Source organism: Massilia orientalis, assembly GCF_030411975.2.
GTDB classification, from domain to species: domain Bacteria; phylum Pseudomonadota; class Gammaproteobacteria; order Burkholderiales; family Burkholderiaceae_D; genus Telluria; species Telluria orientalis.
Map to the genome: position 1 here is coordinate 229,906 of NZ_JASNRB020000003.1, position 57,191 is coordinate 287,096.

50 protein-coding genes (2 of these 50 only partly in view) are annotated in these 57,191 nt (G+C 68.4%); 22 read left to right on the forward strand and 28 right to left on the reverse strand.

Annotated elements, in window-relative coordinates:
- Positions 1-1,673: the 3' portion of a BCCT family transporter gene (locus QPK29_RS05320; RefSeq protein WP_371770297.1), read on the forward strand. 295 nt of this gene lie to the left of the window's left edge; only the last 1,673 of its 1,968 coding nucleotides appear in the window; the start codon falls outside the window, past its left edge; it ends in the stop codon at positions 1,671-1,673.
- On the opposite strand, the gene soxR is transcribed toward QPK29_RS05320, so the two are convergent.
- A complete protein-coding gene (gene soxR / locus QPK29_RS05325; RefSeq protein ID WP_371770296.1) occupies positions 1,618-2,121 on the reverse strand; it encodes a redox-sensitive transcriptional activator SoxR in 504 nt (167 codons plus the stop codon). The two genes, QPK29_RS05320 and soxR, sit on opposite strands and share 56 nt — an antisense overlap.
- A gap of 76 nt (positions 2,122-2,197) precedes the next feature.
- Here soxR and QPK29_RS05330 point away from each other — a divergent pair, with 76 nt between their 5' ends.
- Positions 2,198-2,650, forward strand: coding sequence for an ester cyclase (locus QPK29_RS05330; protein WP_371770295.1), 453 nt, complete (start codon positions 2,198-2,200; stop codon positions 2,648-2,650).
- 112 nt (positions 2,651-2,762) lie between these two features.
- Here the strand turns inward: QPK29_RS05330 and QPK29_RS05335 are convergent, their stop codons facing one another.
- From QPK29_RS05335 to QPK29_RS05360, 6 genes are all read right to left on the reverse strand, one after another.
- Entirely contained in the window at positions 2,763-3,881 is a 1,119-nt protein-coding gene (locus QPK29_RS05335) for an ABC transporter ATP-binding protein (RefSeq protein WP_371770294.1), read from the reverse strand.
- Positions 3,882-3,886: 5 nt separating this feature from the next.
- Complete coding sequence (locus QPK29_RS05340) at positions 3,887-4,711, reverse strand: carbohydrate ABC transporter permease (protein WP_056133024.1); 825 nt, start codon at positions 4,709-4,711, stop codon at positions 3,887-3,889.
- Entirely contained in the window at positions 4,708-5,595 is an 888-nt protein-coding gene (locus QPK29_RS05345) for a carbohydrate ABC transporter permease (protein WP_371770293.1), read from the reverse strand. The genes QPK29_RS05340 and QPK29_RS05345 overlap by 4 nt, the downstream gene beginning before the upstream one ends.
- A 9-nt stretch (positions 5,596-5,604) precedes the next feature.
- A complete protein-coding gene (locus tag QPK29_RS05350) occupies positions 5,605-6,912 on the reverse strand; it encodes an extracellular solute-binding protein (protein WP_371770292.1) in 1,308 nt (435 codons plus the stop codon).
- Between the two features lie 51 nt (positions 6,913-6,963).
- Positions 6,964-8,973 carry a glycoside hydrolase family 2 protein gene (locus QPK29_RS05355; RefSeq protein WP_371770291.1) on the reverse strand — a complete coding sequence of 670 codons (2,010 nt, stop codon included), beginning with the start codon at positions 8,971-8,973 and terminating at the stop codon, positions 6,964-6,966.
- A 103-nt stretch (positions 8,974-9,076) separates the two neighbouring features.
- On the reverse strand, positions 9,077-10,873 hold the full coding sequence (locus tag QPK29_RS05360) for a family 43 glycosylhydrolase (protein WP_371770290.1): 1,797 nt from the start codon (positions 10,871-10,873) through the stop codon (positions 9,077-9,079).
- A 208-nt stretch (positions 10,874-11,081) separates the two neighbouring features.
- On the opposite strand from QPK29_RS05360, the gene QPK29_RS05365 reads away from it, so the two are divergent.
- Genes QPK29_RS05365 through merP form a run of 4 tightly spaced genes read left to right on the forward strand, consistent with a single transcriptional unit; the run spans position 11,082 to position 13,424 of the window.
- Positions 11,082-11,621, forward strand: coding sequence for a TlpA family protein disulfide reductase (locus QPK29_RS05365; protein ID WP_400189733.1), 540 nt, complete (start codon positions 11,082-11,084; stop codon positions 11,619-11,621).
- A 9-nt stretch (positions 11,622-11,630) separates the two neighbouring features.
- Complete coding sequence (locus tag QPK29_RS05370) at positions 11,631-12,749, forward strand: transglutaminase-like domain-containing protein (protein ID WP_371770288.1); 1,119 nt, start codon at positions 11,631-11,633, stop codon at positions 12,747-12,749.
- A gap of 5 nt (positions 12,750-12,754) precedes the next feature.
- A complete protein-coding gene (locus QPK29_RS05375; RefSeq protein ID WP_056133045.1) occupies positions 12,755-13,129 on the forward strand; it encodes a mercuric transporter MerT family protein in 375 nt (124 codons plus the stop codon).
- A gap of 10 nt (positions 13,130-13,139) precedes the next feature.
- Positions 13,140-13,424 (forward strand): mercury resistance system periplasmic binding protein MerP, encoded by a 285-nt coding sequence (gene merP / locus QPK29_RS05380; protein ID WP_056133048.1) that lies wholly within the window; start codon positions 13,140-13,142, stop codon positions 13,422-13,424.
- On the opposite strand, the gene QPK29_RS05385 is transcribed toward merP, so the two are convergent.
- From QPK29_RS05385 to QPK29_RS05395, 3 genes are read right to left on the reverse strand one after another with little or no spacing between them, the layout of a single operon-like run.
- A complete protein-coding gene (locus tag QPK29_RS05385; protein ID WP_371770287.1) occupies positions 13,408-14,658 on the reverse strand; it encodes an MFS transporter in 1,251 nt (416 codons plus the stop codon). The two genes, merP and QPK29_RS05385, sit on opposite strands and share 17 nt — an antisense overlap.
- 57 nt (positions 14,659-14,715) lie before the next feature.
- Positions 14,716-15,177 carry a hypothetical protein gene (locus QPK29_RS05390; protein WP_371770286.1) on the reverse strand — a complete coding sequence of 154 codons (462 nt, stop codon included), beginning with the start codon at positions 15,175-15,177 and terminating at the stop codon, positions 14,716-14,718.
- Positions 15,155-16,225 (reverse strand): serine hydrolase domain-containing protein, encoded by a 1,071-nt coding sequence (locus QPK29_RS05395; RefSeq protein WP_400189734.1) that lies wholly within the window; start codon positions 16,223-16,225, stop codon positions 15,155-15,157. The genes QPK29_RS05390 and QPK29_RS05395 overlap by 23 nt, the downstream gene beginning before the upstream one ends.
- On the opposite strand from QPK29_RS05395, the gene QPK29_RS05400 reads away from it, so the two are divergent.
- Positions 16,224-16,364 carry a hypothetical protein gene (locus QPK29_RS05400; protein WP_371766375.1) on the forward strand — a complete coding sequence of 47 codons (141 nt, stop codon included), beginning with the start codon at positions 16,224-16,226 and terminating at the stop codon, positions 16,362-16,364. The two genes, QPK29_RS05395 and QPK29_RS05400, sit on opposite strands and share 2 nt — an antisense overlap.
- Before the next feature lie 27 nt (positions 16,365-16,391).
- On the opposite strand, the gene QPK29_RS05405 is transcribed toward QPK29_RS05400, so the two are convergent.
- Positions 16,392-17,195, reverse strand: a complete 804-nt coding sequence (locus tag QPK29_RS05405) for a glycoside hydrolase family 16 protein (protein WP_371770284.1) — start codon at positions 17,193-17,195, stop codon at positions 16,392-16,394.
- 228 nt (positions 17,196-17,423) lie between these two features.
- Between QPK29_RS05405 and QPK29_RS05410 the strand changes: the two genes are divergently transcribed.
- The 6 genes from QPK29_RS05410 to QPK29_RS05435 all read left to right on the forward strand — a co-directional run bounded on the left by QPK29_RS05410 (position 17,424) and on the right by QPK29_RS05435 (position 26,643).
- A complete protein-coding gene (locus QPK29_RS05410; RefSeq protein ID WP_371770283.1) occupies positions 17,424-20,396 on the forward strand; it encodes a TonB-dependent receptor in 2,973 nt (990 codons plus the stop codon).
- Between the two features lie 230 nt (positions 20,397-20,626).
- Positions 20,627-22,159 carry a tryptophan halogenase family protein gene (locus QPK29_RS05415; RefSeq protein WP_371770282.1) on the forward strand — a complete coding sequence of 511 codons (1,533 nt, stop codon included), beginning with the start codon at positions 20,627-20,629 and terminating at the stop codon, positions 22,157-22,159.
- A gap of 44 nt (positions 22,160-22,203) precedes the next feature.
- Entirely contained in the window at positions 22,204-22,917 is a 714-nt protein-coding gene (locus tag QPK29_RS05420; RefSeq protein ID WP_371770281.1) for a SapC family protein, read from the forward strand.
- Positions 22,901-23,911, forward strand: a complete 1,011-nt coding sequence (locus QPK29_RS05425) for a cupin-like domain-containing protein (RefSeq protein ID WP_371770280.1) — start codon at positions 22,901-22,903, stop codon at positions 23,909-23,911. The genes QPK29_RS05420 and QPK29_RS05425 overlap by 17 nt, the downstream gene beginning before the upstream one ends.
- 57 nt (positions 23,912-23,968) lie before the next feature.
- Complete coding sequence (locus tag QPK29_RS05430) at positions 23,969-25,480, forward strand: tryptophan halogenase family protein (protein ID WP_371770279.1); 1,512 nt, start codon at positions 23,969-23,971, stop codon at positions 25,478-25,480.
- Positions 25,477-26,643 carry an acyltransferase family protein gene (locus tag QPK29_RS05435; protein ID WP_371770278.1) on the forward strand — a complete coding sequence of 389 codons (1,167 nt, stop codon included), beginning with the start codon at positions 25,477-25,479 and terminating at the stop codon, positions 26,641-26,643. Before QPK29_RS05430 ends, QPK29_RS05435 begins: the two co-directional genes overlap by 4 nt.
- Here QPK29_RS05435 and mntP read toward each other — a convergent pair whose 3' ends face one another.
- The 10 genes from mntP to QPK29_RS05485 all read right to left on the reverse strand — a co-directional run bounded on the left by mntP (position 26,644) and on the right by QPK29_RS05485 (position 39,193).
- Entirely contained in the window at positions 26,644-27,213 is a 570-nt protein-coding gene (gene mntP, locus QPK29_RS05440) for a manganese efflux pump MntP (RefSeq protein ID WP_160410427.1), read from the reverse strand.
- A gap of 212 nt (positions 27,214-27,425) precedes the next feature.
- Positions 27,426-28,685 carry a sugar MFS transporter gene (locus tag QPK29_RS05445; protein WP_371770277.1) on the reverse strand — a complete coding sequence of 420 codons (1,260 nt, stop codon included), beginning with the start codon at positions 28,683-28,685 and terminating at the stop codon, positions 27,426-27,428.
- 151 nt (positions 28,686-28,836) lie between these two features.
- Positions 28,837-31,347 (reverse strand): glycoside hydrolase family 3 protein, encoded by a 2,511-nt coding sequence (locus tag QPK29_RS05450; RefSeq protein WP_371770276.1) that lies wholly within the window; start codon positions 31,345-31,347, stop codon positions 28,837-28,839.
- A gap of 111 nt (positions 31,348-31,458) precedes the next feature.
- Positions 31,459-32,838 (reverse strand): GH1 family beta-glucosidase, encoded by a 1,380-nt coding sequence (locus tag QPK29_RS05455; RefSeq protein ID WP_371770275.1) that lies wholly within the window; start codon positions 32,836-32,838, stop codon positions 31,459-31,461.
- 90 nt (positions 32,839-32,928) lie between these two features.
- Positions 32,929-33,957 carry a LacI family DNA-binding transcriptional regulator gene (locus QPK29_RS05460; protein WP_371770274.1) on the reverse strand — a complete coding sequence of 343 codons (1,029 nt, stop codon included), beginning with the start codon at positions 33,955-33,957 and terminating at the stop codon, positions 32,929-32,931.
- A gap of 82 nt (positions 33,958-34,039) precedes the next feature.
- A complete protein-coding gene (locus QPK29_RS05465) occupies positions 34,040-35,092 on the reverse strand; it encodes an ABC transporter ATP-binding protein (protein ID WP_371770273.1) in 1,053 nt (350 codons plus the stop codon).
- Between the two features lie 3 nt (positions 35,093-35,095).
- Positions 35,096-36,022, reverse strand: a complete 927-nt coding sequence (locus QPK29_RS05470) for a carbohydrate ABC transporter permease (RefSeq protein WP_371770391.1) — start codon at positions 36,020-36,022, stop codon at positions 35,096-35,098.
- 2 nt (positions 36,023-36,024) lie between these two features.
- A complete protein-coding gene (locus QPK29_RS05475; RefSeq protein WP_371770272.1) occupies positions 36,025-36,900 on the reverse strand; it encodes a carbohydrate ABC transporter permease in 876 nt (291 codons plus the stop codon).
- A 1-nt stretch (position 36,901) separates the two neighbouring features.
- Positions 36,902-38,143 carry an ABC transporter substrate-binding protein gene (locus QPK29_RS05480; protein WP_056133093.1) on the reverse strand — a complete coding sequence of 414 codons (1,242 nt, stop codon included), beginning with the start codon at positions 38,141-38,143 and terminating at the stop codon, positions 36,902-36,904.
- A gap of 132 nt (positions 38,144-38,275) precedes the next feature.
- Positions 38,276-39,193, reverse strand: a complete 918-nt coding sequence (locus QPK29_RS05485; RefSeq protein ID WP_056133096.1) for a LysR family transcriptional regulator — start codon at positions 39,191-39,193, stop codon at positions 38,276-38,278.
- Positions 39,194-39,274: 81 nt separating this feature from the next.
- Between QPK29_RS05485 and QPK29_RS05490 the strand changes: the two genes are divergently transcribed.
- Positions 39,275-40,141, forward strand: coding sequence for a DMT family transporter (locus tag QPK29_RS05490; protein ID WP_371770271.1), 867 nt, complete (start codon positions 39,275-39,277; stop codon positions 40,139-40,141).
- Here the strand turns inward: QPK29_RS05490 and QPK29_RS05495 are convergent.
- Positions 40,135-41,037, reverse strand: coding sequence for a LysR family transcriptional regulator (locus tag QPK29_RS05495; RefSeq protein WP_371770270.1), 903 nt, complete (start codon positions 41,035-41,037; stop codon positions 40,135-40,137). The two genes, QPK29_RS05490 and QPK29_RS05495, sit on opposite strands and share 7 nt — an antisense overlap.
- Before the next feature lie 107 nt (positions 41,038-41,144).
- Between QPK29_RS05495 and QPK29_RS05500 the strand changes: the two genes are divergently transcribed.
- From QPK29_RS05500 to tcuC, 3 genes are read left to right on the forward strand one after another with little or no spacing between them, the layout of a single operon-like run.
- Positions 41,145-42,194, forward strand: coding sequence for a porin (locus tag QPK29_RS05500; RefSeq protein WP_371770269.1), 1,050 nt, complete (start codon positions 41,145-41,147; stop codon positions 42,192-42,194).
- Positions 42,195-42,207: 13 nt separating this feature from the next.
- A complete protein-coding gene (locus tag QPK29_RS05505; RefSeq protein WP_371770268.1) occupies positions 42,208-42,978 on the forward strand; it encodes a substrate-binding domain-containing protein in 771 nt (256 codons plus the stop codon).
- Between the two features lie 20 nt (positions 42,979-42,998).
- The gene (gene tcuC, locus QPK29_RS05510; protein WP_371770267.1) at positions 42,999-44,321 is read left to right on the forward strand and encodes an MFS transporter; all 1,323 of its coding nucleotides are present in this window, start codon (positions 42,999-43,001) and stop codon (positions 44,319-44,321) included.
- Here the strand turns inward: tcuC and QPK29_RS05515 are convergent.
- Positions 44,314-44,721 carry a DoxX family protein gene (locus tag QPK29_RS05515; RefSeq protein WP_371770266.1) on the reverse strand — a complete coding sequence of 136 codons (408 nt, stop codon included), beginning with the start codon at positions 44,719-44,721 and terminating at the stop codon, positions 44,314-44,316. The genes tcuC and QPK29_RS05515 overlap by 8 nt on opposite strands.
- A 121-nt stretch (positions 44,722-44,842) precedes the next feature.
- Here QPK29_RS05515 and QPK29_RS05520 point away from each other — a divergent pair, with 121 nt between their 5' ends.
- The gene (locus QPK29_RS05520; protein WP_371770390.1) at positions 44,843-45,619 is read left to right on the forward strand and encodes a cupin-like domain-containing protein; all 777 of its coding nucleotides are present in this window, start codon (positions 44,843-44,845) and stop codon (positions 45,617-45,619) included.
- Positions 45,620-45,626: 7 nt separating this feature from the next.
- Here QPK29_RS05520 and QPK29_RS05525 read toward each other — a convergent pair whose 3' ends face one another.
- The 4 genes from QPK29_RS05525 to wrbA form a co-directional block, all read right to left on the reverse strand.
- Positions 45,627-46,319: a choice-of-anchor E domain-containing protein gene (locus QPK29_RS05525; RefSeq protein WP_056133115.1), complete on the reverse strand. Its 693-nt coding sequence runs from the start codon at positions 46,317-46,319 to the stop codon at positions 45,627-45,629.
- A gap of 114 nt (positions 46,320-46,433) precedes the next feature.
- On the reverse strand, positions 46,434-47,132 hold the full coding sequence (gene kdpE / locus QPK29_RS05530; RefSeq protein WP_056133118.1) for a two-component system response regulator KdpE: 699 nt from the start codon (positions 47,130-47,132) through the stop codon (positions 46,434-46,436).
- Positions 47,122-49,095, reverse strand: a complete 1,974-nt coding sequence (locus QPK29_RS05535) for an ATP-binding protein (protein WP_371770265.1) — start codon at positions 49,093-49,095, stop codon at positions 47,122-47,124. The genes kdpE and QPK29_RS05535 overlap by 11 nt, the downstream gene beginning before the upstream one ends.
- An 85-nt stretch (positions 49,096-49,180) precedes the next feature.
- Complete coding sequence (wrbA, locus tag QPK29_RS05540; RefSeq protein WP_056133123.1) at positions 49,181-49,780, reverse strand: NAD(P)H:quinone oxidoreductase; 600 nt, start codon at positions 49,778-49,780, stop codon at positions 49,181-49,183.
- Between the two features lie 135 nt (positions 49,781-49,915).
- On the opposite strand from wrbA, the gene QPK29_RS05545 reads away from it, so the two are divergent.
- Entirely contained in the window at positions 49,916-51,754 is a 1,839-nt protein-coding gene (locus QPK29_RS05545; protein WP_371770264.1) for an ATP-binding protein, read from the forward strand.
- Between the two features lie 7 nt (positions 51,755-51,761).
- Here QPK29_RS05545 and QPK29_RS05550 read toward each other — a convergent pair whose 3' ends face one another.
- Complete coding sequence (locus tag QPK29_RS05550) at positions 51,762-53,864, reverse strand: putative bifunctional diguanylate cyclase/phosphodiesterase (protein ID WP_371770263.1); 2,103 nt, start codon at positions 53,862-53,864, stop codon at positions 51,762-51,764.
- A 162-nt stretch (positions 53,865-54,026) separates the two neighbouring features.
- Between QPK29_RS05550 and QPK29_RS05555 the strand changes: the two genes are divergently transcribed.
- The 3 genes from QPK29_RS05555 to QPK29_RS05565 all read left to right on the forward strand — a co-directional run.
- Positions 54,027-55,010, forward strand: a complete 984-nt coding sequence (locus tag QPK29_RS05555) for a Gfo/Idh/MocA family protein (RefSeq protein ID WP_371770262.1) — start codon at positions 54,027-54,029, stop codon at positions 55,008-55,010.
- Between the two features lie 101 nt (positions 55,011-55,111).
- Positions 55,112-56,500 carry an MFS transporter gene (locus tag QPK29_RS05560; RefSeq protein ID WP_160410436.1) on the forward strand — a complete coding sequence of 463 codons (1,389 nt, stop codon included), beginning with the start codon at positions 55,112-55,114 and terminating at the stop codon, positions 56,498-56,500.
- 31 nt (positions 56,501-56,531) lie between these two features.
- On the forward strand, positions 56,532-57,191 hold the 5' portion of the coding sequence (locus QPK29_RS05565) for a GH36-type glycosyl hydrolase domain-containing protein (protein ID WP_371770261.1). 1,692 nt of this gene lie beyond the right edge of the window; the window shows 660 of its 2,352 coding nt (coding positions 1-660); its start codon is at positions 56,532-56,534; the stop codon falls past the right edge of the window.

Genomic DNA, 57,191 nt, shown 5'->3' on the forward strand with positions numbered 1-57,191 from the left:
CCATGCTGTTCAGCGCCGGCATGGGGATCGGCCTGCTGTTCTTCGGTGTCGCCGAGCCCATCCAGCACTATGCGTTGCCGCCCGTCGGAGCAGGACGCACGATCGACTCGGCGCGCCAGGCGATGGTGCTGACCTTCTTCCACTGGGGACTGCACGCCTGGGCGATCTACATCGTCGTCGGGCTGGCGCTCGCGTATTTCTCCTTCCGACGGGGCCTGCCGCTCACGCTCAGGTCGAGCCTCTTTCCCCTGATCGGCAACCGCATCCACGGCCCCGCCGGCCATGCCATCGACATCTTCGCCGTGCTCGGCACGATGTTCGGCGTGGCGACCTCGCTGGGGTTCGGCGTGCTGCAGGTGAACGCGGGCTTCGCGCACCTGTTCGGGCTGCCGGTCAATCCACAGGTGCAGATCGTGCTCATCGCGGTGATCACCGGCATGGCGGCGCTGTCCGCGGGGACGGGCCTGGACAAAGGTGTGAAACGGCTGTCGGAGCTCAACATCATCCTCGCGATCGCGCTGCTGCTGTTCGTTCTCGCCACGGGTTCGACGGTGTTCCTGCTCGAGGCGTATGTCCAGAACATCGGTACCTACCTGGGCGAAGTCGTGCAGCGCACCTTCCGCATGTATGCCTACGAGCCGAATGCCTGGCTCGGCAAGTGGACGTTGTTCTACTGGGGCTGGTGGATCTCCTGGTCGCCGTTCGTCGGCATGTTCATCGCGCGGATCTCGCGCGGGCGCACGATCCGCGAGTTCGTCGGCGGAGTGCTGCTGGTGCCGGTACTCTTCACGTTCCTGTGGATGACCGTCTTCGGCAATACCGCGATCCGGCTCGACCTGGGCGGCGCGGCGCCGATCGTGCAGACTGTCGCCGACAATCTTCCGGTGGCCCTGTTCGAAGTGCTGGAGCAACTGCCCCTGTCGATGATCGCGTCCGGCCTCGCCACCGTCCTCGTGATTACCTTCTTCGTGACGTCCGCCGATTCGGGCGCGCTGGTCGTCGACATGATCACCTCCGGCGGCGCGCCGAATCCCCCGGTCTGGCAACGCATTTTCTGGGCCGTGTGCGCGGGCCTGATGGCTGCCGTGCTGCTGCTGGCGGGCGGCTTGCAGGCGCTCCAGACGGCTGCCCTCGCCAGTGCATTGCCGTTCGCCGTGGTGATGCTGCTCATGTGCTACGGCCTGCTGCGCGCCCTGCAGTCGGAATCGGAAGGGTCGGCGATCGACCTGTCGATTGCCGCCGAGACGCCGCCGGACGTCGGCCTCAGCTGGCAGCAGCGCCTGGCCAGCATCACCAGCTTCTACGACCTGCCCGAGATCGCGGCGTTTCTCGGCGGGCCCGGACGCGCGGCGCTCGACGCGGTCGGGGCGGAGATGCGGGACAGCGGACTGGCGCCGGCACTGACCGAGACCGACCGCCGGATCGACCTGGACGTGCCCCACGGCGACCGCGGCACGTTCCGCTACACGATCCGCGTGCGCAGCTTCCGCGCGCCGAGTTTCGCGTGGGCCGAGCACGAGGGGACGAACAGCGACACGCGCCACTACCGCGCCATGGCCTACAGTTCCGAGGGCGACCAGCAGCACGACGTCACCGGCTATACGCGCGAACAGTTGATCAACGACCTCCTGAATCGCTATGCACGGTTCCGACATGCACGGAGGATGCACTGATCAGTTGCGGGCCGCCCCCCTGCTCCGACAATTCGTCCAGCGGATTGCGCAGCCGGCACGCCTCGATCGACAGGCAGCCGCAGCCGATGCAATCGTCGAGCTGGTCGCGCAGCCGGGTGAGCTGGTCGATGCGCTCATCGAGCTCGCGCCGCCACAGGCTGGACAGCCGCGTCCAGTCGGCCTTGGTCGGCGTGCGCTCTTCCGGCAGCGACGCCAGCGCCGCGCTGATGGACGCGAGCGGAATGCCGATGCGCTGCGCGACCTTGATGACGGCCACGCGCCGCAGCACGTCGCGCCCGTAGCGCCGCTGGCCCCCGCTGCTGCGCACGCTGCGGATCAGCCCTTTCGATTCATAGAAATGGAGGGCCGACACGGCCACGTCGGCGCGCCGCGCGACCTCTCCCACCGTCAATGGCCGCCCGATGTCGGCCGGGTCTATCTTTGCCATCAAAATCCTCTTGACCTCAAGTTTAGTTGAGGTTTTACACTGCTTTGCATCGACACGCAACCACGAGGAGAACCGCATGAACGATCGCACGAATGCCGCCGCCATGAACAAGGCCCTGGTCCGGGCGCTGTACGAAGAATGCATCAACGGCCGCGACCTGGACCGGCTCGAATCGCTGATCGCCCCCGATTTCGTCGGCGCGCGCGGCGAACGGGGGCCGCGCGAATTCCGCGCGACCATCGAAGCCGTGCTGACGGGCTTTCCGGGCGTGCGTTTCGAGCTGCACGACGTGTTCGGCGAGGACGACAGGGTCGCCGTGCGCTGGACGTTCCGGGGCGTGCATGGCGGGCGCTTCGTCGGCATCAAGCCGAGTCTTGCGGAGGTCACGCAGGAAGGCAATGTGATCTACCACCTCCGCGACGGGCTGATCGTGCGGGCGTGGCTGCAGGCGGACCGGCTGGGGGTGCTGCAGCAGATTGGCGTGGTGCCGAAATCGTTCGTCGAAGCAAGCGGGCAGCGGCCGATCTAGTTGAAAGATGATTCGTCGTCCCCGCGCAGGCGGGGACCCACTTCATGTGCGGCGCGCGACGCGTACAAATTGGGCCCCTGCCGCCGCAGGGGCGACGTGCTCGTGTTACGGACTACGATGCCGCCGCGACCTGCTCCCGCAGCGCCGGCAACGCCGCCCCGCTCTCGTCGAACAGCCACGCCCGCGCCGGATCGAACCGCAGCCTGACCGCAGTGCCCGGCGCCGGCAGCGGCACGTCCGGTGCACACTTGGCCGCCACCATGCCGTCGACGCCGTCGACCTGCACGTATGCGAGCGTCACGTCACCGAGGTATTCGACGAGCGACAGCCGGCCCGGGATGCCGGCCTCGCCGCCGGTCTCCAGCCGCAGGTGCTCCGGACGCACGCCCAGGGTCAGCGCGGCGCCGCCCTGCGCCTGGCTCGCATCCGCCGCCACCTGCGCCATGCCGCCGCCCGGCACGCGCACCGTCGCGAGGCCGCCCGTGTGCCCCGCCAGCGTGGCGGGAAACGCGTTCATGCGGGGCGAGCCGAGGAAGCCCGCGACGAACAGGTTCGCCGGCCGCTCGTACAGTTCCAGCGGCGTGCCCACCTGTTCGATGCGGCCGCCGTTGAACACGACGATCTTCTGGCCGAGGGTCATCGCCTCGACCTGGTCGTGCGTCACATAGATCATCGTCGCCTTCAGGTCCTTGTGCAGGCGCGCGAGTTCCACGCGGGTCTGGGCGCGCAGCGCGGCGTCCAGGTTGGACAGCGGTTCGTCGAACAGGAAGACCTCCGGCTTGCGCACGATGGCGCGGCCGATCGCGACCCGTTGCCGCTGGCCGCCCGACAGCGCCTTCGGCTTGCGGTCCAGCAGGTGGGCGATCTGCAGGATCTCCGCCGCGTGCCGCACGCGCTGGCCGATCTCCGCCTTCGGCACCTTCGCGAGCTTCAACGCAAACCCCATGTTCTCGGCGACCGTCATGTGCGGGTACAGCGCATAGCTCTGGAACACCATCGCGATGCCGCGCCGGGCCGGTTCCACCGTGTTGCTGACGACGCCCCCGAGCTCCAGCGTGCCGTCCGTGATGTCTTCCAGCCCCGCGATCATCCTCAGGAGAGTCGACTTGCCGCAGCCGGACGGCCCCACGAAGACGACGAACTGGCCGTCCTCGATGTCCAGGTCGACGCCCTTGATGACGGGATTGTCGCCATATGTCTTGCGGATGCCGCGCAGCCTTACCGATGCCATGGAATCTATCCTTTCAATCCGCTCGCTGCCAGGAAGCCCTGCGTCACGCGGCGCTGGAACAGTACGTACGCCAATGCCACCGGCAAGGCGCCGAGCAACGCGGCCGCCATCAGCTGGGCGTAGCGCACGCCGAACGCGTCGTACGTCTGCGTGAGGCCCAGCGGGATCGTCATCATGTCGTTCGACGTGACGATGATGAACGGCCACAGGAAGTTGTTCCACGCCGCGATGAACGTCACGATCGCCATCGCCCACACGATATTGCCAGAGATGGGCAGGTACACGCTCCACAGTACGCGCAACGGGCCGGCGCCGTCCATCACGGCGGCCTCGCGGAAATCCGCGGGAATCGCGTCGAAGAACTGCTTGAACACATAGATCACGACCGGCGACACGACCTGCGGCAGCACGATGCCCGCGTACGAATTGATGAGACCCAGTTGGTGCATCGTGCGGAACAGCGGCACGAGGAGCGCCTCGAACGGCAGCAGGAAGCCCAGCATGGCGATGCCGAACACGATGCCGCGGCCCCGGAAACGCAACTGGGAGAACGCGTAGGCGGCCATCAGGCTGATGGCCATCGTCACGACCGTCACCAGCAGCGCGACGAGGAAACTGTTGAACAGCCAGCGCACGACGTTGCCGGCGCCGAGGGTCTTGCGGTAGGCGTCCAGCGTCCAGTCCTGCGGCAGCCAGTGGAAGTTCGCCGACACGGTTTCCAGTTCCGGCCGCAGCGACGTGGACAGGGCCCACAGCAGCGGGAACGCCCACATCGCGGCGAGCACGATGGCGCAGGCGGCGCCGGCGATGGTCCAGAACGAGGCCTTCATGCGTCCCTCCCCGCCAGAAACTTGACGAGCCACGCCTGCAGCAGCGACAGCGCGATCACGATCGCCACGAACGCCATCGCGACCGCGGCCGCGTACCCGGCGTCGCTCTGCGTGAACGCCGTCTCGTACATGTAGTGCAGCGCGACGCGCGTCGTGTTGAACGGCCCGCCGCTCGTCAGGATGTACGTCTGGCCGAACACTTTCAGCGACGCGATCAGCTGCAGGATCAGCGCCGTCGTCGCGACGGGCCGCAGCGCGGGCCACGTGATCGCGCGGAACAGGGCAAAACCGCGGGCGCCGTCCAGCGCGGCCGCCTCGTACAGTTCGGCGGGGATGTTGCGCAGGCCGGCGAGGAACAGCAGCATGTTGAAGCCGACCGTCCACCAGATCGTGCCGATGGCGACGGCAGGCAGCGCCCACGTCGGATCCGCGAGCCACGCGCGCTGGCCGCCGAGGATGTGGTTGACGACGCCGGACGAGGGCTGCAGCATCCAGTCGGCGATCAGGGTCATGACGGAGATCGGCAGCACGAACGGCAGGAAGAACGTCCCCTGCAGCCAGCCCTGCACGCGCGTGAAACGGTCGACGAGCATCGCCATCAGCAGGCCGACGGCGCACAGCGGGATTACCGTCAACAGGGAAAAGTAGAACGTGTTGCCGACCGAATCCCAGAACGACGGGTCGTTCAGCAAGGTGTGGTAGTTGTCGAGGCCCACGAAGGCGCTCGTGCGCGTCAGGCTGCTCTCCGTGAGGCTAAGCCAGAACGTCTGCAGCGCAGGCAGGAAGAAGAACAGGCCGAACGCCACGAGGAAAGGCGCCAGCAGCAGCCAGGCCGGGAGCGTGTCGCGGCGGGCCGTGGTCATGGTGAGGTCGTCGCGTCGCATGCGTGGTCCTCAATAGCGCGGCGGACGCTTGCGCACGAGGCGCGCCGCTTCCGTCTCGAACCGGTGCACGGCCTGCGCCGGCGTCAGGTAGCCGTACAGCGCGGCCGGCAGGAATTTCGACGCGATCGCTTCCAGCGGCCCGGCCGCGCCCATGTACCAGCCGTCCGGATCGTATACGACGTCGTTCGCGACCTGCGCATACAGCGCATTCGGCATCAGGCTTTTCGCAGCGGCCGATTCGGCGACGGGCTTGTACGCGGGAATGTGGCCGCCCTCCGCCCACCCCAGCGAATGCGTGCTGACATAGGCAATGAAGCGCATCACCGCCCTCACCTTTTCCGGCGACGGTTCGTGGCCCGGGTTCGCGGGCAGCGCGAACGCGTGCGAATCGGCCCAGGTGGAGGCGTTCGCGTACATCTTCGGCAGCGGCACGATCCCGTACTCGAAGCCCAGCGTACCGGCCTTCGTCGCCCGCACGAGTTCCGGCACTTCCCACACGCCGTTCAGCATGAACGCGGCGCCGCCGCCCATGAACTGGCTCGTCGACGCCGGGTAGTCGAGGCCCGACTGCGCATAGCCCTTCGTGAACCAGTCGCTGATGCGGGCCAGCGTCGCCGCGCCGGCCGGACCGTACGTGAAGCGGCCGTTGGCGATGATCGTGACGTTCTGCTGCGCGAGCATGGCCAGCCACAGGCGCCAGATCGCGTAGGAGCTCTGGCTGCTTTCCATCGTCAGGCCGCGCTGGCCCGTGCGCTCGGTGGCGGTGCGGAAGGCGTCCGTCAGCGCGTCCACGCCGACGATCGGCTTCAGCCTGCCGTCCGCATCGAGCAGGCCCGCCTTGCCCGCGAGCGTCTTGTTGTAGTAGAGGACGAACGGGTGCACGTCGAGCGGAATCGCGTACGTGGCGCCCTGGTACTGCGCCTTGGCCCACTGGCGCGGCAGGTAGTCCTGGCCGCGCAGGCCGGCCGCCGCCAGCTCGGCGGGCGCTAGCGGCCGCAGCACGCCGCCGCCGGCCAGGTTGACGATGCGCGACAGGTGGATGGTCGCGACGTCCGGCCCGGCGCCCACGACGGAGGCCGTGATCAGCTTCGTATAGAAAGGCTCACCCCATTTGAGGGTCGTGCTGACGACGCGCACGTCGCGCTGGCTGGCGTTGAAGTCGTCGACCAGCGCCCGCATGCGCGCGCCGTCGCCGCCCGAAAGCAGCGTCCACATCCTGACTTCGACCTGTGCCCGCGCGGGAGCGTCTACGCCCGCCAGCCCGAGGAACAGGGTCGCAACCAGCGCGGCGGCGCGCGGGAATCCGCGTCGCGCCACGTTGTCTCCTGATTGTGTTTCCTTCTTGTCCGTTGTGGCGCGCGGCTGAATTTACGCGACTTTACGCCGTGCGCGCGCCCCGGGACCGCCACGCCCGCGGCGTTCGAAGCCCGGAGGACCCGCGGCCGGACCTGGCTCGGTCGGCGGGATGTCCGGCGCGTCGACCTGCGGCGACTGGCGCTCTCCCGGATAGGCTAGCACTTCTGCGGTTTCTCCGACGCGCGTCCACTCGACAGGGAAGTCGGGCCCCCGCCGCGCGCGCCAGCGCTGGCTGTGGCCGAGGGGATCCAGCACCCAGTCCTGCAGGTGCGCCTGCGGTCCGCGCGTGGCCTGTGCGAGCGCCTCGATGGGCGCCTTCGGCACGCGGTCTTCCGTCAGCAGGCCGTTCTTTTCGAGGAACGTGTCCGTCAGCTGCGTGTAGCAGAAGCCGGACAGTGGCCGGCACCGGTGCACGGCCGACATCAGCTGCTGGTAACGGAGCAGCAGTTCCTTGCTGTCCTTCGCCACCGAATAGCCCCAGCCGGACTCCTCGCCGGGTTTCGACATGGCAATGCCACCGAACTCGGACAGGAACAGCGGCCGGCCCAGGCCCGTAAAACCGTCGATGACGAGGCGGCGCCGGTCCGGCTGCACGTGCTCCAGCGTGTAGGCGGCGGCGTCGCGGGTGCCGTAGCGCTCCAGCAGCACCGTCGGGTCCTGCTCGTAGTCGTGCACGCACACGAGGTCGCCGCACGGCATTTCCCAGCCGTCGTTGCCGACGACGGGCCGCGTGCCGTCCAGCGCGCGCGTCATGTGGTACAGGGCGCGCACGAAATCGACCTGGCGCCGGTCGTTCATCAGTTCCGGCACGCCCCACGATTCATTGGTCGGCACCCACGCGACGATGCACGGGTGCGAGATGTCGCGTTCGACGAGTTCCTTCCACTCCTCCATCACGCCGTGGACCGTCGCGCTGGAAAAGCCGTAGGCGGACGGCATCTCGCCCCACACGCACAGGCCCAGCACGTCGCACCAGTACAGCCAGCGCGGGTCTTCCGACTTCTGGTGCTTGCGCACGCCGTTGAAGCCGAGGCGCTTGATGAGCAGGACGTCGTGACGCAGCTGGTCGCTCGACGCGACCATCAAACTGTCCGGCCAGTAGCCCTGGTCGAGCACCATGCGCAGGAAGTAAGGGCGGCTGTTCAGCACGAAGCGGTCGCCTTCCACGCTCACCGTGCGCAGCGCCGTATAGCTTTGCACGCTGTCGATCAGGTTGCCCTCGGCCGAGCGGATCTCGATCTCGGCGTCGATCAGCTGCGGGCTCTCGGGGCTCCACATCCACAGGCCGCGCGCGTCGTCGATGCCGGGATCGGGCAGCTGGAAGATACGGGACAGGCGCGGCCCGGTCAGCAGGCAGCGGTCGGCCACGAGCAGCCGGCCGGCCAGCTTCAGCGTCACGTTGGCCATGCCGCCTTCCGGCACGTGGGCGATGTCGGCGTCCAGGCGGATCTGCCAGCGGGCGACGTCGGCCGTCCAGCGCAGCTGCGCGACGTGGGCGCGCGGCACCTTTTCGATCCAGACCGTGCGCCAGATGCCGCTCGTGCGCGGGTACCAGATCTTGTGCGGTTCCGGCTCCCAGTCCATCTTCCCGCGCGGCTTGTGCATGTCCTGCGGGTCGTCCTCGGCCTGCACGGCGATCTCGAGGATCGAGCCGTCCAGGTGGCGCGTGACGTCGAGGGAGAACGGGCTGTGGCCGCCCCGGTGCTCGACGGCGAAGCGCCCGTTGATCCAGACGCGGGCCCGGTAATTGACGGCCCCGAAGTGCAGGATCAGCCGCTCCTCCGGTCCCGGCAGCAGCGCGGGGTCGAGCGAAATCTGGCGCTTGTACCACACGCGCCGGCGGTAGCCGCGGTCGTGCACGCCGCTGGCGCGCGCTTCGGGCGGATACGGGACGATGATCGTGCGGTCGAACGGCACGTCGGCCGGATCGACGTAGAGGGTCGAGTCGTCGAACATGGCCTGCCAGGGGCCGTCGAGGCTGCGCCAGGCGGCGCGCCGCAATTGTGGGCGGGGATATTCCACGTTTGCGCTCCTTGGTTCTTCTGTACGGCCTACTCTAGGAGCCGTGACTACCGCTGGCAAGCCCTTTCACCAGCGGTTACAAAGCGATACTCACGGCGTCGCATCAACGAGACAGGCGGGACACGGTCACGCGTTCGAACACCGCGCGGTAGCCGGCGCCGCCCATCGCCACCAGGCCCAGCCGCGCCTGCGGTCCGAGGCGATGCGTCCACGTGCCGCCCCCGACCCAGGTCTTGCCATCCCGGCTCGAATACCCCGTATAACGTTCATCCCCCCCGCCCCGGTGGACATCGAGCCGCAGCCATGTCGTCGTCCCCGGCGTGCCGGCGACCGTGTTGCCATAGCGTGGATAAGCGGCCGGCACGGGAGACAGCTCCTTCGCGAACTCGACCTGGTGAAGGCCGCCGTGCGCCATCTCGACGAGCTTGACGTAGTTGTCGTCGTCGCGCATCACCACCAGGCCCGCCTGCACGGCCGTCTTGCAGCAGCCGTCCGGCACGTCCAGCTTTACGACCGCCTCGATGCGGTAGTCGCCGTCCGGCCGCGCCGCCTGCAGTACGCTGGCCGTGTTCGTGTCCACATGCAAGTCGGTCGCGGCCGTCGTCACCGTCAGTCCCTGGGGACCCGTCGACCAGGCGTCGCCCGCCGGCGGGCGCTGCCACGTCCACCGCTCGTCCAGCTTCGCGCCGGTGAAGGTGTCCGTCCACACGGAACTCGCGTTCTCCGCGGGCGCCGGCGCGAGCGTCAAGGCGCGCGGACGCGTACCGGCGACCGTGGCCGGCGCGGGCCGGGGTTCGTCGCTGGGCGCGCCGCGCGCGACGGGCCAGCCGTCGACCCAGTCGATACGGTCGAGCAGCGCGAGGCGCCGCGTCAGCTTGTCGCGCGCGCTGAAGAACGGCTCGTTCACGTCGATGCCGTGGTAGATCGTCCACCACTGCCCGCCCGCGTCGGGAAAGACCGTGTTGTGGCCCACGCCGACCCAGCGGTTACCGTTCTGGAACAGGACGGGCGTGCCGCCGGCGCGGGGTGCGGCCAGGTCCTGGCCCAGCCGGTCGACGAACGGCCCGGCCGGCGTGCGCGCCCGGCCCGCGTAGACGGCATAGCCGGTCAGCGGGCCGTTGCAGCAATCCGTCGTGGAGCCGAACAGATACCACCAGCCCCCGTGCCTGACCACCTCCGCGCCTTCGTAGCGCCACGCGGCGCCCACCTTGCGCGGCGTGCCCTCGGCCTGCAGGCCGTCGAATCGCAGCGGCTGCACGTACACGCCGCCGCCGTAGCTGCCGTAATAGATCCATTTGCGGTTGCCGTCCTCGACGACCTTCGGATCGAACGTCCACTGGAAGTCGCAGCCGGGGCCCGCGCGCCGCGGCGGCACCACCGGTTGCGCCGCCGGCACCCACGGGCCGGCCGGGCTGTCCGCCATCGCGACGCCGATGGCGCTGTCCTTGTCGCAGCCGGCTTCCGGGCTGTGCGCGTCGGCCACGTCCGTCACGGTGAAGTACAGGTAGTAGTGGCCGTTGAGGAAGGCCGGTTCCGGCGCCCACAGGCCGGACGTGGGCGCCGCCAGCCCGGCCGGGCGGTCGGCGAACGCGTCGCCCACGTAGTTCCACGTCACCAGGTCCGTCGAGCGGTAGATGGCGATCATGTGGAAGTGCCAGTCGCCCTTCTCGCCGTCCAGCGGGCGCTCGTTCTTGCTGACGGGGTCGCTCGTGCAATACAGGTACCATGCGGGCGTCTTCGCGCGCGGGTCGCGCAGCACGGCCGGGTCGGCGCAATTCTGGGCGGGTTCGCCGTTCGCCAGGTGGACGGGGAGCGGATTGCGATAGGTGGCGGCGGGCGCCGCCCATGCGGGTGCGGCGAGTACGGCTGCCAGTGCGCCGAGATACGGTAGCGATCCCATCGTCCCCTCCCTGATTTTTGCCGCAGAGCTTACCCCAAGCGGCCCGGGCGGGATGCACGGTTGGCACGCCTATCGTCGTTCATATGCCCAGCCTGTTGCCGGATTATGAACAGTTCCGTCGCATCGCGCCAACTGGAACCGCCCGGGCCAGGCATTGCGCGACACGCTCTGGTATCATGACGATTGTTTCCGCTTCGAGATCCACACGTTGACGCACCACACTTGGATGTCCACCGGCCTGCTGTTTGCGGCTCTGCTGAGCGCCGGCGCGGCGGACGCGAAGGACGCGACCCTGCGCCCCTGGCCCGCGGGCCAGCCGACGCCAGCCCTGCAGTTGACGGGCCTGGACGGCCAGCCGTGGGACGTGACAAGCCTGCGCGGCAAGGTCGTCGTCGTGAATTTCTGGGCCAGCTGGTGCGGCCCGTGCGTGGACGAGCTGCCGGTATTGAAGGGCCTGGCGGGCCGCGACGGCGTCGCGGTCGTGGGCGTGAACTACAAGGAACCGCTCGATACGATCGAACGTTTCACGAAGGACCACCCGCTCGGCTATCCCGTCCTGCGCGACCGTACGGGCGATGCCTTCAAGCGCTGGACGCCGGGCGTGATGCCGACGACGATCCTCGTGGACCGCACGGGTCGCGCGCGCTGGCGCACGGTCGGCGAGATTCCGCCGGACGACACGAAGCTGCGCGCCGCCATCGACGCGCTGCTGGCGGAACCGCAACATCGAACACACAACCAAAAATAGGGAAAAGCCATGCAAGACACCAAACCGTCCACCGCCCGCCGTGCGCTGCTGAAAGCGGCCGGCGGCCTCGCGCTCGCCACCACCCTGCCCCGCGCCGTGCTGGCGGCGGACGCGCAGGAACGCCATTTCGACCCGCGTCCGGGCGACTGGAAGGGCTACGAGGTGGTGACGAAGGTGGCCCTGCAGCGCGCCGCCGGTCCGTCGACCGTGTGGATCCCGCTGCCGGCCATCGACACGGAATGGCAGCGCAGCCTGTCGAACAATTGGTCCGGCAACGCGAAGAAGACGCACGTCGAAACCGACCCGCACTACGGCGCGCGGTTCCTCGTCGCCGAATTCGATGGCAGCGCGCCGCCGATGCTGGAAGTCGTGTCGCGCATCCAGACCCGCGACCGCGCCGAGAACTGGAAGACCCGCACCCCGGGTACGGAAGCCGCCGAAGACCTGCGCGTGTGGCTGCAGCCGACCGACCTGATGCCGCTCGACGGCATCGTCAAGAAAACCTCGCTGACGATCACCAGGGGCGCGCGCACGGATGAGGAAAAGGTCCAGCGCATCTACGACTGGATCGTGCTGAACACGTTCCGCGAGCCGAAAGTGAAAGGCTGCGGCACGGGCGACATCAAGACGATGCTGGAAACGGGCAACTTCGGCGGCAAGTGCGCCGACCTGAACGGCCTGTTCGTGGGCCTGTGCCGAGCCTCGGGCGTGCCGGCGCGCGACGTCTATGGCATCCGCATCGCGCCGAGCGCCTTCGGCTACAAGGAACTGGGCGGCAAGCCCGCGTCCCTGCAAGGCGCCCAGCACTGCCGCGCCGAGGTTTACCTGAAGCAGCACGGCTGGGTCGCGATGGATCCGGCCGACGTGGCCAAGGTCATGCGCCAGGAAACCGCAGACTGGATCAAGGACCCGGACAACCCCGTCGTCGCGCCCGTCAAGCGCGCGCTGTTCGGCGGCTGGGAAGGCAACTGGATGGGCTATAACTTTGCCCACGACGTGCGCCTGCCGGGCTCCGTCGCCGGCAAGGTCGGCTTCCTGATGTACCCGCAGGCGCAGAGCGGCGGCGAAGCGTACGACTCGCTCGCGCCGGACACGTTCAAGTACACCATCACGTCGCGCGCCATCTGACCGACATGTCCACGCTCGCCCGCCAATCCGTCGACGGTACCGAACGCAAGGCCGGCCGCCTCATCGCGCTCGGCATGCTCGCGGCGCTGCTCGCCTCCACGTGCTGCGTGCTGCCGCTCGCGCTCGTGCTGATCGGCGTGACGGGCGCGTGGATGGTCAATCTGCAGGCGCTGAAACCCGTGACGCCGTATGCCATCGCCCTTACCGTGGGTGCGCTGGCGTGGGCCGGCTGGCTCGTGTTCCGCCCGGCGCGCGTGTGCGACCTGGAGAGCGGCGACTGCGCCACCACGCGGCCGCTTATGCGCCGCGTGTTCATCGCCTGCGCGCTGTTCGTCGCGCTGTTGCTGGGCTTTCCGCTGATCGCCCCGCTGTTTTATTGAGGAGAGCACCATGAATTTCACCCGTACCCTCGCCGTCGCCGCCCTCTTCATCGCGGCGCCGGCCTTCGCCAAGCAGCAGACCGTGTCGCTGAACGTCCCGACGATGGACTGCGCCACCTGCCCCATCACCATCAAGACGGCATTGTCGAAGGTGCCGGGCGTGTCGAAAGTGAAGGTCAGCTACGAGAAGCGCGAAGCCGTCATCGTCTACGACGACGCCCAGACCACCGTCGCCGACCTGAAAAAGGCGACGGAAGACGTGGGTTATCCGGCGATGCTCAAGACGTCGAAGTGATCCCGCGGGGATCCGTGAGGAAGACGAGGAACACGGCCCCGATCAATCCCATCCCCACGGCGCACGCGGCCTGCCAGCCGCCGTGCGCATAACTCCACGCCCCCAGCGCCGAACCGGTCGCGCCGCCCAGGAAGAACGTCGCCATGTAAAGGCCGTTCACGCGCCCGCGCACTTCCGCGCCAAGCGCATAGATCGCGCGCTGGCCCAGCACGAGATTGCCCGACACGGCGAAGTCCAGCGCGATGGCGGCCGCCACGAGGATGCCGACGCCGAACCGGCCGCCGTCCGCCAGGCCGAGCGTCGGGACGAACGACAGCAGGCCGAGCAGCATGCAGAACACCGTCGCGGGGCGCGTCCAGCCCCGGTCCGCCACGCGGCCCGAGAGCGGCGCCGCGATCGTGCCGGCGACGCCGGCCAGCGCGAACCACGCGATATCGCGCTGGTTCATGTCGTACGCCGGGCTCGCGAGCAGCAGCGGCGTGACCGTCCAGAACACGCTGAACGCGCCGAACATGCCGGCCTGGTAGATGGCGCGGCGGCGCAGCACGGGCATGTCGCGCACGAGCCCCGCCATCGATGCGAGCAAGGCGCCATAGCCGAGCGTCGCATGCGGACGGCGCGCCGGCAGCAGCACGCGCAGCACGATGCCGAGCAGCACCATCAGTACGGCCGAGAGCACGTACACGCCCTGCCACGACCACGCGTGCGTGATGAAACTGGCGACGGGACGGGCCAGCATGATGCCGAACATCAGGCCGCTGACGATATTGCCGACGACTCTACCGCGCACGTGCTCGGCCGCCATGTGCGACGCGTACGGCACGAGCACCTGCACGGCCACGGCGCTGAAGCCGATCACCAGCGAGCACGCGAGGAACGCCGGCACCGGATGGCCGAGCGCCGGTGCGATTGAAGCGGCGACGAGCGCCACCACCAGCAGCGCCACGAGGGCCAGCACCAGTCTCCGGTTTTCCAGCAGGTCACCGAGCGGCACGACGAGCAGCAGGCCGGCGCAATAGCCGAGCTGCGTCAGCGTGACGAGCAGGCCGGCCGCGCCGGCCGGCAGGCCGATGTCCGCGCGGATCGGGCCGACGAGCGGCTGGACGTAATATAGATTCGCCACGATCAGGCCGCAGGCGGCGGCGATCAGCAGCATCAGCCACGTGGGCATGGCCGCGGCGTCTTGCCGCGGACGTTCGAGCACCTCGGTGGACAAAGGCGATGGGGGCAACATGCGCTCCGGGTAAAGCGTCAAGTGTAACGCCTGCTGGCGATCCTTGCCGGACGCGTCTTAGATCGGCGTGCGCTCCCACAGCACGTCGAGCGGCCCGTCCACGTGGCCCACGGCGATGCGCGGATAGCGTTTCAGGCGCGCGCCCGCGAAGTCGTCGGCGAGCGCCGCGCGCACGAGGCGGCGCACGAGCAGCACGCCGTCGTCCGCATCGGCGACGTCACCCGGCGGCGCAATCCGGGCGCGCGACGGCAGCCAGACCTCGTCCAGCGCCCAGTCGGCGGCAGCCGGGTCGCAATCGGCGGCGCCGATCAATTCCACGGCGTGCTCGCCGGCAGTCGTCGGGTGCACGTTGAAGCACAGCGCGCGCACGCCGGCACGCCAGCTGCCGGCCGGCTCGCCGATCGCGCCCAGCAGCCAGCGCCGGAAGAAGTCCTCGAAGCGCGCATCCTCGAAACGGGCATCGGGCGCCTGCGGCATGCCTGCGCCGCGCGCGGCGTCAAGGTTGATCCAGCCAGTCATATTCCCAGCTCCACGGCATGTCGTCCGGGCCGAGCGCCTGCCGGCCCAGTTCCGGGAACAGGCGTTCCGCCCGCACGTCGTTCGACAGCATCACCACGCAGCGCTGGCCCGTCTCCAGGCACAGCACGAAGTCCGCCGTCGATTCGTCGTGGCCGCCGTCGAACCACGCGGGCCCCGAGCGGTCCTCGAACGTGACGACGCCCAGGCCCGCCGCCAGTTTCTGCGGCCACGCGGCCTCGGCGCCGCCGAACGCGGGGTAGCGACGGCGCGCTGCGATCGGCAGCCAGCCCGTCGAGAACGCGGCGCGCGTGTCGGGGCGCAGCCCGTCGCCGCGCATGATGCCGGCCCACAGCCTGGCCTGGTCGGCGATCGTCGTCTCCATCGAGCCGGCCGCGCGCACGCGGTAGCGGCGCTCGTGCGGCTGCAAGGCGCCGTCGAACGCATAGCCGTCCGCCGCGTTTTCCGCGTACTCCGCGCGCCAGTACATGCTCGTGCGGCGCATGCCGAAGCGGTCGAACACGCGCCGGCGCATCTCCTGCGCCACGTCCAGGCCGAGACCCTGTTCGACGATGAGCTGCAGGATCGCATAGCCTTCGCTCGAATACGCATAGCGCTCGCCCGGATCGGTGTGGATGCGCAGCCGGCCGCCCGGCTCCATCCAGCGGTAGTCGGCCAGGCCGCCGCCGTGCGCGAGCAGCATGCGCGGCGTGATCGCCTGCCAGCGCGCATCGCCGGCGAGGTCGGAAAAATCGTAGGGACGCATGCGGTACGTGGGCAACGGATGCGGCAGCAGCTTCGTGACGGGCGCGTCGAGGTCGATCCGGCCCTCGTCGGCCAGCTGCAGCAGCATGTACGCGAAGGCGGCCTTCGTGAGGGTGCCGCCCGCCATGATGGTGTCCGGCGTCAGCGGCTGGCCGAGGGACGCGTTGCGCATGCCCATCACCTTGACGTTCGCGACCTGCCCGTTCTCGATCGTCGCGAACGCCATGCCCTGCACCTGCTCGCGCCGCATCGCGCGCTGGATTTCCGGATCGGACAGCGATTGCATGGGGCGTAGCGGACGCGCGCAGCCCGCCGCCAACATCGCCGCCACACCCATCGTCAACCACGTCCCGAACCGCATGCGCTCTCCCCAGACCCGCCGGATGCCGCACCGCGCGGCACCCCAGCCCGACATGATGCCATGAGAGCGCTAACTCCGTCATGACGATTCGTCAAGGCGAGCGCTTGTAGACGCGCACGTAGTCGACCAGCATCTGCTGGGGGAACGCGGTCGTCGCGTCCGGGTTGCCGGGCCAGGCACCGCCGACGGCCAGGTTCAGGATCATGAAGAACGGGTGTTCGAACACCCAGTCGCCCGTGACGGTGTCGGGCCGCGCCGTGTGGTACAGGATGCCGTCGCGGTACCAGCGGATCGCGCGCGGCTCCCATTCGACGGCGTAGACGTGGTAGTCGTCGGCATACGTCCCCTTGTCGAGCCGCTGCGGCTTGCCGATGGCCTTGGCGCCGCTGTACCCGGGGCCGTGCAGCGTGCCGTGGACGAGGTCCGGCTCGCGGCCGATGTTTTCCATGATGTCGATCTCGCCGCAGCGGGGCCAGCCGGCCTGGCCGATGTCGGCCCCGAGCATCCAGAACGCGGGCCAGATGCCCTGCCCGCGCGGGATCCTGATGCGCGCCTCGTAGCGGCCATGCGTGCGCTCGACCTTTCCCGCGGTCTTGATGCGCGCGGAGGTGTAGTGGCGTCCGCCGTGGTCTTCCTTGCGTGCTTCGATGACGAGATTGCCGCCATCGACACGCAGGTTGTCGGGCCGGTCCGTATAGAACTGCAGCTCCTGGTTGCCCCAGCCGTTGCCGCCCGTCTCCGGGATCCATGCCGTGCGGTCCAGCGTGCGGCCGTCGAATTCGTCGTGCCAGTCCAGTACCCAGCCGGGCGGCTGCGTGAGCGTGGTTTGCGCTTGGGCCGCAGTTCCCGCAGAAAGGAAAACGGCGAGCACGGCGGCGATTCGTAAAGTGGACATGCGGTCTCCGCTTGGAAACGTTCCCAGACAATTTCGAATATAGCACCGCGGATTTTTCGATGTCAAACATGCCCTGTTTTTCAGTGTGCCGTTCCGGCCACGCACTACTGAATATTCCGTTGACAATTGTTTTTTCTGAACATAAGATTCGACCAGCATATGGAAACGTTTCCAGAGATTGGAAACGATGTTGAAGCGGTGAAGAGAGATAAAAACAGAGGAGACCCAATGCATTACCCGAAGGCAAACCAAAAACTGATGAGCCTGGCTGTCGCGAGCGCCTGCGCCGCCCTGATCCCGGCCTACGCCCAGACGACCGCGCCCGAAGACAGCCGCGGCGGCGACATCCCGACCACGTCGATCCAGCAGGTCACCGTCACGGGCCTGCGCCAGTCGCTGGCCTCGTCGCTGAACCTGAAACGCCAGTCGGACGGTATCGTCGACGGCATCGTGGCCGAGGACATCGGCAAATTCCCCGACACGAACCTGGCCGAATCGCTGCAGCGCATCTCGGGCGTGTCGATCGACCGCGTGAACGGCGAAGGCCAGAAGATCACCGTGCGCGGCGTGGGTCCCGACTTCAACATGGTGCTGTTGAACGGCCGCCAGATGCCGACGTCGAACCTGGGCGACCTGAATGGCCGCTCGTTCGACTTCTCGAACCTGGCGTCGGAAGCGATCTCGCAGCTGCAGGTCTACAAGACCAGCCGCGCCGAGACCCCGACCGGCGGCATCGGCGCCACCGTCAACGTGATCACCGCGCGTCCGCTCGACAAACTTGGCACGTATTCGAGCATCGGCATCAAGGCCGTGCACGACACGTCGAACAACAACCTGCCGGGCGACGTCAAGGCCAGCACCTCCACCACGCCGGAATTCTCGGGCATCTATTCGACGACGTCGAAGGATGGCCACTGGGGCCTGGGCGTGTCGGCGAGCTACCAGGAACGCAACCTGGGCTTCAACCAGGCGTCCGTCGGCAACGGCTGGAAGGGTCCGTTCCGCGGCGACGAGAACAACTGGGGCACGATCCCGCAGCCGGGTACCGCCGGCTCGGAAAACATCACGAACCGTCCCAAGCCCGGCGACATCTACCAGGTGCCGCAGAACCTGAACTACAGCATGACGGGCGTGAAGCGCCAGCGCACCAACGGCCAGTTGACCCTGCAGTGGCAGCCGGTCAAGGAACTGACGACCACCCTCGACTACACGTACTCGGAAAACAAGCTGCAGACGAAGCGCAACGACGTCTCCGCCTGGTTCAACTTCGGCGCGTCGGCGTCGTCGTGGACCAACGGCCCGATCGCCGCGCCGCTCGTCTACACGGAATTCATCCCGGCCGGGAACAGCGACATCGCGATGGGCGGCGCCGACTTCGCCACCAAGACCCAGAACAAATCGCTCGGCTTCAACGCCCAGTGGCGTGCCAGCAAGGATCTCAAACTCGAGTTCGACGCGCACCGTTCGACCGCGGAATCGAAGGCGGACAGCCCGTTCGGCTCGAGCAATACGCTGGGCACCGCGAGCTTCTCGCGCGGCGACACGACGGCCGATTTCTCGCAGGAGTTCCCGGTCCTGTCGATCAAGGGCGCCGACTTCACGGGCGCGCCGCAGCAGGTCACCGGTTCCGTCTTCCAGAACGGCTACATGAAGGGCGAGGTCGACCAGCTCCAGTTCAAGGGCCGCCTGCGCATGCTGGAAGCGTCGAACCTGAACTTCGGCATCGGCACCGTCGAGGTCAAGAACCGCTCCGCGTTCTCCACCCAGCAGCGCGACGCCTGGACGGGCGCGACCAAGCCGTCCGACTACCCGAGCAGCCTGTGGCACGCCGACACGATCCGCCAGTACTTCGACCAGCTGGCCGGCAGCCAGAACCCGAACCTGTTCAACACCTTCTACACCTTCAACTTCGCGCAGGTGCGCGACGTGGTGTCGAAGGCGTCCGGCCTGCCCGCGCTGTATCTGCCGAAGAACACGTACGACACCGACCAGCGCACCGGCGAAAAATCGAAGAGCCTGTACCTGCAGTTCAACACGGACTGGGATACGGCGCTGCCGATGCACACCGCGATCGGCGTGCGCTACGAAAAGACCGACGTCGTCTCGACCGCGCTCGTGCCGGCGGCCACCGCCATCACGATGGTCTCCGCCAACGAATTCCCGGTCACGTTCGGTGCCCCGACGTTTACCACGCTGACCGGCAAGTACCACCACCTGCTGCCGTCGGTCGACTGGGACATGGACCTGCGCGCGGACATGAAGGTGCGCGCGAGCTACGGCGAGACGATCGGCCGTCCGCGCTACGACCAGATCGCCGGCGGCCAGATCCTGAATACGCTGGCGCGCGTCGACGGCGGCACGGGCTCGCAGGGCAATCCGGCGCTGAAGCCCGTGAAGTCGAAGAACTTCGACCTGTCGTGGGAATGGTACTACGGGAAGGACAGCTTCTTCTCCGTGAACGCGTTCTATAAAGACCTGGAGAACTACGCCGGCCAGTCGAAGATCGACGCCACGCCGTTCAACCTGCACACGCCGGTGGGCGGCGCGCTGTGGAACGAAGCGTCGGCCGCCGGCTGCGGCACGGACCCGGCCTGCATCCGCAACTACATCTTCAAGAATCACCCGACCGCCGCGGGCGTGACCGTGACGGGCGTGGACAGCAGCGGCAACCCGACCGGCAACATCGTCGGCCAGCCGGGCGATCCGGTGGCGCACTTCCAGATCACGACGTTCTCGAACCAGAAGAAGGCAAGTCTGAACGGCCTGGAATTCAATCTCCAGCACATGTTCGGCAACACCGGCTTCGGCATCTCGGCGAACTACACGTACGTCCACTCCGGACTGCGGTACGATAACGGCAGCGTGGGCGAACAGTTCGCACTGGTCGGCCTGTCGAACTCCGCGAACCTCGTCGGCATCTACGAGAACGACAAGTGGAACGTGCGCGCGGCCTATAACTGGCGCGGCGAATTCCTGTCGTCGACGTTCGACGGCGCGGGTCCGAACCCGAACTACGTGGAGCCGTACGGCCAGCTCGACCTGTCGGTCGGCTACAACGTCACGCCGAAACTGGTCGTGCAGTTCGAAGCCATCAACCTGACGAACGAGACGAGCCGCGTCCACGGACGGACCACGCAGCAGGCGCTGTACGTGACGCAGACCGGGCCGCGCTATATGCTGGGGGCACGCTACAAGTTCTAAGGGCCCGGGACCCCAAGACCGTCGTCCCGCGAAGGCCGGAACCCAAGTTTGCAGGCTACGGACGCAAAATTGGGTTCCCGCCTGCGCGGGAAGTCGTTTCCGACGGTGCCGGAAACGACGACACGGGCGTACGGTCAGTCTGCCGTAATCGGTTTCAGCGTATAAAAAGTTGTTCCAAAAGCAGCATTTTCAGGTAGACTCATGCGGCCCACCGGAAAAAGGAAGCTGTGATGAGTAAACCCATCGAACACGTCGTGGTGGTCGGCGGCGGCTCCGCGGGCTGGCTGACGGCCGGCGTCCTCGCGGCCGAACACCCGCGCCTGACCGTCACGCTCGTCGAATCGCCGGGCGTGCCGCCCATCGGCGTCGGCGAAGGCACGTGGCCGTCCATGCGCGAGACCCTGCAGCGCATCGGCGTCTCCGAAGCCGCGTTTTTCCGCGAATGCGACGCCGCGTTCAAGCAAGGCTCGCGCTTCGACCGCTGGGTCGACGGCAGCGACGGCGACGTCTATTTCCACCCCTTTTCCCTGCCCCAGGGCTATGGCGAGGCGAATCTCGTCGCGGCCTGGCAGCGCACGCACCGCGGCGTCCCGTTCGCGGACCTCGTCAGCTACCAGCCGCATTTATGCGTGCAGGGCCGCGCGCCGAAGCAGCCGCAGACGCCGGAATTCGCCGGCGTCGCCAACTACGGTTATCACCTGGATGCCGGCAAATTCGGCGTCTTCCTGCAGAAGCACTGCGTGGACAAGCTGCGCGTGCGCCACGTGCTGGCCCACGTCGTCGACATTCTTTCGACCGACGACGGCGACATCGCCGCGCTGCGCACGCGCGAAGCGGGCCTGATCGAGGGCGACCTGTTCATCGACTGCACGGGCATGGCCTCGCTGCTGCTGGGCCGCCACTACGGCGTGCCGCTCGTGTCGCAGCGCGACGTGCTGTTCAACGACCGCGCCCTCGCCGTGCAGGTGCCCTATCCGACGGACGACACGCCCATCGCATCGCAGACGACGTCCACCGCCCAGTCGCACGGCTGGACCTGGGACATCGGCCTGCCCGCGCGGCGCGGCGTCGGCTATGTGTATTCCAGCGCCCACGTCGACGACGACGCGGCGGAGCAGACAATCCGCGCCTATCTTGCGTCCACCGGTATCACTGGCGAGATTCCCGCACCGCGCAAGATCGCGTTCGACCCGGGCTACCGCGCCCGCTTCTGGGAACGGAACGTGGTCGCGATCGGCCTGTCCGCCGGGTTCATCGAGCCGCTGGAAGCGTCCGCGCTCGCGCTCGTGGAACTGTCCGCGGGCTGGCTGGCGGACGACCTGCCCGCCACGCGCGCGCAGATGGACACGATCGCCGCGCGCTTCAACGAGGCCTTCACGTACCGGTGGGAGCGCATCATCGACTTCCTGAAGCTGCATTACGTGCTGTCGAAGCGCACGGACACCGATTACTGGCTCGATCACCGCGCAGCGCGCACGCAGTCGGCGCGCCTGCGCGAGCTGCTCGCGCTGTGGCGCACGCGCGCGCCGTCGCGGCGCGACTTCCCGCGCATCGAAGAGATCTTCCCGTCCGCGAGCTGGCAATACATCCTGTACGGGATGGGCTTCCGGCCCGAATTGACGGCGCGCGCATCGGACCTGCCCGAGCGTGCCGACCAGTATTTCCGCGAGGCCGCGCGGCTCACCGCCCGCATGCTGCCGCAGCTGCCCGCGAACCGCGAGATGCTCCACCACATCCGCCAGTTCGGCATGCCGCCGGGCTAGCGGAGACACCACCACAACACCAATAACGAGAGAGACTACCACCGATGGCCAACCATGCACCCCTGAACAACGTCGACCACAAGAACCTGCGCGTGGTCACCACCCGCGGCGCGGCGTACGGCGACGCCGTGATGTCGGCGCTGACCTTCCCCGCCGAATTCCGCGACCTGCAGGCCTGCTACCCGATCGTCTTCGCGCAGGACGGCAACGGCGGCTACGACGCGCTCGCATTACTCGGATTCGAACCGGGCGAAAACCTGTTCCTCGGCCCGAACGGCTGGGACGCGCCGACGATCCCGCTGACCATCGAACGCCAGCCGTTCATGATCGGCCGCAGCGGCGAGGAACTGTCCGTCCACATCGACCTGGACAGCCCGCGCGTGCGCGACGGCGGCATCGAGGGCGAGGCGCTGTTCCTGACCTATGGCGGCACGAGCGAATACCTGGAACGCATCAACTCCGTGCTGCGCACCATCCACGAAGGCCTCGCCGCATCGCGCGCGTTCGTCGCCGTGCTCGTCGAGCTGGAACTGATCGAATCGTTCGTGCTGGACGTGGAACTGGACGACGGCTCACAGAACCGCCTGGCGGGCTTCTACACGATCAACGAAGACCGCCTCGCGAAGCTGACGGGCGAGCAGCTCGCGCGCCTGCACGACAACGGCTATCTGCAGGCCATCTACATGGCGGTGGCGTCGCTGGCGCAGTTCCGCGGCCTGATCCAACGGAAGAATCGCGCCAATGACGTCCTCCGTTAAGCATGTCCGCGAAGTAGCGGCAGTCGACGGCAAGCTGCCGGACGAGATGCTGCGCGCGACGCGGCCCTACATCGTACGCGGCCTCGCGGCCGACTGGCCCCTCGTGCAAAGAGGACGCGCGTCCGCGGAAAGCGCCGACGCCTACCTGCGCCGGTTTTATCGCGACGCGACCGTCAACGCGATGCTCGGCCCCCCGCAGATCGGCGGCCGCTTCTTCTACAACGACACGATCACGGGCTTCAACTTCCACAACGTGCGCGGGCGGCTCGACCAGGTGCTGGACGAACTGGCCGAGCACCGCAAGCGGCCGGATCCCGGCGCGATCTACGTGGGCTCGACGTCGATCGACGGCGCCCTGCCCGGCCTGCGCGCCGACAACGACCTGGACCTGGGCGGCCGCAACCCGCTGGCCAGCATCTGGATCGGCAACCGCACCGTCGTCGCCACGCACTACGACCTGCCCGACAATATCGCCGTCGTCGCGGTCGGCGAACGGCGGTTCACGCTGTTCCCGCCCGACCAGCTGACGAACCTGTACGTCGGCCCGCTCGATTTCAACCCGGCCGGCCAGGCGATCAGCCTCGTCGACGTGCGCAACCCGGACTTCGAGCGCTTCCCGCGCTACGGCGAGGCGCTGCAGCATGCCGAAGTGGCCGAGATGGGACCGGGCGATGCGCTGTTCATCCCGTCGATGTGGTGGCACCACGTGGAAGCGCTGTCCGCGTTCAACGTGCTCGTAAACTACTGGTGGCGCCAGTCCCCGGACTACATGGACACGCCGACGAACGCGCTGATGCTGGCGATCCTGACGATGCGCGACCTGCCGCCCGAGCAGCGGCGCGCGTGGCAGGACATCTTCCGCCACTACATCTTCGAGCCGGACCCCGCGAACCTCGCGCACATTCCCGAGAATGCGCGTTACGCGCTGTCGCCGCTCGACGAGGACGGCGCGCGCGTCCTGCGCGGCCAGCTGCTGCGCCGGATCAACCGATAAGACTAAAGACTACGACGCGTCTAACGACGACAAAGCGTACAAGCCAGGAGTAGAGACATGGAGAACAACAACCAACAAGGGCGCGGCCGCCCGATCCGCCGCGTCGTCATCGCCGGCGGCGGCACCGCCGGCTGGATGGCCGCGGCGGCGCTGGCGCGCACCCTCGGCAAGGTCGTCGACATCAAGCTCGTCGAGTCGGACGACATCGGGGCCGTAGGCGTGGGCGAGGCGACGATCCCGAGCCTCGTGCACTTCCACCGCCTGCTCGACATCGGCGAGCAGGAATTCATGGCCGCCACGCAGGCCACGTTCAAGCTGGGCATCAGTTTCGAAAGCTGGCGCGCGCGCGGCGAGGACTACATCCACTCGTTCGGCATGACGGGCACGGACCACTGGACGGCCGGCTTCCAGCACTTCTGGCTGAAGGGCCGCGACCGCGGCCTCGCCAGCGACTACGGCGACTACTGCCTGGAACTGGTCGCGTCGCAGGAAAAGCGCTTCGGCCACCTGCCGAACCAGGGCATCAACTACGCCTACCACCTGGACGCGACACGCTACGCCCGCTACCTGCGCCGCTTCTCCGAACACTTCGGCGCCGAACGCATCGAAGCGAAGATCGCGGAGGTCGACACCGATCCGGCCACGGGCCACATCACCGCGCTCGTGCTGGATTCCGGCACGCGCGTCGAGGGCGACCTGTTCATCGACTGCACGGGCTTCCGCTCGCTGCTGCTGGGCCAGACGATGGGCGTGGAGTACGAAGACTGGTCGCAATGGCTGTTCAACGACTGCGCCATCGCCGTGCAGACGGAATCCACCGGCCCGGCCGTGCCGCTGACGCGCTCGATGGCGCACGACTGGGGCTGGCAATGGCGCATCCCGCTGCAACACCGCACGGGCAACGGCGTCGTGTTCTCCAGCCGCTACACGGACGAAGCCACGGCACGCGCAACGCTGCTCGGCAACATCGAGGGGAAGGTCCTCACGGAGCCGCGCGTGATCCGCTTCACGCCGGGCCAGCGCAAGAAGGCCTGGGTCGGCAACTGCATCGGCCTGGGTCTCGCGAGCGGCTTCCTGGAGCCGATCGAATCGACGAGCATCCACCTGATCCAGCGCGGCATCGTGCGCCTTCTGCAGACGTTCCCGTCTTACGGCATCCAGCAGGCGGACGTCGACGAGTTCAATGCGCAGACCGAGGAAGACATCCGCACGATCCGCGACTTCATCATCCTGCACTACAAGGTTACGAACCGAAGCGACAAGCCGTACTGGCACGACGCGGCATCGATGCCCGTGCCGGACAGCCTGCAGCACCGCATCGACCTGTTCCGCGACGGCGCCCGCGTGTTCCGCGAAGGGAACGAACTGTTCGCGGAAAACTCGTGGGTGCAGGTGATGCTGGGCCAGGGCCTCACGCCCGAACGCTGGCATCCGAGCGCGGACCTGATGGGCGACGACGAGCTGCGCGGCTTCCTGGACGGCATCAGGAACGGCGTGCGCCGCACCGTCTCGCAACTCCCGCCGCACCAGCAATACGTGGAGCGCTACTGCCCGGCGGGCAAGCCGTGACGGCGGCGGCCGCCGGCTTCGCCGACACCAGGCGGCACTATCCCGTCCTCGACGGCCTGCGAGGCGTCGCGGCGCTGACGGTCGTCGCGTTCCACCTGTGCGAAGCGCATGCCGTGAACCGCTTCGCCCAGGTGATCAACCACGGCTACCTGGCCGTCGACTTCTTCTTCCTGCTGTCCGGCTTCGTGATCGGCTACGCCTACGACGACCGCTGGCGCCGCATGTCGCTGGGCGAATTCTTCCAGCGCAGGCTGATCCGCCTGCATCCGATGATCGTCGTCGCGATGGTGATCGGCGCGCTGATGTTCTATTTCCAGGCCGGGCCGCTGTTCCCGATGATCGCGGACACACCGCTGTGGCGCGTACTGCTGATCATGGTCATCGGCATGACCCTGCTGCCGGTGCCGCCGTCCATGGACCTGCGCGGCTGGGCCGAAATGCATCCCCTGAACGGCCCGGCGTGGTCGCTGTTCTTCGAATACGTGGCGAACGTGCTGTACGCGCTGGTGCTGCGGCGGCTGCCGAACCGGATCCTCGGCGTGCTCGCGCTGCTGGCCGGCGCGGCGCTCGTCCATTACCTGCTGACGGGGCCGAACGGCGACGTGATCGGCGGCTGGTCGCTGGACCCCGTCCAGTTCCAGCTCGGGTTCACGCGCCTGGCCTACCCGTTCCTCGCGGGCCTGCTGCTGTCGCGCGTCGTGCGCCCGGGCCGCATCGCGCACGCGTTTCCGCTCAGCGCCGCGATCCTGTTCGCCACGATGGCCTTGCCGCGCATCGGCGGCCCCGGGACTTTGTGGATGAACGGCCTGTACGAAGCCGCCTGCATCGTCGCCGTGTTCCCGCTCGTCGTCTGGCTCGGCGCCAGCGCCCACGTGCCCCCCGCCGCCAGCGCGCGCACGGCCCGCGTGTGCGCCGCGCTGGGCGGCCTGTCGTATCCGCTCTACATCATCCACTACCCGTTCGTGTACACGTACACCGCGTGGACGAACGAGCACCACGTGTCGTTGCGCGACGGCCTGCCCGTCGCCGCGGCCACCTTCGCCGCCTGCGTCGCGCTGGCGTGGCTGCTGCTGAAGTACTACGACGAGCCGGTGCGCGCCTGGCTCACGCGGCGCTGGATGGACCGCAAGCCGGCGGTCGCCGCGCCGGCCATGAACGGCTGATCAGCCCTGGCCGAGGTGCTCGTACAGGATCAGCGACCCGATCGCGATCAGTACGAGCCCGCCCACGACCTCGGCGCGCTTGCCCACCAGCTTGCCGAGGCCGCGGCCCACCATCACGCCGAGCGTCACCATGATGAACGTCGACAGGCCGATCGCGCCGGCCGTCGTGATGATGTTCGCGTCGATGAATGCGAGGCCCACGCCGACGGCCATCGCGTCGATGCTCGTCGCGAAACCGGTCACGGCGAGCAGCCAGAAGGAGTGGCTCGTGGGTTTGTCGTCCTCGTCGTCGTCCGCGCCGCCCAAGCCTTCGCGCATCATGCGCAGGCCGAGCACGCCCAACAAGGTGAACGCGATCCAGTGGTCCCACGCCTGCACATACGGCGCCGCCCAGTGGCCCAGCGCCCAGCCGATGACGGGTGTGAGACCTTCGATCACGCCGAAGATGGCGCCCGTGCGCAGGGCTTCGCGGAAATGGGGACGTTGCAGCGCGGCGCCCTTGCCGACGGCGACGGCGAATGCGTCGGTGGACATGGCGAGGGCGAGTGCTGCGGTGGCGAGGAGATTCATCGTGGTTCCAGTCGGGCAAACGCGAAGGCATGCCGGCGCGGCCCGATGAACGCGCAGGCATACCAAAGGTCTTGCCAACCGAAACGGCTGCCCGTACCACGTCAGCCGGGGCTGTCGAGTATGTTGATACGGGAACTTCCGCGCGGGCGGAAGCAGGCTACTCCCCAATGGGATGCCGGCATTCTACTGCAAAGGTGCCGCCATGGCCAGTCTCAGGCGCTGGTCGCTCCCTGGCGATGCAGGTTCGCATACTTCACGCCGAAGTACAGGATGAAGCCATAGCAGGCGGCCGGCACGAAGAACGACGGCTGCACGCCGATGCGGTCCGCCAGCCAGCCTTGCAGGAACGGCACGATGGCGCCGCCCACGATCGCCATGCACAGGATGCCGGAACCCTGGCCCGTGTGGCGTCCGAGGCCGTGCAGCGCCATGCTGAAGATCGTCGGGAACATGATCGAATTGCACAAGCCGACGGCGAGGATCGCCCACATCGCGGCCTGGCCCCGGCCGAAGATCGCGGCCAGCACGAGCGCGATGGCCAGCAGCGCGTTGAACGCGAGCGCCTTGCCGGGGCTGACGACGCGCATGACGGCAAAGCCGATGAAGCGCCCGATCAGCGCCCCGCCCCAGTACACGCTGACATAGCTTGCCGCCTGCGCCGCCGGCATCCCGGCCACCTGCTGCTCGCCGAGGAAATTGACGAGGAAGCTGCCGATGCTGACTTCGCCGCCCACGTACAGGAAGATGGCGACGGCGCCCAGCACGAGATGACGATGATGCAGCGCGGAGCCGACGGCACCGGCCGCGGGAACGTCTGCCTCGGCATGGTCGATGCGCGGCAGCCGGGCCAGCGCGAACAGTGCGGCGAGGATCGCGAGCGCCGCGGCGAGCGCGAGATACGGTCCCTGCACGGCAGCCGCCTGGTCGGCCGCGACGGTGCCCGCCCCCGCGAGGATGAGCATGCCGCCCAGCGCGGGGCCCACCGTCGTGCCCAGCGAGTTGAATGCCTGCGTGAGCGTCAGCCGGCTCGATGCCGTCGCGGCCGGGCCGAGCACCGTCACGTACGGGTTCGCGGCCACCTGCAGGATCGTGATCCCGGCAGCCAGCACGAAGAACGCGAAAAGGAACAGGCCGTAGCCGCCCTGCGCGGCCGGATAGAACAGCGCGCAGCCCCCGGCCGCGATCAGGAGGCCCGTGACGGCGCCCTTCTGGTAGCCGATGCGGCGGATCAGCGCGCCGGCCGGCAGCGACACGATGAAATAGGCGCCGAAGAAGCAGAACTGCACGAGCATCGCCTGCAGGTAGTTCAGCGTGTAGATCGCCTTCAGGTGCGGGATCAGCACGTCGTTCAGCGACGTGAGCAGGCCCCACATGAAGAACAGGATCGTGACGATGACGAGCGGACCGGTATTGGTCGCGCTCGCGGACGATGCCGCGGTCACGGACACGGTCGGGTTGGGGGAAGCTGCCATGGAATCTCCTTTGTTATGGTTATGGTGTTCAGTGCGGGACACGGTCCGATGACGAGGCACGCCGGGATTCGCGCCAGGCAAGCCCGCAGCCGGCCCTTGCCCTCGCAGCGGGCATCGGTGCCGCCGCTGTCGGCCGGCAGGCGCAAGCCGCTTATCGCAGGTCCTCGCATCGGACGGTGGCGGCGCCCGCGGTCACGTCGACGTTGCCGAAGGCGGCCGTGAAAACGCCGTCGCTCGTCACGCGGAACGGCGTGTCGATTCTTGCCAGGTCCACGCCGCGCGCGCGGAAGCAGGCCAGCGGGATCGCGACCTCCTGCCGACCCTTGCCGGCCAGGCCAGTGAACAGCCTGGTCGCATCCAGCGGCGTGCCGCAGGCGGTGCCGCCACAGGCCATCGCGATCGTCACCTTGCCGGCGGGCGCCTGCTGCACGATCGTGTCGAAGCGCAGCACGCCCTTGTCCGCCAGCGCGGCCGGCAGCGCGAGCGGCTTGCTGCCGTGCGCCTCGAACGCCGCCGGCGCCGTCCACGTGACGAGCTTCGCATCCTGCTGCGTCTTGATCTGGGCAATGGCCACCGAGATGCCCGCCAGGCTCGTACCCGCATTGAGGTCGGCGCCCAACGGCTGCACGGCCGTGCCGCTGACGATCCGCAGCGGGAAGCTCGCGCGATCCGCCTGGCCGTACACCGGGTAGGTATCGGACGCGCTGCAGCCGCCGGGCGGATACGTCGCATCCAGCGTGCCGATATGCGAACGCTGGCCGCGCTTAAGGCCGTAGCCGTACGCGAACAGCGGCGCATAGCCGGCGTCGCCCACGTTCAGCGGCGTCTGGCACACGGATTTCGGCCAGGAGAACGACAGCTTGCCCTTGAACTCATAAGGCTTCGCGCCCTTGCCGGTGACGAGCAGGTCCGACACGCCCTTGCCTTCCGTGCCCGGCAGCCAGGCCGCGACGAACGTGTCCGACAGGTTCAGCAAATCGTTCACCCACAGCGGGCGGCCGGACAGGAACACGGTCACCACGGGCTTGCCCTTGCCGTGCACTTTCTGCAGCACCGCCAGGTCTTCCGGATAGCGGCTCGAATGGCGCAGCGTCCCGGACGGCACGATATCGCCGTCCCCTTCCGCATAGGGCGCCTCGCCGATCACGGCGATGACGGCATCGAACCTGGCCGGATCCACGGCGGCGGCGTCCGCGCTGTACGTGACGTCCGCGCCGGCCGCCTTCAACCCCGCGAGGATCGTCTCGGCCTTCGGGAAATCGGCGTTCGTGTTCGCCGTGCCCTGCCACGTCAGCGCCCAGCCGCCGGTCTGGTTGGCCATGCTGTCGGCGGCCTTGCCGACGACGAGGACGCGCTTGTTCGTGGCCAGCGGCAGCGCCGGTCCTTCGTTCTTCAGCAGCACGAGCGATTCGCGCACCGCGCGGCGGCCCAGGTCCTTCGCGAGCAGCGCGTCGTCCTTGCCGGCCCATGCGGATTGCGACGGGCGCTTGTCGAACACACCGGCGCGCAGCTTCACGCGCACGATGCGGCTGACGGCGTCGTCGATGCGCGCCATCGGAATACGGCCCGCCTCGACGTCCCTGATCGTATTGGAAATGAAGGCCTTCCAGTCGTTCGGCACCATCACCATGTCGATGCCCGCGTTGATGGCCTGGGCGCAGCCGTCGTTGCGGCAGCCCGGCACTTCGCCGTGTCCGTTCCAGTCCGTGACGACGAACCCGTCGAAGCCCATCTTGTCCTTCAGGATATCGGTGAGCATATAGCGGCTGCCGTGCACCTTGCCGTAGTCCTTGCCGGCCGCCACGTCGTTCCATGAATTGAACGAGGCCATGACCGTCTGCGCGCCCGCCTCGATGCCGGCGTAGTATCCCTGCGCGTGGATATTCATCATGTCGCGCTCGCTGACCTTCGCGACCCCCATATTGATGCCGAACTCCGTGCCGCCGTCGGCCATGTAGTGCTTGATGCTGGCGATGACGTTCGCGTCGTCCTTCAGCGCGCCCTGCAGGCCCGTCACGTATGGACCGGACAGGCGTCGCACCAGTTGCGGGTCTTCCGAAAAGCTTTCGTAAGTGCGGCCCCAACGGTCGTCGCGCACGACGGCGACGGTCGGGCCGAACACCCATGCGATGCCCGTCGCGCGCACGGCCTTGCCCGTCGCGGCGCCGATGGCCTGCACCAATTCCGGGTCGCGCGCCGCGCCGAGGCCGATATTGTGGGGGAACATGGTGGCGCCGTAGACGTTGTTATGGCCATGGACCGCGTCCGTGCCCCAGATCATCGGGACCTTGACCGCCATGTCCGTCGCCATCGAGGCGTCGTAGAACGCGTCGGCCAGCTTCAACCAGTCGCCGGCGCTTGCGTGCTTGTCGTTGTGCGGCCAGCTGCCGCCGCCGTTCAGCACGGAGCCGAGGTAGTACGTGCGCATGTCGTCCGGCGTCACGGCCTTGAGTTCGGCCTGCGTCATCTGGCCGATCTTCTGCGCAAGCGTCATGCGGCCGACGATCTCGCGCACGCGCGCCTCGAGGGCGGCGTCGGGCGCGATCGCGCTCTTCAGGTGCGGCCAGGCCGTGATCTGCGGCGCGGCCGTCGCGCAGAACGCGGCGGCGGCCAGCGCGGACGCGACGGCGAGCCGGATGTGGCTGGGGCGATGGGTGGTCATGCGAGGTCTCCAGAGGCGGTTCGTTATCATGAGGGGTCGATTGGAAACGATTCCAATCGACCCGGCAGATATTGACTGCAAACGCGCGCGCTGTCAATCACCCGCTCTCGTTTACAGCCCCCGCAGGAACGTGCGATACCATTTCGCGCTGTCCTTCAGCCGGCGCTCCTGCGTGGCGTAATCCACGTGCACGAGGCCGAATCGGCGCAGATAGCCTTCCGCCCACTCGAAATTGTCCAGCAGGCTCCACGCGAAATAGCCTTTCACGGGCACGCCTTCGGCCACGGCCTGCCGTAGCGCGGCCAGGTGGCGCATCAGGTAGCGTCTGCGTTCGACGTCGCGCACGGCACCGTCGCCCGTCACCACGTCGTCGTAGCACGAGCCGTTTTCCGTAACGTACAACGGGCCGGGACGGTAGTCGCGGTCGACCCGGGCCAGCAGCTCGGACAGGCCCTGCGGCGCCACGGGCCAGCCCATTGCCGTGATCTCCCCTTGCGCCGGCAGGATGCGGGCGCCGAGCGGACCGTGGTCCGGACCATGCGCGACCGTCTCCGGGAAGTAGTAGTTCACGCCGAGGAAGTCGGTCGGCACGGCGATGTCGTCCAGGTCGCCCGGCAGCACGACCGGCGCCGCCTTGCCCACTTGCGCGAGCGTCGCTTCCGGATAGCCGCGGCCGTACAGCGGGTCGAGGAACCAGCGGTAGCGCAGGCCGTCGTGGCGATCCATCGCGGCGACGTCCTCCGGCGAGGCGCTCGCGGGCCGCAGCGGGTGCAGGCTGAGCGAAATGCCGACCTGCGCGCCGGGCACGTTCGCGCGGATCACGGGCACCGCCCTTCCGTGCGACAGCAGCACGTGGTGCGCGACCTGCAGCGCCGTGCCGAGGTCCGTCAGGCCCGGCGCATGCCAGCCCTCGTAATTGCCGATGATGGCCGTGCACCACGGCTCGTTGTGCGTGATCCAGTGGCCCACCCGGTCGCCGAGGCGGCGCGTCACCGCGTCGGCCATGTCCACGAACGCGTCGACCGTGTCGCGCGACGCCCAGCCGCCGCGGTCCTGCAGCCATTGCGGCAGGTCCCAGTGGTACAGCGTGGCCCACGGCTGCAGGCCCCGCTCCAGCATGCCGTCGACGAGGCGGTCGTAGAAATCGAGGCCTTTCGCATTCGGTGTCTCGCTCACCCCGTCGCAGATGCGCGGCCATGCGATCGAGAAGCGGTAGGCGTTCAGGCCCAGGTCGCGGCCGATGTCGAGGTCCGCCGGCCAGCGGTGGTAATGGTCGCAGGCGACCGCGCCGGAGGAACCGTCGCGGATCTTGCCGGGCGTCGCCGCGAACCGGTCCCAGATCGATTCGACCCGGCCGTCCACGGTGCCGGCGCCCTCGATCTGGTACGACGACGTCGCGCAGCCCCACAGGAAATCGGAGCCGAAGTCGGCGCGCTGCGGCGCCTGCGGTTCCGGGCCGTCGGCGCCCGGGAAGATATCGTAGGTGGTCATCGTGATGTATGTCGTTGTGATTGGAAAGCTTTCCAGAGGCGCCGCAAAAAAAGGCGCGCATGCGGCGGCGCGCCGGATCGGGAAGTCGGGTCAGGCGGCCTTTCGCTTCGCGCTCGGGGCCTTGGCCAGCGAGGCGCGCAACGTCACGCTGACGGGGAATTCGCGCGTGACGGGACGGCGCATGTCGTAGCACAGGTTCAGCAAGGCGTTGATGCCGTTCTGCGTCATCTCGCGCCACGGCATGTGCACGGACGTGAGGCGCGGCGCGGAGAAGGCGGCACTCGGCGTGTCGTCGTAGCCCAGCACGGACAGGTCGTGCGGCACCCGGATGCCCGCCTCCTGGAAGTACGACAGCGCGCCCACGGCCATCTCGTCGTTCGCGCAGAACAGCGCCGTGCACGGGTAGCCCGAGTCGAGCAGCTGCTTGGCCGCGGCCCAGCCGCCGGCCGGCGAAAAGTCGCTCTCCAGGCGCCAGATCTTCGCGGGGTCGATGCCGTTGTCACGCAGCTCGCTCATGAAGCCGTCGATACGGGCGCGGTTGTCTTCCAGCTGGCGCGGGCCTTCGACGACGGCGATCTTGCGGTGCTTGTGGTCCAGCAGCGCGCGCGCCGCGAGACGGCCGCCCAGCGTGTGGTCGACGGTGAAGCACTGGTCGGACATGGAATCGAAACTGTGGTTCAGCGCGACGAGCTGGCCGGACTTGGCGCCCAGCGCGGTTACGTCTTCTTCCAGCAGCGCGCTCGTCATCACCACCAGGCCGTCGCAGCCGCGTTCGACGAGGAATTCGACGCCCTCGATGGCCTGGCGGCGCTCGTCGCCGAGGCCTACGCCGAACGCGAGCACCATGTGCACGCCGGCCGCGCGCAGTTCCGTGTCGATGATCTGCAGGATCGGCGTGTAGAACGTCCCGCTCAGCACGGGGATGTACACGCCGACCATGCGGCTCGTGCCGGACAGCAGCGCGCGCGCCGCATGCGACGGCCGGAAGCCCAGCTCGTCGATTGCCTTCTTCACGCGCGCCAGCGTCGCCGGCGACACGGAGCCCTTCCCGCTCACCACGCGCGACGCGGTGCCCAGTCCCACGCCGGCCAGCTTCGCTACGTCCTTGATAGTTGCCACAAAGTGTTCCTCAATGCTGTCGATTCGTCCGAAGGATACTGCATTTGCCGCCTTCCAAGGCGGCTTCTCGTCGTTGCCGTGTCTAGAGGCGATTTCCGGTGGCCGGGTCGAACAGCGACACCCGCGCCGTGTCGATCGAAAAGGCCACGCGCTCGCCCAGCGCGTAGCTGCGGGCATCGTGCACGAGCGACGCCAGCGTCGCCTTCCCGCGGCGCAGCCACACGACCTGGTGGTTGCCCATCGGTTCCACCAGCGTCACTTCGCCGACGAAGTCGCCGTCGGGCTGGATCGCCACGTGCTCGGGGCGGATCCCCAGCACCGCGGACCGTCCGGCGGGACGCGACGCGTCTTCCTGCAGGTAGCGCATGCCATCCGCCTCGAAACGTCCCTGCGCGTCCAGCGTCCCTTCGACGAACGCCATCGCCGGCGCGCCGAGGAAGCCCGCGACGAAGCGGTTCGCGGGTCGCTCGTACACGTCCAGCGGCGTGCCGATCTGCTGGATTTCTCCGCCCTGCATGACGACGATGCGGGTCGCGAGCGTCATCGCTTCCACCTGGTCGTGCGTCACGTAGATCATCGTCGAGCCGAGCGTCTGGTGCAGTAACTTGAGTTCGCGGCGGAGTTCCGCGCGCAGCTTGGCGTCCAGGTTCGACAGCGGTTCGTCGAACAGGAACACCTGCGCCTCGCGCACGAGCGCGCGCCCGATCGCGACGCGCTGCCGCTGGCCGCCCGACAGCTGCGCGGGCTTGCGGCGCAGCAGCGCATCCAGCTGCAACATGGCGGCGGCGCGGTCCACGCGGCGACGGATCTCGGCCTTCGGCGTGCCGGCGATGCGCAGGCCGAACGACATATTGTCCTCGACCGTCATCGTCGGGTACAGCGCATACGACTGGAACACCATGCCGATCCCGCGCTCGCTGGGGTCGGCGTCGGTCATGTCGCGGCCGCCGATCTCGATGGCGCCGGAATCGCTGTCGACGAGGCCCGCGATACTGTGCAACAAGGTCGACTTGCCGCAGCCGGAGGGGCCGAGCAGCACGAGGAATTCGCCCGGTTCCACGCAGAGGTCGAGGTCACGGATGATGGGCTTGCCGCCCAGGACGATGTTCAGTTTGCGCAGCGAGACGTTCGCCATCCCCTATCCTTTCACGGCGCCGGCAGCGATGCCGCGCACGAACCAGCGGCCCGAGACGAAGTACAGCGCGAGCGGCACGAGCGCGGTGAGGATCGTCGCCGCCATGTTCACGTTGTACTGCCGCACCCCGGTCGTCGTGTTGATCACGTTGTTCAGCTGGACCATCATCGGCATGTTGTCGCGCCCCGCGAACACGAGACCGAGGATGTAGTCGTTCCACACGCCCGTTACCTGCATGATCGCCGCGACGACGACGACCGGCAGCGACATCGGCAACATCACCTGCAGGAAGATGCGCCAGAACCCGCCGCCGTCGATGCGCGCGGCCTGGAACAGCTCGTGCGGCACATTGCAGTAGTAATTCCGGAACAACAGGGTCATGACGGGCATGCCGAACACGAGGTGCACGAGCACGATCGCGGGCAGGCTGCCGAAGATGCCGGCCAGCGCCATCACGCGCACGAGCGGGTAGATCATCACCTGCACGGGCACGAACGCGCCCGCCATCAGGATGCCGAACAGGAGGTTCGCGCCGCGCGGCCGCCAGAACGACAGCGCGTAGCCGTTCACGGCGCCCAGCAGGATGGTCAGGATCGTCGACGGCACGGTGATGGCGACGGAATTCCAGAAGCCGGTACGCACGCCGTCGCACGCGGCGCCCGTGCACACGCCGCTCCACGCGAGGCGCCACGGCGCCAGCGTCGGCGCGTGCGGCAGCGCGAAGATGCCGCCCTGGCGGATCTCGTCCATCGACTTCAGCGACGTCACGATCATCACGTACAGCGGCAGCAGGAAGAACAGCGCGGCGCCCAGCAGGAACACGTACAGGCCGATGCGGGCCGGCGTCCAGCGGCGGCGTGCGCGCCGGACCGCCTTCCGCGGCACGGCGACGGGTGTCGTGGCCGGCAGCGGCGGGACGATCGATTCCATTTTCATGCGGCCTCCTTGCGGCTGCGGGCATAGGCATAGGGCGCGAGCAGCGCGAGCACCGGCACGAGCAGCACGATCGCGCCGGCCGACGCCAGGCCCACGTTCGAGCGCAGGAACAGGTGGTCCATGATGAATTTCGCGGGCACTTCGCTGGCGATGCCGGGTCCGCCCTGCGTCATCGCGACGACGGCATCGTACAGCTTCGCCACCGCGGTCGCCAGCAACAGGAGGACGGTGGCGATCGTCGGCCACAGCATCGGCAGGACGATCTGGGCGTACACGCGCCAGGCGGGGATGCCGTCCAGGCGCGCCGCCTTCCAGATTTCCGGATCGACGCCGCGCAGGCCCGCCAGCATCAGCGCCATCACGAGGCCGGACATCTGCCACACGGTGGCGATGACGACGGTGTAGATGGCGAAGTCCTGCGACACGATCCAGTCGAAGCGGACGTCGTGGAACCCGAGCGCGCGCAGGCTGCCGTCGATGCCGTCGCCCGGCGCCAGCAGCCATTGCCACACGAGGCCTGTCGCCACGAACGACATCGCGTACGGGTACAGGAAGATCGTGCGGAACACACCCTCGCCCTTCACGTTCTGGTCGATGAATACCGCGAGCAGGAAACCGATCACGAGGCAGGCCAGCACGAACAGCACGCCGTACGCGGCCAAGTTGTGCAGGGAAAGCATCCAGCGCTCGTTGTCGAATAGCCGGTGGTACTGGGCGAAGCCGATGAAGTGCCCGGATGGGAACGTGCGCGAGCCGGTCAGCGAAATATAAAAGGTCCACAGGCCGGCGCCGAGATAGCCGAGTGCGGCGACGAGGGCCATCGGCAGCAGCGCGGCATAAGGCGTCACACGGGAGAGCTTCAGGGTCGCCATGTCAGTAGCGCAGCGCCGACGCGATGCTGTTCTGGGCCCGTTCGACGGGCATGCTGGTGTTCCAGTAGGCGGTCAACACGTCCTGCAGCGCGCCGTTCTGGTCCGGAGTCAGGTACACCTCGGCGACGCCGACGGGTCGCTTCGGGTCGCGCAGGATCGCCATGCCCTTGCGCGCGCACGCGTCGAACTGGCTGTCGTCCGCATCGAGCCGCACGGGCACCGAGCCTTTCAGCTTGTTGAACGCGAGTTGCACGCCCGGATTCTCGACCACGCTCGCGAGCAGTTTCTGCGCGCGCAGCGCACCCGCATCGTCCGTTTTGGGGAACACGAACACGTCGCCCTGGATCAGGTAGGGGCTGTCCGCGCCCAGGCCCGGCAGGCAGCCGAACTGGCGGCCCGGCGCCTGGCCGGCGGCGATGAATTCTCCCTTGGCCCAGTCGCCCATGATCTGCATGCCGGCCTTGCCGCCGATGACGAGCGCCGTCGCGTCGTTCCAGTTGCGGCCCGGCGACGCCGGATCGACGTAGCCCTGCAGGCGCTTGTACGCGACGAGGACCTTGCGAAATTCGGCGGAACGGATCGCGGCCTGGTCGCGGTCCCGGATCACCTTCAAATATAGCTCGCGCCCGCCCATGTTCGACAGGACCATCGAAAACAGCAGGATGTCCTGCCACGCCTGGCCGCCGTGCGCGAGCGGGATCACGCCCGCCGCCTTCAGCTTGTCGAGGGCCGCGAACAGCTCGTCCATCGTCGCGGGCTCGCGCGTGATGCCGGCCTTCGCGAACGCCGCCTTCGAGTACCAGATCCACGTCTGCATGTGGATGTTCATCGGCACGGCATACCAGTGGCCGCGCACCTTGATCACGTCGACGATGGGCGCGGGCAGCACCTGGTCCCAGCGGTCGCGCCGGGCGAGATCGTCGACGGGATTCAGCAGGTCTTCCTCGATGATGTCGAGGAACTGCTTCGATGTATTGAACTGGGCGGCGGTCGGCGGATTGCCGCCGATGATGCGGTTGATGGTGACGGCGCGCGACTGGTCGCCGCCCGCGATGGCGGTGTCGACCCACGTGCCGCCGGCGTCGCGGTAGGCCTGCTCGACCTGCTTCACGGCGGCCGATTCGCCGCCGGACGTCCACCAGTGGATCACCTCGGCCCGTGGACCGCCATGCGCCGCGCTTGCGGTCGCGCACAGCCATGCGCACAGTGAGGCGCACAGCAACGCCCTGCGGGTTCCGTACATGCTGTCTCCGTGATGGCGTCCTGGCGGGGCCGGCGCCTTTTTTATACGTACTCGGCATCCCATGGAAACGTTCCCATGGGCATGGTCCGACTATAACATCCCAAAAAAATCAGTGTCAAACAAAACAACTCCCTAGCCTGCCGCCTGCGCGCACACGGCCTGGACGTGGCGCCGCAGCCACGCGTGGACGGGGTCGGCATGCTGGCGCTGGTGCCAGCACTGTTCCACGTCCACGGCCGGCAGCGCGAACGGCAGCGCAAACGTCTGCAGCGGCATCGTCGTCATCGCCCACTGCACGAACGGCGCCGGCATCACGGCGACGAAGTCGGACGCCAGGGCCATCGCCAGCGCGGCCTGGAATCCCGGCGCGACGAGGGCGACGGTGCGGCGCAGGCCCCGCTCGGCCAGGGCCACGTCGACCGCCGCGCACGAGCGCCGCCCGGGCGACGTGGCGATGTGCTGCCACGCGACGAATGCCTCCGCCGTGATTCTGGCGCGGCGGCGCCCGGCGCACAAGGGGTGGCCGCGCCGCACGACGCCGACGAACGACGCCGTGAACAGCCGCTCGGTGAGGATGCCCGGCTCCGGCCCCTTCACGACGAGGATGTCGAGGTCGACCTCGCCGCTGCGCAGCGCGTCCGGATCCCGGCTCGCGCGCGGCAGGAACTGCAGTGCGGTGCCCGGCGCCTCGGCGCGCATCGCGGCCGCCAGCCTTGCCGCCCACGCGCCGGCGAAACCGTCGTTGGCGCGGATCGTGAACGTCCGTTCCAGGGTCGCAAAATCCACGCGCGGCGGCTGCAGCACGCCGCGCACCTGGTCGATGGCGTGGGTGACCGCCTCGCGCAGCGCCAGCGCGCGCGACGTCGGCACGAGGCCGCGCCCGGCCGGCACGAACAGCGGGTCGCCGAATGCATCGCGCAGCCGCGCGAGGCGGCGGCTCATCGCCGGCGCGCTCACGTGCAGGCGTTGTGCCGCGCCCGCCACGCTGCCCGCCTGCAGCAGGGCGTCGAGGTCGACGAGGAGATTGAGGTCGAGCGTCTGGAGGGTCATCGCGAATGCTGCATACAGTGCACGGGTTGCCTGCAAGGATATCACTTTACGCACAGCCCGCGGCCGGATGATGATGGCGGCATGAATACACTCTTTCCCCTGCTGGCCGTGTGCATCTGGACCGGCAACACGCTGGTCACCAAATCGGCGGCCACCGCCATCGCACCGGCCGCCATCGCCTTCTACCGTTGGGTGCTCGCCGGCGCGATCCTCACGCCGTTCGTCGCGCGCGCCGTGTGGCACAAGCGCGCCGTCGTGGCGCGGCACTGGCCGAAACTCGCGCTGCTGGGCGCCCTCGGCATGGCGACCTACCAGGGACTGGCCTACCAGGCGGCGCGGACCACGACGGCGATCAACATGGGCGTGATCGTCGCCACGATGCCGCTGATGTCCGCGCTGCTGGCCGCGGCGGCCGGCGGCGAGCGTCCGACGCGGGCGACGATCGGAGGCGCCCTGCTGTCGCTGGCCGGCGTGGTCGTCCTCGCGGCGCAGGGCGCGCCGGCGCGGCTGCTCCACGGCGGACTGCATCCCGGCGATGCGTTGATGGTCGTCGCCGTCGCGTCGAACGCCGTGTATGGCGTCCTGCTCAAGCGCTGGGCGCTGCCGCTGTCGACCTGGGAACAGCTGTACGTGCAGATCGGCTTCGGCGTACTCTGCCTCGCGCCGTTCTGGTGGTGCGCGCCCGCCTCGCCGGTCACGGCCGCCAACCTGCCGCTGGTCCTGTACGCCGGCACCGCCGCGTCGATCGGGGCGCCGTTCTGCTGGATGAACGGCATCAAGCGGATCGGCCCCGCGCGCGCCGCCGTCTTCATGAATCTGCTGCCGCTGCTGGTCGCGCTGGGCGCGTGGGGATTGCTGGGCGAACGGCTGCGCGGCTACCACGCGGCCGGCGGTGCGCTCGTGCTGGCCGGGCTGCTGTGGAGCCAGCGCCGCTCACGGCTTCACTGAGGTTTCACCAAGGCTTCCCGCAGCATGTCGAACAGCGTGCGCGCGGCCGGGGCCATCGTGTGGTTGCGCTTGGCGATCAGGCCCAGGGTCCGGTGGATGGCCGGGTTCACGAGCGGCACGCCGACGATCGTGTCCTGACGGCCCGGCAGCACGGACAGGCCGGGCACGGCGGCCACGCCCATCCCCGCCTCGACGAGGGCCAGCACACCGGACACGTGGTTCACCTCGCACAGGATCACCGGGTGCTTTTCGACGCCGGCCAGCGCCGCGTCGATGACGGTACGGTTGCCGCTCGACGTCGCGACCGAGATGTAGCGCTCGTTCATGGTCTCCTTCCAACTGAGCTCCTTGCGGCCCGCGAGCGGATGGCTGCTGCGCATCGCCAGCACATAGCTCTCCACGTAGATCGGCTCGAACTCGATCTCCGGGTTTTCCGCGCCGGTGAAGTTGATGCCGAAATCCGCTACGCCCGCCAGTACGAGGTTCAGCACGTCCTGCGCGCTCTCGTCGTGCACGCGCACGCGGATGCGCGGGAAGCGCTCGCTGAAGCGCGCCAGGACGTCCGGCAGGAAGTGCCACACGGCGGACGGCACGCACGCGAGCGTGACGGAGCCGGTGCGATGGGCCGCGAGATCGGCCACGCCGAGCACCGCGTCTTCCAGACCGTCCAGCGCCGTGCGCACGTTGACGAGGAAGGTCTGGCCGACGTTCGTCAACTGCACGCGGCGCGTGGTCCGCTCGAACAGCTTGACGCCCAAGCTGTCCTCGAGCTTGTCGATGCGCCGGCTCAACGCCGACTGGGACAGGAACAGGTCGGCCGCGGCCTGCCGGAAGCTGGCCCGTTGCGCCACGGCCACGAACGCCTGCAAGTCATGAAGATCGTAATGGATGCGCATGACGCAAGAATACGCTGGAAATTTGCAATTATCAAATCATTCGTTTTATCGGATGATCTAGCCACTTACCCATCAGCCTCGCCAAGAAGGCATCACAAGGAGACACCGTGCGCCAATCCTGCGCCCTCACCGTATTGCTGCTTGCCAGCGGCACCAGCCTCGCCCAGACCAGCGTCAATCTCTACGGCATCGTCGACGTCGGCCTGCGCGCCGTCGACGGCCTGGCCGGCAGAACGACATCCGTCGCAAGCGGCGTGAACCAGACTAGCCGCTGGGGCCTGCGCGGCCAGGAGGATCTCGGCGGCGGCTGGAAGGCCGTGTTCCGGCTCGAAGGCGGCATCAGCGCCGACACCGGCACGCAGGCCAAGAGCGACCGCCTGCTCGACCGCCAGGCCTGGGCCGGCCTCGATTCCCCCTACGGCCAGCTCGCCCTCGGACGCCAGGCCAACCTGATCTCCGACGCGCTGGTCCCCGTCGACCCGCTCGGCAAGCGCGACGCGTCGTTCAACCCGAACATCAACGTGGCGGGCCTCTCGAACACGGCGTTCGGCACGCATGCGTTCGGGCGCCAGTATGGTCCGAGCGGCTACGCGGACAACTTCTACCGCCTGGACAACACGGTCAAGTACACGGCGACCGTGGGGCCGTGGCAGGCGCGCGCCGCGTATTCGGCGGGCGAAGTGGCCGGCGATGCGGGCGCCTCGAGCAGCCACGGCGTCGCTCTCGCGTACCAGCACCCGGACTGGGTCGTCTCCGGCGCGACGATGCAGTTCCGCAGCCGCGACGGCCTGCCGCTCGATGCGTGGAGCCTCGGCGCCGCCGTGCGGCTCGGCGCCTGGCAGGTGAAGGCCAACGCGGCGCGCAACGACGCGGACACCGGACCGGCCAGGACCGTGCATCAGCGCGTGCTGTCCGCGGGCGTAAGCCGCCCGCTGGGGCGCGACCTGCTCGTGACGGCCGCCTGGTACAGCGTGCGGCGCGAGGCCACCGGCTACGTCGACGACGGCTTCGACCGCGGCTTCCTGTTCGTCGAAAAGACGCTCGCGCCGCGCACCACGGCGTATGTGGAAGCCGACTACACGGCCTGGCGCGGCGATGCCGCGTCGAAGGACCGCCACGGCACGGGCGTCACGCTCGGCCTCATGCAGAAATTCTGACAAGGAGACCCTTATGCACATCAAGACCACCCTGGCCGCCCTCGCCTTCGCCACCGCCGGCATCGCCCACGCCACCGACGTGCACGTCGTCAGCTCGGGCGGTTTCGCCCAGGCCTACAAGGACTTGTCCGGGCCGTACGAGCGCGTGAGCGGCGACAAGCTCGTGTCCGAGTGGGGCCCGTCGATGGGTGCGACGAAGCACGCGATTCCCGCGCGCCTCGCGCGCGGCGAACATATCGATGTCGTCATCATGGTCGGCGACGCACTGGACAAGCTGATGACCGAAGGGAAGCTGGAACCGGGCAGCAAGGTCATCCTCGCCGATTCCCCGATCGCGTGCGCCGTGCGCCATGGCGTGCCGAAGCCCGACATCGGCACCGTCGACGGCCTGCGCCAGGCCTTCCTGCATGCGTCGAAGGTGGCGTACTCGGACAGCGCGAGCGGCGAATACATCAAGCGCGAACTGCTGGATAAACTGGGCATCCAGCAGCAGATGCAGGGCAAGGCCGCGCAGATCCCGGCCACGCCGGTGGGCGAGATCATCGCGCACGGCGAAGCCGATTTCGGCTGCCAGCAAAGGAGCGAGCTGAAACCCGTGCAGGGTATCGACATCGTCGGCGTGCTGCCGGCCGAGGTCCAGTTGAAGACGCAGTTCGCCGGCGCCATCGTGCGCGGCGCTCCCCACGCGGACGCGGGCCGCGCCCTGCTCCGCTTCCTCGCGGCCCCCGCGAACGCGCCCGCCATCGAGGCCACCGGACTCGAACCCGCCGCGGCGCAGCACTGAACCCACTCCGGAGACACATCATGACCAGTCAAACCACCGTCGCGGCGCGCGTCGCGACAGCAGCACCCGCGCGCGGGCCATCGAAGCTCGGCGCCGTCATCCGCGTCACGAGCGGGAATTTCATCGAGATGTACGATTTCTTCCTGTTCGGCTTCTACGCGAACCAGATCGCGGCCGCGTTCTTCCCGGCGACCAGCGAGTACGCCGCGCTGATGATGACGTTCGCCACGTTCGGCGCGGGCTTCTTCATGCGGCCGCTGGGCGCCATCTGCCTGGGCAGCTACGTCGACCGCATCGGCCGCCGCAAGGGTCTCGTGCTCACGCTCGGCATCATGGCATCGGGCACGGCGCTGATCGCGTTCGTGCCCGGCTACGCGACCATCGGCCTCATGGCGCCGCTGCTCGTGCTGGCCGGCCGCCTGCTGCAGGGCTTTTCGGCGGGCGTGGAACTGGGCGGCGTGTCCGTCTACCTGTCCGAGATGGCGACGCCGGGCAACAAGGGATACTACGTGAGCTGGCAGTCGGCCAGCCAGCAGGTGGCCGTCGTATTCTCCGCGGCGCTGGGTTATGGCCTTAATCACCTGATGCCGAAGGAGGTCATCGCCGACTGGGGCTGGCGCATCCCGTTCTTCATCGGCTGCTCGATCATCCCCGTCGTCTTCTACATCCGCCGCTCGCTGCAGGAGACGCAGGCGTATCTCGCGCAGAAGTCGCACCCGACCTTCCCCCAGGTGATGCGCACGCTGACCCTGAACTGGCCCATCGTGACGGCCGGCGCCATGCTGGTCGTGATGACGACCGTCGCGTTCTACCTGATCACCGTCTACACGCCCACGTTCGGCAAGAGCGTGCTGAAACTCTCCACCGAGGAGAGCCTGCTCGTGACGCTGTGCGTCGGCGTGTCGAACTTCATCTGGCTGCCCGTGATGGGCGCCCTGTCGGACCGCATCGGCCGCTGGCCCGTGATGGCCGTCTGCTCGGCGCTGGCCGCCGTGACGGCGTATCCGGCCTTGTCGTGGCTGATCGCGCATCCCAGCTTCGGCAATATGGTGATGATCGAGCTGTGGCTGTCGTTCCTGTACGGCAGCTACAACGGCGCCACCATCGTCGCGCTCACGGAAATCATCCCGATGCAGGTACGCACGACCGGGTTCTCGCTCGCCTACAGTCTCGCGACCGCGCTGTTCGGCGGCATGACGCCGCTGTTCTCTACGTGGCTGATCGAAGCCACGGGCGACAAGGCCGCACCCGGCTGGTGGATGGCGGGGGCCGCCGCGATCAGCCTGTTCGCGACGTTCCTCGTCTACCGCGGCATCGTGAAGGAGCGCGTGGCCGTCAATTGAAGCGGCCGGCCGCGCCGCCGACGCTGTAGCGCCCCGCCCCGAGCAGGGCGATGGCGACGGCGACGCCGAGATACATGCCCTGCAGTTCGAGCGCCCAGCCGCCCGTGTCGCTCAGGGTGAAGAACTGGCTCGTGTGGACCAGCAGCAGCGCGACGATCATGTTCACGACCACGACGAGCGCCGCGGCGCGCGTGAACACGCCGAACAGGATCAGCAGCGGCGCGATCACCTCGCCAATGTAAACGAGATAGGCCAGGGCGCCCGGCAGCCCCGCCTTGGCCAGCATGCCGCTGATGAAGCCGACGCCCCCGATCAGCTTCGACACGCCGTGAAACAGGATCAACACGGCCAGCACGGCGCGCAGGAGCAGCTTGCCGCCATCGTCCATCTGGTTTTGCATATCCCCTCCTGGAGTGAGCACGACTGTATACTCCCATGGTACGCCACCTGAAGAGAACCAGCCGTTGATTCCTGATCCAGACAAGAATGCCCGCGTGCGCGGCGTGACGTCGATCGCCGCCATGCGCGACGCCATCCGTGACGCATCACGCAAACTCCCGCCGCTGACCGCCGTCCCCCGTTTCCGGACTCTCGATCGCGCCGCCTTCCGCGCGCAGGCGGAACGCGGCCTGCCCTTCATGATCACGGGCCTCGTGGGCCGCTGGCCTTTGTGCGCCTTCACGCCGGCGGCATTGCGCGCAAGGTTCGGCGACGTGCCCGTGCGCGCCCGCGTGGGCGACTACATCGGCACGGCGTTCGCGCCGGACCGCGCGATGCGGGACCTGGCGATGGGCGAGTACCTGGATCTCGTCGCGGACTGGAAGGACGGCTTGCCGCCGTATGTCGGCAACCTGGAAATCAATGCGTTGAATGCGATGTGCCACTGGCCCAGCTACTTCGGCAAGATGGGACCGCCCCGCTTCTGGCTCGGTCCGGCCGGCACGGTGACGCCGCTGCATTGCGACTACGACGACAATATCTTCGCGCAGATCTGGGGCACGAAAAGAATCTTCCTCGTTCCGCCCCACCACGACGAGTTCCTGTACGTGCGCGAAGCGAATCCGGTGCTGTTCGGGTCCCCGTTCGATCCGGAGCGGCCCGATTTCGATGCGTATCCGCTCGCGCGCCGGGCGGCGCCGGTCGAATGCATCGTCGAGCCCGGGGACATGCTGTATGTGCCCGCCGGCTGGTATCACCAGGTGCGGGCATTGACGTTCGCCTTGTCCGTCAACCGCTGGGCCAGGGCGATGCCGCTCGCGCTGAAGGACGTCCCTTCGCTGCGGCTGGCAGCGCCCTGAGCGGCATTTACGCCTTGTGCTTGCGGCGGCGCGCGGCGCCCAGCAGGCCCAGGCCGCCGCAGATCAGCGCCAGGCTGGCCGGTTCCGGCACGTCCGTCGACGGCGTCTTCGCGGTGTACGTGTAGGTGACCTTCGCGACGCCCGATGCGGCCGTGCTGAATTGCGTGAGCAGGTTGCCCGAACCGTTGCCGCTCGACGCGCCGACGGCGTTCAGGCCCAGGTTGATCGTGCCACCGCCCAGCGCCGAGAACAGGGCGAAATCGCTCGCGCTGCTGCTCACGAAGAAGTTCGCGCCCGAAGCCGATACGGAACCGGTCGAGCCGCCCGACGTGCCGTCGAAGTTGATGCTGCCGTCGAACGCGCTGAAATTGAAGGTCTGGCTGAACACCGGGTTCGTCACGACCAGCGTGCTGTTGTCCGGACGGGTCAGGCCCAGCAGCGAGCCCAGCGACAGGGTCACGGTGGAGGCCGTCGCATCCAGGCTTTCGGCATTGCCGTTGCCCTGCACGACGCCGGACAGGTCGAAGCGGATCGAGGTCAGGTTACCGAGGCTGGTGTCGAATTTCGAAAACGACAAGGTATTCGACCAGTTGGTCGTGGCCAGGGCGATACTGTCGGAATAGCTGAGCGTGCTCGCTTGTGCGGATGCGAACGGGAGGAATGCGGCGGTTGCCGCCAGGGCTGCAAGTGTCTTTTTCATGTGTCCTAGTTGAATTTCAATGTTTGGTTGTTAACGGGTGATGCAGATTTCCATTATAACCATAATAATGAACAAATTTCACTAGTGCATGTTTTCTTTTACACAATTTCAGTGTCAAGATTGCAATCTGTAGCCGACGGCGGTTTCGGTCAACAGGTGCCGCGGCTGTGCCGGATCGTCTTCCAGCTTCTGGCGCAGGTGTCCCATATAGATGCGCACGTAATGGCCATTGTCCGCGTTCGACGGCCCCCACACCTCGCGCAGGAGTTGCGGCGCCGTGACCACGCGGCCCAGGTTCGCGATCAGCACGGACAGCAGCTTGTACTCGGTCGGCGTCAGGTGCACGGGCTGGCCGTCGCGCTGGACGGTGCGCTTGTTCAGGTCCACCTCGACCCGGCCGAATACGATGCGTGCGGACGCGTCGCCGCCCGCCTTGTGCTGGCGGCGCAGCGCGGCGCGCACGCGTGCGAGCAGTTCGCCGATGCCGAAGGGCTTCGTCAGGTAGTCGTCCGCGCCGGCATCCAGCGCCGCGATCTTGTCCGCCTCGTCGATGCGCGCGGACAGCACGATGATCGGCACGGGGCTCCAGGTGCGCACGTCGCGGATCAGTTGCATGCCGTCGCCGTCGGGCAGGCCCAGGTCGAGGATGATGAGATCGGGCGTGCGGCTGCCGGCGTCGATGCGGCCGCGCTTCAGCGTCTCGGACTGGTGCACCTGCCAGCCCTCGCCTTCGAGGGCCATGCGGACGAACCGGCGGATCTGCGGTTCGTCCTCGACGATGAGGGCGACGGGTGCGGCGGACTCAATGCTCATGCTGGTCGGTGAAATGGTGATGGTGTTCGGGGTCCGGCAGCGGAGGCGGCTCGCCCAGCGGCAGGCGCAGTTCGAAGCAGGCGCCGCTGGCCGGCAGGTTGAACGCACGCATGCGGCCGCCGTGGGCCTCGACGATGGCGCGGCAGATCGCCAGGCCGAGGCCGACGCCGGAAATGGATGACTCCTGCCGGCCGCGCACGAATTTCTCGAACAGCGCGTCCGCGCGGCCCGCCGGCAGGCCCGGGCCGTCGTCGCACACGGCGACGACCAGCATGCCCTCTTCCGCGCGCGCCGCGATCGTCACGTGCGCGTCCGGCGGCGTGTACTTGCCGGCGTTTTCCAGCAGGTTGCACAGCACGCGCTCGAGCAGCGCCGCGTCGAACCGCACGAGCGGCAGGCCGCGCGGGATGTGCGTGTCGACGGATCGTCCGCCCAGCTGCCAGCGGCAGGCCCGCAGCGCGCTGCCGATCGTCTCCTCGACCAGTTGCCACTCCAGGTTGAGCTTCACGCCGCCGCTCTGGATGCGCGCCATGTCGAGCAGGTTCGCGACGAGGGTGCTCATGCGCCGGGCCTCGTCGCGCAACGCGTTCGCCAGTTCCATCTGCGCGGCGGCCAGCGCCGGGCGCGACAGCGTGAGCGATTCGGACAGGCCGACGAGGCTCGTGAGCGGCGTACGCAGATCGTGCGACAGCGCGGCCAGCAGCGAGTTGCGCAGGCGCTCGCCCTCCATGCGCACGACGGCGTCCTGGGCCACGTCCACGTAGTGCACGCGCTCGAGGGCGATGGCGGCCAGCGCCGCGAAGGCGTCCAGCAGTTCGCGCCGTTCCGGCACGAGCAGCGCGGCGACGTCGGGCACGCGCACCGCGAGCACGCCGCGCGAGCGCATCGGCGCCAGCAGCGGCAGGTACAGGTAAGGATTGCTGGGCAGCGTGGGCGTCCCGGCGCCGGCCGGCGCGCCATGGTCAAACGCCCACTGCGCGGCCGCCATGTCCAGCACGCTGAGTACCGGCGCGCGTTCTTCGCTGGCCGGGTCCGCGACCGGCCAGCGCAGGCGGCCCGCATCGTCCGGCAACAAGATCGCGGCGCGGGCGTCGAAGGTGCGCGCGAGGAAGCGGCGGGTGATCTCGAACACCTGCTCCGTCTGCAGCGCGACGGACAGCGCCCGCGCGAATTCGTACAGCGCGCGGGTGCGGGCCTCGCGTCCGGTCGCGCTTTCCGCCTGCTCGCGCAGGTCGGACGTCAGGCGCGCCGTGATCCAGCCGACGGCCAGCATCACGGCCAGCGCGACGGCGTACTTGAATTCGCTGACGTCGTACTGGCGGCGCGGCGCGGCGATCACGAGCGAGCAAAAGCCGACCAGGGTCGCGAGGATCGCGGGGCCGCGCCCGAGGCGGATCGCGACCAGCACCACCGTCAGCAGGAACAGCATGGCGACGTTGGCCACGTCCAGCAGCGGCAGCAACGGCAGCGCGACGCCGGCGGTGGCCAGGCTCGCGCCGGTGGCGGCCAGGTAGGGGCGCGGGGCGGGCCTGGCGCGCGCCCGCGGTCCGGCGACGCCGGGCGTCGACGGCGCGGCGACGTCGACCAGGTCCAGTTCGGGCGCGGCCTGCACCAGGCGACGGGCGAACGGCACATGCCACCACGCCGGCCCGTGTTCGCGCGCCAGCACGGCCGTCGTGCAGCCGTGGCGGCGGGCGTAAGCCGCGGCGACGGCGGGCGCGTCGCGGCCTTCCAGCACGGCCGTGACGGCGCCCCGGGCATGGGCCTGGCGCAGCAGCTCCAGGGTGCGCAGGCGGGCCACTTCGCCGCGGCGGCGCGTGTGCGCGTTCTCGACGAGGATGGCGTGCCACGGCACGTCGCAGAGGGCCGCGAGCCGCGCCGCCGCCGCCACCGTGGCTTCGTCGCCGGCGTCGGCGCGCAACACGGCCAGCACCGTGCCTGTCTTCGATTCGGAACTCTGCATGCGAGGATGGTAAGCGATCGCCCGTAAACGCGGCATAAATTCGCGGCATAAATTTTGCCGCCCGCCCCTCGCCGATAACGGTGGGTCAGCCGAACAGCTTGAGCGCCGTCTGCGCCACCAGCCCGCCCTGGTGCCGCGCGCCATCCAGCTCGTTGGCGCTAGGCTGGCGCTGCCCCTGGCCGCCCGCGATCGTGCTGGCGCCGTACGGGCTGCAGCCGGTGATCTCGTCCAGCGTCATCTGGCCCGCGAAGCTGTACGGCAGGCCGACGACCACCATCCCCAGGTGCAGCAGGTTCGTGATGATCGAGAACTGCGTCGTCTCCTGGCCGCCGTGCTGGGTCGCGGACGACGTGAACGCGGCGCCGACCTTGCCGTTCAGCGCGCCCCTGGCCCACAGGCCGCCCGTCTGGTCGAGGAACGCGGCCATCTGCGACGGCATGCGGCCGTAGCGCGTGGGCGCGCCGATCACGATGGCGTCGTAGTCGGGCAGTTCGTTCACGGTCGCGATCGGCGCCGGCTGGTCCAGCTTGAAATGGCCGTTGCGGGCGACGTCGTCCGGCACCGTCTCCGGCACGCGCTTGACGTCCACGGTCGCTCCCGCCGCGCGCGCGCCTTCCGCCAGCGCGTTCGCCATCTGTTCGATGTGTCCATACGTCGAGTAATACAGCACCAGTACCTTCGCCATAGCCGTTCCTTTCCGTCAACCCGGCGCCACCGGCGGCGCCCTGCCCTCGCTTGCCCGCTTGGCAACGATCCGCACATGCTACTCCATCGTCGACTCTTCCGGCGTCTGTCTTAATGCAAGTACAATGGCGGCCTGATGAAAGCCCGCCACTACCTGATCCTCATGGCCGTCGCCATCCTTGTGCCGGTCACCGTCATCGCCGGCGCGGGCCTGTCCATGCTCCTCGACTGGGAACGCGAGTCGCGGATCCACAGCGTCGAGTCCAATGCGCGCGCCACCGCGCTGCTCGTCGACCGCGAGGTCGCAGCCGCCCAGGCGGCGCTGCGCGCGCTCGGCAACTCCGACGCCATGCGCCGCGGCGATTTCGCCGAAGTCCACCGCGAGGCGGCCGCGATGAACGCATCCACGCCGTGGACGTGGACCCTGTTGATCGACTACGACGGCAGCCCGCTGATGAATACCCTCGTCCCGTACGGCACCCGCCTGCCGGGCCATGCGGGCCCCTGGGTCGCGCAGGCGTGGGACAGCCAGCGGCCGCACGTGTCCGGCTACTTCGTCGGCGCCCTGTCGCGCAAGCCGACCGTCTCCGTCGACGTGCCGGTGCCGCGCACCGCCGGCGGGCGCTGGGTGCTGAGCCAGATCTTCGACGCCGGCCATTTCGCCACCGTGTTCGCGGACAAGGGCATCGGGCCGGACTGGGTCGTCGGGATCATCGACCGCGACGGCGTCTCGATCGCGCGCAACGTCAACGACACGCTCGTCGGCACCAAGGCGCGGCCCGAATTGATCGCGGCGGCCCGCGCCGCGAACAGCGGCATGGTGCGCCACCAGACGCGCGACGGGGTCGAGGTCTACGACATCTTCACGCACAGCGACGCCACCGGCTGGACCATCGCGATCGGCGTTCCCGTCGCCGAGATCGAGAAGGCGGCGCGGGCCGCCGCGCTGTACGCGGGGCTCGCGCTGCTCGCGCTGATGGGGCTCGCGTTCGGCATCGCGTCGTTCCTCGCCCAGCGCCTGACCGTGGCGCTCGACCGCGCGCGCCGCACCGCCGAGGCCTTGCCGCTGGGCGCGCCCGCCCGGCCCGCGCCGACCCGGGTGCACGAGGTCGACGTGCTGCAGGACGCGCTGTACCACACGAGCGAAAACCTGGCTCGCGAGCGCGCCGCGCGCACGGCGCTCGAATCGGAACGCGAAGCGCTGCTCCAGGGCGAACGCGACGCGCGCCGCCTGGCCGAAGCGCAGAGCGCCGCCAAGGACAACTTCCTCGCCATGCTGGGTCACGAACTGCGCAATCCGCTCGCCGCCATCGCGGGCGCGCTGCGGGTGCTCGACATGCCCGCCGCGAACGCGCAGATGACGGCCCATGCGCGCGCGATCGGCCTGCGCCAGACGCGCCACCTGACCCGCATCGTCGACGACCTGCTCGACGTGCGCCGCATCCGGTCCGGCAAGGTGGAACTCAAGACAACCCCGCTCGACGCCGGCGCGCTGCTGCTGCACTGCTGCGCGACGCGCCAGGTCGTGGACGCGTGCATGCACGCGTGGACCGTGTCCGTGCCGGCGCTGTGGGTCGACGGCGATGCCACGCGGCTCGAACAGGTGTTCGACAACCTGCTCCACAACGCCATCAAGTACACGCCGGCCGGCGGCGCGATCGCCGTGCGCGGCCGCGCCGAAGACGGCGCCGCGGTGTTCGAGGTGAGCGACACCGGCATCGGCATCGAACCGGCCACGTTGCCCCTGATCTTCGAGGCGCTCGTGCAGGGGCCCGTCAGCATCGACCGCGCGCAGGGCGGCCTCGGTCTCGGCCTCGCCCTCGTGCGCGAACTCGCGGCGCTGCACGGCGGCAGCGTGACGGCCGCGAGCAGCGGCGACGGCCAGGGCAGCACGTTCACCCTGCGCCTGCCGCTGGTGGCCGCGCCGGCGCGCGCGGCGGATCCGGAACCGGACGCCGCGGCCAGCGCCGCGTGAACGACGCCTAAGCGCACACGGGTTCGTCCTGCAGGCGGTACGGCGACGCGCGGGCCCAGTCCAGCAGCAGCGCGGCCGGCATCGGCGCGGCGACGAAATAGCCCTGGGCCTCGTCGCAGCCGAGCGCCTGCAGCGCGTCCCAGATACGCGCATTGCTGACGCCTTCCGCGACGACGCTCATGCCGAGATCGTGCGCCAGGTGCACGGTGGATTTAACGATCGACGCGGCGCGCCGGTCCTCGATCATCTGCATCGTGAATCCGTGGTCGATCTTGATGACGTCCACGGGCAGGCGGCTCAAATAACTCAGCGACGAATAGCCCGTGCCGAAATCGTCGATGTACAGCCGGAACCCCATCGCGGACAGGCGTTCCAGCTCGGCGATGCTCTCCGCCGGGTTCTGCATCAGGCTGCTCTCCGTCATCTCCAGGCCGATCAGGCCCGCGCACGAGCCATGCCGTTCCAGCAGCTCGCGCAGGTGTTCGGACAGCGACAGCGCGGCGATGTCGCGCGCCGACAGGTTCACGGCGATGGGCAGCCGCACGCCCTGCGCGCGCCAGGCCTCGCTCTGGGCGACGGCGCTTGCCAGCATGTGCTGCGTGAGCACGTGGATCAGGTCCGTGGATTCGATCAGCGGCATGAACGTCTCCGGACCGATGCAGCCCTTCTCCGGGTGGACCCAGCGCACGAGGGCTTCCGCGCCGACGATCTCGCGGCCGACCATCGTCACCTTCGGCTGGCAGAACAGCTGGATCTGGCCCGCCTCGATGGCCGCGCGGAAGTCGCCGATCAGCGACAGGCGGTCGGGCGTGTGCGGGTCGTCCTCGGCCGCGTAGACGGCGACGTTGCGCCCAAGGTGCGCGGCCTGGTACAGCGCGATGTCGGCCTTTCTCAGCAGCGTGTGGAAGTCGAGGCCTTGCAGCGGCGCGAGCGCGATGCCGACGCGCGCGCCGATCTCGTATGAGATGCCGGCGACCGCGAACGGCGCCTCCAGCGCGCGGTGGATGTGCTGGGCCCAGCGCCGCGCCTCGTCCTCGTCGGCGCCGTCCAGCACGATCGGAAAGCGCGCATCGCAGCGCGCCACGACGCCGGCCTGGCCGACGACGGCCGCGAGGCGGTCGGCCACGAGCGCGAGCAGCACGTCGCCGTACAGGTGCGTGAGCGCGTAATTCACGTCGCGGAAGCGCACGAGGTCGACGATCAGGCAGGCCAGCCGCGCCGGACCGCGTCCCCGGCCCGCGCCGCGGCGCAGCGGGACCAGCCGGTCGTCGACCTCGTTCTCGAAGCGGTTCATGTTCGGCAGGCCCGTCACCGTGTCGTAGTACGCGAGGCGCCGCACGTTTTCCTCGGCGCGGCGGCGCTCCGTGACGTCCTGCACGAGGCCCAGCATCTTGACCACGCGGCCCGTCGCGTCGCGCCTGACCTCGGCCACGGAATGCAGCCAGCGGACCTCGCCGTCCGGCCGGATCAGGCGGAACTCGATGTCGTACTTGTAATCGGGGTCAAGCAACGCCCGTTCGCGCGCGCGCTCCGCCATGGGCCGGTCGTCCGGGTGGATGCGGGCGTAGATCTCCGCCGTCGTGACGGGCGTCTCGTCCGGGCGGAAGCCCATGATCCGGTAACCTTCCGGCGACGACGTCACGTGCGAATCGCTGGCCGCGTCCCAGATCCAGTTGCCGATCAGGGCCAGCGCCTGCGCGCGCAGCAACTCGTTCTGCGTGTCGCGCAGCTGGACTTCGGCCTCGACGTGGCGCGTCACGTCCTGCAGGACGACGAGCACGGCGTCGCGGCCGCCGTATTCGATGGCGCAGCGCTGCAGGATGGCGTGGTGGATCTCGCCGCGCGCCCCCGCGATGTGGCGCACGTGGGAATGCAGGCGGCAGGTCTCCGGACGCAGCGCATCGGCGTCGTCCGCATCGCGCGCATACAGCTCGGGCAAATGCATGCCCAGCAACCTGTCGCGGGTAAAGCCGAGCAGCGCCAGCGTCGCGTCGTTGGCATCGAGGATTTCCCGCGACACGGGGTCGCAGACCAGCATGGACAGCTGCGTCCCTTCGAGCAGGGGCCGGCACCATGCGCTCGCATCCGCGCGCGGGGACTGTGCAGCCATGGCTTTCCTTTCCAGTCGATGAGGGACCACAATACAGTATAACGCAATCATCGATAACAAAATTTCATCAAAGACCTGTCAAGATAGACAGGTAGCCCGCTTTTCGGCCATCCTCCAGAATGGCCCGCCCCGCTTTTTCCACCCCTCTCAGATGGAGCACACATGACGAACAACGTACGCTGGGGGATCCTCGGCACCGGCCGGATCGCCCGCGATTTCGCCACGGCCCTGCGCGACACGCCGGGCGCCACGCTCGCCGCCGTCGCCTCGCGCGATCCCGCGACGGCCGCCGGATTCGCCGACGAATTCGATATTCCCCTGCGCCTGGAAGGCTACGACAGCCTCGCCGCCTGCGCCGACGTGGACCTCGTCTACATCGGCACGCCGCACGCCATGCATGCCGAGAACGCGCTGTCGATGCTCGCCGGCGGCAAAGGCGTGCTGTGCGAAAAGCCGTTCGCGCTGAACCGCGGCCAGGCCCAGCATGTCGTCGCCCTCGCGCGCAGCCGCAAGGTATTCCTGATGGAAGCCATGTGGACGCGCTTCATGCCCGCGCTGGACGAAGTCAAACGCATCCTCGCCTCCGGCGTGCTGGGCGAGGTGTCGCAGGCCAGCGCCGATTTCGGCTTCGTCGCGTCGGGCGGTCCGGAAGCGCGTCTGTTCAACCCGGCCCTCGGCGGCGGCGCGCTGCTCGACGTCGGCATCTATCCGCTGTCGATCACGGCCTACCTGCTGGGCGCCGTGGAATCCGTGCGCGCCCAGGCGGAACTGGGGCCGACGGGCGTCGACCTGCAGACCGTGTTCACCCTGCGCCACGCGGGCGGCGCGCTGTCCACGTGCGCCTGCTCGCTGAAGGCGCGCACGCCGGGTCTCCTCACCTTGTCCGGCCGCCACGGCCAGCTGCGCCTGGACGCGCCGTTCCACCGTCCGCCCACCCTCACCCTGATGCTGGCCGACGCGCCGGCCCGCGTCATCCCGACGCCGTATCTCGGCAACGGCTACGTGCACGAGGCGATCGAGGCGCAGCGCTGCTGGAACGAAGGCCTGATCGAAAGCCCGGCCATGACGCACGAGCAGACCCTGCACCTGATGGGCGTGCTGGACGAGATCCGCGCCCAGACCGGCGTGAAGTATCCGGGCGATTGACATGACTCCCGGCGCGCGGCATACTCGCCGGTGTTAGCGCTATCAATACAACGACCGGAGACACAGATGGCCGCATTCCCTCATCCCGCCGGAGCAGTCCGATGACGGCCGCCCTGCCCCAGGCCGCCGCGGCAGCCACACCCGCGGCGGCGCCGCTGCCCTGGCGCGAAAAGCTGGCCTACGGCGTGGCCGACATGGGTTTCAATTTTTACTGGACCAACGTCGCCACGTTCCTGCTGATCTTTTATACGGACACGTTCGGGATCTCGGCCGCCGCGGCCGCGACGATGATGTCGACGATTAAGATCATCAACGCGTTCACCGACCCGATGATCGGCGCCGCCGCCGACCGCACGGACAGCCGCTTCGGCAAGTTCCGTCCGTGGCTCGTGTGGATGTGCGTCCCGCTGGCCGGCGCCGCCGTCCTCACCTACACGACGCCCGGCCTGGAAGGCGACGCGAAACTCGCCTGGGCCTACGGGACGTATTTGCTGATGATGGTGTGCTACACGTGCGTGAACATCCCGTACAACGCGCTGTCCGGCGTGATGTCGGCCGATCCGCAACAGCGCTCGACCATCAACGGCCTGCGTTTCATCTTCGCGTTCGCGGGCAGCACGCTCGTGACGGCCGCGACGCCCGATCTCGTGCGCTGGCTCGGCGCCGGCAACGACCAGCGCGGGTGGCAGCTGACGATGCTGCTGTGGGGCGTCGCCGCGTCGCTGCTGTTCGTGCTCACCTTCTTCAATACACGCGAGCGCATCGCCCCGCCGCCGGGGCAAAGGAACGCCGTGTGGCGCGACGTGCGCGACCTCGCGGGCAACCGGCCGTGGGTGGTGCTGTTCTTCCTCGCCCTGATCATCATGGTGACGATCACCCTGCGCACCGCCAGCGCCGCCTATTACTTCAAATACGTCGTCGAGCGGCCGGAGCTGATGCGCTCGTTCGTGCCGACCTACATGGTGACGGCCGCCATCGGCGCAGCCCTCACGCCCCTGCTGACCCGCTTCATCGACAAGAAGACGCTGATGATCGTGCTGATGAGCACCACCGCCGTACTGTCCGCCGCGTTCTACCTCGTGCCGCCGGACCAGGTGTGGCTGATGTTCGTGCTGCAGGGCGGGATGGGCCTCGTGCTGGGGCCGAAGTCGCCGCTGGCGTTCTCGATGTATGCCGACACGGCCGACTACAACGAGTGGCGCACGGGCCGGCGCGCCACCGCCATGACGTTCGCCGCCGCCACGTTCTCGCAAAAGCTGGGCACCGCGGTCGCCGTCGCCGTGATCGGGTCCGTGTTCACGGCGCTCGGCTACGTCCCCAACGCCGTGCAGGCCACCGGGTCGCGCGAAGGGATCGTATGGCTCATGTCCTTCATCCCGGCGGCGTTCGCCGTCGCCGCCGTCGCCGTGATGTGCTTCTATAACCTGAATGCCAGTCAGCTGGCGCGCATCCAGACCGAGCTGGCCGCGCGCAAGCCCCTCATCGAATAAACAACGCGAATAACAACGACAAGGAAAGACCATGCTGCAACCGACCGAGAACGGCGCACGCTACGACCTCGCGAGCCCGACCGCCATGCCGAACGCCGGCGGCTTCCTGTGGAACCGCCGGATGATGATCCAGGTGACGTGCCGCGGCTACGCCACCGCCCAGTTCATGCAGCCGGAACCGGCCAAGTATTCGCACGCGCCGAACCTCGAGGCGAAAACCTTCATGCAGCCGGAGCAGGCCTATTACGCGCATCATCCGGGCCGCTTCTTCTACGTGAAGGACGAAGAGACGGGCGAGATTTTCTCGGCGCCGCACGAACCCGTGCGCGCGGCGCCCGACCGTTTCAGCTTTTCCGTCGGCCGCGACGACCTCGCGTGGACCGTCGAAAAGCTGGGCATCCGCATCGGGCTGCGCCTGGGCGTCCCGGTCGACGACGTGGCCGAGCTGTGGACTCTCACCGTGACGAACGTCAGCGGCCGGCCGCGCAAGGTCAGCGTCTATCCCTACTTCACGATCGGCTACATGTCGTGGATGAACCAGGCGGCCGAATACCGCGCGGACCTCGGCGGCATCGTCGCGTCCAGCGTGACGCCCTACCAGAAGCTGCAGGACTATTTCAAGAACAAGGATTTCAAGGACAGGACGTACTTCCTGTGCGAGACGGCGCCGGATGCGTGGGAAGCGAACCAG

What these genes read in the sequence shown, in the direction of transcription:
- QPK29_RS05495 (WP_371770270.1), bottom strand. Translation starts at nt 41,037, where the DNA reads ATGCGCATCCATTACGATCTTCATGACTTGCAGGCGTTCGTGGCCGTG.
- QPK29_RS05550 (WP_371770263.1), bottom strand. Translation starts at nt 53,864, where the DNA reads ATGGCTGCACAGTCCCCGCGCGCGGATGCGAGCGCATGGTGCCGGCCC.
- QPK29_RS05375 (WP_056133045.1), top strand. Translation starts at nt 12,755, where the DNA reads ATGTCCACGCTCGCCCGCCAATCCGTCGACGGTACCGAACGCAAGGCC.
- QPK29_RS05465 (WP_371770273.1), bottom strand. Translation starts at nt 35,092, where the DNA reads ATGGCGAACGTCTCGCTGCGCAAACTGAACATCGTCCTGGGCGGCAAG.
- QPK29_RS05490 (WP_371770271.1), top strand. Translation starts at nt 39,275, where the DNA reads ATGAATACACTCTTTCCCCTGCTGGCCGTGTGCATCTGGACCGGCAAC.
- QPK29_RS05410 (WP_371770283.1), top strand. Translation starts at nt 17,424, where the DNA reads ATGCATTACCCGAAGGCAAACCAAAAACTGATGAGCCTGGCTGTCGCG.
- QPK29_RS05445 (WP_371770277.1), bottom strand. Translation starts at nt 28,685, where the DNA reads ATGGCAGCTTCCCCCAACCCGACCGTGTCCGTGACCGCGGCATCGTCC.
- QPK29_RS05360 (WP_371770290.1), bottom strand. Translation starts at nt 10,873, where the DNA reads ATGGGATCGCTACCGTATCTCGGCGCACTGGCAGCCGTACTCGCCGCA.
- tcuC (WP_371770267.1), top strand. Translation starts at nt 42,999, where the DNA reads ATGACCAGTCAAACCACCGTCGCGGCGCGCGTCGCGACAGCAGCACCC.
- QPK29_RS05340 (WP_056133024.1), bottom strand. Translation starts at nt 4,711, where the DNA reads ATGAAGGCCTCGTTCTGGACCATCGCCGGCGCCGCCTGCGCCATCGTG.
- QPK29_RS05335 (WP_371770294.1), bottom strand. Translation starts at nt 3,881, where the DNA reads ATGGCATCGGTAAGGCTGCGCGGCATCCGCAAGACATATGGCGACAAT.
- QPK29_RS05430 (WP_371770279.1), top strand. Translation starts at nt 23,969, where the DNA reads ATGGAGAACAACAACCAACAAGGGCGCGGCCGCCCGATCCGCCGCGTC.
- QPK29_RS05370 (WP_371770288.1), top strand. Translation starts at nt 11,631, where the DNA reads ATGCAAGACACCAAACCGTCCACCGCCCGCCGTGCGCTGCTGAAAGCG.
- QPK29_RS05505 (WP_371770268.1), top strand. Translation starts at nt 42,208, where the DNA reads ATGCACATCAAGACCACCCTGGCCGCCCTCGCCTTCGCCACCGCCGGC.
- QPK29_RS05425 (WP_371770280.1), top strand. Translation starts at nt 22,901, where the DNA reads ATGACGTCCTCCGTTAAGCATGTCCGCGAAGTAGCGGCAGTCGACGGC.
- QPK29_RS05515 (WP_371770266.1), bottom strand. Translation starts at nt 44,721, where the DNA reads ATGCAAAACCAGATGGACGATGGCGGCAAGCTGCTCCTGCGCGCCGTG.
- kdpE (WP_056133118.1), bottom strand. Translation starts at nt 47,132, where the DNA reads ATGAGCATTGAGTCCGCCGCACCCGTCGCCCTCATCGTCGAGGACGAA.
- wrbA (WP_056133123.1), bottom strand. Translation starts at nt 49,780, where the DNA reads ATGGCGAAGGTACTGGTGCTGTATTACTCGACGTATGGACACATCGAA.
- QPK29_RS05455 (WP_371770275.1), bottom strand. Translation starts at nt 32,838, where the DNA reads ATGACCACCTACGATATCTTCCCGGGCGCCGACGGCCCGGAACCGCAG.
- QPK29_RS05485 (WP_056133096.1), bottom strand. Translation starts at nt 39,193, where the DNA reads ATGACCCTCCAGACGCTCGACCTCAATCTCCTCGTCGACCTCGACGCC.
- QPK29_RS05415 (WP_371770282.1), top strand. Translation starts at nt 20,627, where the DNA reads ATGAGTAAACCCATCGAACACGTCGTGGTGGTCGGCGGCGGCTCCGCG.
- QPK29_RS05395 (WP_400189734.1), bottom strand. Translation starts at nt 16,225, where the DNA reads ATGCAATCGCTGTCCGATCCGGAAATCCAGCGCGCGATGCGGCGCGAG.
- QPK29_RS05405 (WP_371770284.1), bottom strand. Translation starts at nt 17,195, where the DNA reads ATGTCCACTTTACGAATCGCCGCCGTGCTCGCCGTTTTCCTTTCTGCG.
- QPK29_RS05560 (WP_160410436.1), top strand. Translation starts at nt 55,112, where the DNA reads ATGACGGCCGCCCTGCCCCAGGCCGCCGCGGCAGCCACACCCGCGGCG.
- QPK29_RS05545 (WP_371770264.1), top strand. Translation starts at nt 49,916, where the DNA reads ATGAAAGCCCGCCACTACCTGATCCTCATGGCCGTCGCCATCCTTGTG.
- QPK29_RS05535 (WP_371770265.1), bottom strand. Translation starts at nt 49,095, where the DNA reads ATGCAGAGTTCCGAATCGAAGACAGGCACGGTGCTGGCCGTGTTGCGC.
- QPK29_RS05470 (WP_371770391.1), bottom strand. Translation starts at nt 36,022, where the DNA reads ATGGAATCGATCGTCCCGCCGCTGCCGGCCACGACACCCGTCGCCGTG.
- QPK29_RS05330 (WP_371770295.1), top strand. Translation starts at nt 2,198, where the DNA reads ATGAACGATCGCACGAATGCCGCCGCCATGAACAAGGCCCTGGTCCGG.
- QPK29_RS05480 (WP_056133093.1), bottom strand. Translation starts at nt 38,143, where the DNA reads ATGTACGGAACCCGCAGGGCGTTGCTGTGCGCCTCACTGTGCGCATGG.
- mntP (WP_160410427.1), bottom strand. Translation starts at nt 27,213, where the DNA reads ATGAATCTCCTCGCCACCGCAGCACTCGCCCTCGCCATGTCCACCGAC.
- QPK29_RS05555 (WP_371770262.1), top strand. Translation starts at nt 54,027, where the DNA reads ATGACGAACAACGTACGCTGGGGGATCCTCGGCACCGGCCGGATCGCC.
- QPK29_RS05450 (WP_371770276.1), bottom strand. Translation starts at nt 31,347, where the DNA reads ATGACCACCCATCGCCCCAGCCACATCCGGCTCGCCGTCGCGTCCGCG.
- soxR (WP_371770296.1), bottom strand. Translation starts at nt 2,121, where the DNA reads ATGGCAAAGATAGACCCGGCCGACATCGGGCGGCCATTGACGGTGGGA.
- QPK29_RS05525 (WP_056133115.1), bottom strand. Translation starts at nt 46,319, where the DNA reads ATGAAAAAGACACTTGCAGCCCTGGCGGCAACCGCCGCATTCCTCCCG.
- QPK29_RS05520 (WP_371770390.1), top strand. Translation starts at nt 44,843, where the DNA reads ATGCGCGACGCCATCCGTGACGCATCACGCAAACTCCCGCCGCTGACC.
- QPK29_RS05400 (WP_371766375.1), top strand. Translation starts at nt 16,224, where the DNA reads ATGGGGCGTAGCGGACGCGCGCAGCCCGCCGCCAACATCGCCGCCACA.
- QPK29_RS05345 (WP_371770293.1), bottom strand. Translation starts at nt 5,595, where the DNA reads ATGCGACGCGACGACCTCACCATGACCACGGCCCGCCGCGACACGCTC.
- QPK29_RS05420 (WP_371770281.1), top strand. Translation starts at nt 22,204, where the DNA reads ATGGCCAACCATGCACCCCTGAACAACGTCGACCACAAGAACCTGCGC.
- QPK29_RS05390 (WP_371770286.1), bottom strand. Translation starts at nt 15,177, where the DNA reads ATGACTGGCTGGATCAACCTTGACGCCGCGCGCGGCGCAGGCATGCCG.
- QPK29_RS05385 (WP_371770287.1), bottom strand. Translation starts at nt 14,658, where the DNA reads ATGTTGCCCCCATCGCCTTTGTCCACCGAGGTGCTCGAACGTCCGCGG.
- merP (WP_056133048.1), top strand. Translation starts at nt 13,140, where the DNA reads ATGAATTTCACCCGTACCCTCGCCGTCGCCGCCCTCTTCATCGCGGCG.
- QPK29_RS05475 (WP_371770272.1), bottom strand. Translation starts at nt 36,900, where the DNA reads ATGGCGACCCTGAAGCTCTCCCGTGTGACGCCTTATGCCGCGCTGCTG.